Origin of the sequence: Micromonospora sp. L5 (genome assembly GCF_000177655.2) — a bacterium.
In the GTDB taxonomy this organism is placed as follows: domain Bacteria; phylum Actinomycetota; class Actinomycetes; order Mycobacteriales; family Micromonosporaceae; genus Micromonospora; species Micromonospora aurantiaca.
In genome coordinates this window covers 6,553,056-6,610,726 of the sequence record NC_014815.1, presented here as the reverse complement: position 1 = coordinate 6,610,726, position 57,671 = coordinate 6,553,056, and the positions used below count along the sequence as shown (strand labels likewise).

General features: G+C 69.9%; 39 protein-coding genes and 2 pseudogenes (2 of these 41 cut by a window edge). 21 read left to right on the top strand and 20 right to left on the bottom strand.

Annotation, left to right across the window (positions count from 1 at the left end; genetic code table 11):
- The 3 genes from ML5_RS32485 to ML5_RS29555 form a co-directional block, all read left to right on the top strand.
- Nucleotides 1–1,058, top strand: partial view of a hypothetical protein gene (locus ML5_RS32485; protein ID WP_168168228.1) — the 3' end only. Its footprint begins 2,833 nt before the window's first position; the window shows 1,058 of its 3,891 coding nt (coding positions 2,834–3,891); its start codon lies beyond the left edge, outside the window; the stop codon is at nucleotides 1,056–1,058.
- Nucleotide 1,059: 1 nt separating this feature from the next.
- Complete coding sequence (locus tag ML5_RS29560; protein WP_013477321.1) at nucleotides 1,060–3,645, top strand: TIR domain-containing protein; 2,586 nt, start codon at nucleotides 1,060–1,062, stop codon at nucleotides 3,643–3,645.
- A gap of 1,169 nt (nucleotides 3,646–4,814) precedes the next feature.
- Nucleotides 4,815–5,747 carry a hypothetical protein gene (locus ML5_RS29555; RefSeq protein ID WP_013477319.1) on the top strand — a complete coding sequence of 311 codons (933 nt, stop codon included), beginning with the start codon at nucleotides 4,815–4,817 and terminating at the stop codon, nucleotides 5,745–5,747.
- Nucleotides 5,748–5,842: 95 nt separating this feature from the next.
- Here the strand turns inward: ML5_RS29555 and ML5_RS29550 are convergent, their stop codons facing one another.
- A complete protein-coding gene (locus ML5_RS29550; protein ID WP_013477318.1) occupies nucleotides 5,843–6,232 on the bottom strand; it encodes a hypothetical protein in 390 nt (129 codons plus the stop codon).
- A gap of 226 nt (nucleotides 6,233–6,458) precedes the next feature.
- On the opposite strand from ML5_RS29550, the gene ML5_RS29545 reads away from it, so the two are divergent.
- Together ML5_RS29545 and ML5_RS29540 are read left to right on the top strand one after the other, a co-directional pair.
- Nucleotides 6,459–7,406, top strand: a complete 948-nt coding sequence (locus ML5_RS29545) for a hypothetical protein (RefSeq protein ID WP_049800125.1) — start codon at nucleotides 6,459–6,461, stop codon at nucleotides 7,404–7,406.
- A 110-nt stretch (nucleotides 7,407–7,516) separates the two neighbouring features.
- Nucleotides 7,517–9,106, top strand: coding sequence for a hypothetical protein (locus ML5_RS29540; protein WP_143766967.1), 1,590 nt, complete (start codon nucleotides 7,517–7,519; stop codon nucleotides 9,104–9,106).
- Nucleotides 9,107–9,215: 109 nt separating this feature from the next.
- Here ML5_RS29540 and ML5_RS29535 read toward each other — a convergent pair whose 3' ends face one another.
- Together ML5_RS29535 and ML5_RS29525 are read right to left on the bottom strand one after the other, a co-directional pair.
- Entirely contained in the window at nucleotides 9,216–11,513 is a 2,298-nt protein-coding gene (locus ML5_RS29535; protein ID WP_013477315.1) for a hypothetical protein, read from the bottom strand.
- 944 nt (nucleotides 11,514–12,457) lie between these two features.
- Nucleotides 12,458–13,804: a hypothetical protein gene (locus tag ML5_RS29525; protein WP_236619323.1), complete on the bottom strand. Its 1,347-nt coding sequence runs from the start codon at nucleotides 13,802–13,804 to the stop codon at nucleotides 12,458–12,460.
- Nucleotides 13,805–14,133: 329 nt separating this feature from the next.
- On the opposite strand from ML5_RS29525, the gene ML5_RS32480 reads away from it, so the two are divergent.
- Nucleotides 14,134–14,289, top strand: coding sequence for a hypothetical protein (locus ML5_RS32480; RefSeq protein ID WP_168168227.1), 156 nt, complete (start codon nucleotides 14,134–14,136; stop codon nucleotides 14,287–14,289).
- A gap of 339 nt (nucleotides 14,290–14,628) precedes the next feature.
- Here the strand turns inward: ML5_RS32480 and ML5_RS33350 are convergent, their stop codons facing one another.
- Both ML5_RS33350 and ML5_RS31290 read right to left on the bottom strand, forming a co-directional pair.
- Nucleotides 14,629–14,754, bottom strand: coding sequence for a hypothetical protein (locus ML5_RS33350; RefSeq protein ID WP_363606759.1), 126 nt, complete (start codon nucleotides 14,752–14,754; stop codon nucleotides 14,629–14,631).
- Nucleotides 14,755–15,085: 331 nt separating this feature from the next.
- A complete protein-coding gene (locus ML5_RS31290; RefSeq protein ID WP_168168226.1) occupies nucleotides 15,086–17,968 on the bottom strand; it encodes an HYR domain-containing protein in 2,883 nt (960 codons plus the stop codon).
- Nucleotides 17,969–18,170: 202 nt separating this feature from the next.
- Between ML5_RS31290 and ML5_RS32185 the strand changes: the two genes are divergently transcribed.
- The 3 genes from ML5_RS32185 to ML5_RS32180 all read left to right on the top strand — a co-directional run bounded on the left by ML5_RS32185 (nucleotide 18,171) and on the right by ML5_RS32180 (nucleotide 27,347).
- Complete coding sequence (locus ML5_RS32185) at nucleotides 18,171–19,010, top strand: DUF4253 domain-containing protein (RefSeq protein WP_013477309.1); 840 nt, start codon at nucleotides 18,171–18,173, stop codon at nucleotides 19,008–19,010.
- Between the two features lie 712 nt (nucleotides 19,011–19,722).
- Nucleotides 19,723–26,787 (top strand): FG-GAP-like repeat-containing protein, encoded by a 7,065-nt coding sequence (locus tag ML5_RS29510; RefSeq protein ID WP_085983672.1) that lies wholly within the window; start codon nucleotides 19,723–19,725, stop codon nucleotides 26,785–26,787.
- Nucleotides 26,784–27,347, top strand: a complete 564-nt coding sequence (locus ML5_RS32180) for a hypothetical protein (protein WP_143766964.1) — start codon at nucleotides 26,784–26,786, stop codon at nucleotides 27,345–27,347. Before ML5_RS29510 ends, ML5_RS32180 begins: the two co-directional genes overlap by 4 nt.
- A 17-nt stretch (nucleotides 27,348–27,364) precedes the next feature.
- On the opposite strand, the pseudogene ML5_RS29500 reads toward ML5_RS32180, so the two are convergent.
- A pseudogene (locus ML5_RS29500) lies at nucleotides 27,365–27,787 on the bottom strand (IS256 family transposase); the annotation flags it as partial.
- A 418-nt stretch (nucleotides 27,788–28,205) separates the two neighbouring features.
- On the opposite strand from ML5_RS29500, the gene ML5_RS32635 reads away from it, so the two are divergent.
- Complete coding sequence (locus ML5_RS32635; RefSeq protein ID WP_201766716.1) at nucleotides 28,206–28,343, top strand: LuxR C-terminal-related transcriptional regulator; 138 nt, start codon at nucleotides 28,206–28,208, stop codon at nucleotides 28,341–28,343.
- 27 nt (nucleotides 28,344–28,370) lie between these two features.
- Here ML5_RS32635 and ML5_RS33345 read toward each other — a convergent pair whose 3' ends face one another.
- The 4 genes and pseudogenes from ML5_RS33345 to ML5_RS29485 form a co-directional block, all read right to left on the bottom strand.
- On the bottom strand, nucleotides 28,371–29,036 hold the full coding sequence (locus ML5_RS33345; protein WP_369752020.1) for a zinc-binding dehydrogenase: 666 nt from the start codon (nucleotides 29,034–29,036) through the stop codon (nucleotides 28,371–28,373).
- A gap of 129 nt (nucleotides 29,037–29,165) precedes the next feature.
- The gene (locus ML5_RS33340) at nucleotides 29,166–29,444 is read right to left on the bottom strand and encodes an alcohol dehydrogenase catalytic domain-containing protein (protein WP_369752018.1); all 279 of its coding nucleotides are present in this window, start codon (nucleotides 29,442–29,444) and stop codon (nucleotides 29,166–29,168) included.
- A pseudogene (locus ML5_RS33040) lies at nucleotides 29,441–29,689 on the bottom strand (aldehyde dehydrogenase family protein); the annotation flags it as partial. The pseudogene ML5_RS33040 and the gene ML5_RS33340, both read right to left, overlap by 4 nt.
- A gap of 145 nt (nucleotides 29,690–29,834) precedes the next feature.
- The gene (locus tag ML5_RS29485; protein WP_013477305.1) at nucleotides 29,835–30,527 is read right to left on the bottom strand and encodes a TetR/AcrR family transcriptional regulator; all 693 of its coding nucleotides are present in this window, start codon (nucleotides 30,525–30,527) and stop codon (nucleotides 29,835–29,837) included.
- Between the two features lie 91 nt (nucleotides 30,528–30,618).
- Here ML5_RS29485 and ML5_RS29480 point away from each other — a divergent pair, with 91 nt between their 5' ends.
- Genes ML5_RS29480 through ML5_RS29460 form a run of 5 tightly spaced genes read left to right on the top strand, consistent with a single transcriptional unit; the run spans nucleotide 30,619 to nucleotide 35,746 of the window.
- Entirely contained in the window at nucleotides 30,619–31,767 is a 1,149-nt protein-coding gene (locus ML5_RS29480) for an acyl-CoA dehydrogenase family protein (RefSeq protein WP_013477304.1), read from the top strand.
- Between the two features lie 14 nt (nucleotides 31,768–31,781).
- The gene (locus ML5_RS29475) at nucleotides 31,782–32,540 is read left to right on the top strand and encodes an SDR family NAD(P)-dependent oxidoreductase (RefSeq protein ID WP_013477303.1); all 759 of its coding nucleotides are present in this window, start codon (nucleotides 31,782–31,784) and stop codon (nucleotides 32,538–32,540) included.
- 31 nt (nucleotides 32,541–32,571) lie between these two features.
- Nucleotides 32,572–33,744: an acyl-CoA dehydrogenase family protein gene (locus ML5_RS29470; protein ID WP_013477302.1), complete on the top strand. Its 1,173-nt coding sequence runs from the start codon at nucleotides 32,572–32,574 to the stop codon at nucleotides 33,742–33,744.
- Nucleotides 33,741–34,205 carry a MaoC family dehydratase gene (locus ML5_RS29465; RefSeq protein ID WP_013477301.1) on the top strand — a complete coding sequence of 155 codons (465 nt, stop codon included), beginning with the start codon at nucleotides 33,741–33,743 and terminating at the stop codon, nucleotides 34,203–34,205. Before ML5_RS29470 ends, ML5_RS29465 begins: the two co-directional genes overlap by 4 nt.
- Complete coding sequence (locus ML5_RS29460) at nucleotides 34,202–35,746, top strand: long-chain fatty acid--CoA ligase (RefSeq protein WP_013477300.1); 1,545 nt, start codon at nucleotides 34,202–34,204, stop codon at nucleotides 35,744–35,746. Before ML5_RS29465 ends, ML5_RS29460 begins: the two co-directional genes overlap by 4 nt.
- 1,933 nt (nucleotides 35,747–37,679) lie before the next feature.
- Here ML5_RS29460 and ML5_RS29450 read toward each other — a convergent pair.
- The 4 genes from ML5_RS29450 to ML5_RS32625 form a co-directional block, all read right to left on the bottom strand.
- Nucleotides 37,680–39,143, bottom strand: coding sequence for an NF041680 family putative transposase (locus tag ML5_RS29450; protein ID WP_013473762.1), 1,464 nt, complete (start codon nucleotides 39,141–39,143; stop codon nucleotides 37,680–37,682).
- Nucleotides 39,144–39,323: 180 nt separating this feature from the next.
- Complete coding sequence (locus tag ML5_RS29445; RefSeq protein ID WP_013477297.1) at nucleotides 39,324–40,850, bottom strand: FAD-dependent monooxygenase; 1,527 nt, start codon at nucleotides 40,848–40,850, stop codon at nucleotides 39,324–39,326.
- 118 nt (nucleotides 40,851–40,968) lie between these two features.
- Nucleotides 40,969–41,118 carry a hypothetical protein gene (locus tag ML5_RS32630; RefSeq protein ID WP_201766715.1) on the bottom strand — a complete coding sequence of 50 codons (150 nt, stop codon included), beginning with the start codon at nucleotides 41,116–41,118 and terminating at the stop codon, nucleotides 40,969–40,971.
- Nucleotides 41,118–41,264 carry a hypothetical protein gene (locus tag ML5_RS32625; RefSeq protein WP_176921682.1) on the bottom strand — a complete coding sequence of 49 codons (147 nt, stop codon included), beginning with the start codon at nucleotides 41,262–41,264 and terminating at the stop codon, nucleotides 41,118–41,120. The genes ML5_RS32630 and ML5_RS32625 overlap by 1 nt, the downstream gene beginning before the upstream one ends.
- Before the next feature lie 298 nt (nucleotides 41,265–41,562).
- Here ML5_RS32625 and ML5_RS29435 point away from each other — a divergent pair, with 298 nt between their 5' ends.
- The 3 genes from ML5_RS29435 (at nucleotide 41,563) to ML5_RS29425 (ending at nucleotide 45,202) form a co-directional block, all read left to right on the top strand.
- Nucleotides 41,563–42,177, top strand: a complete 615-nt coding sequence (locus ML5_RS29435; protein ID WP_013477296.1) for a TetR/AcrR family transcriptional regulator — start codon at nucleotides 41,563–41,565, stop codon at nucleotides 42,175–42,177.
- A gap of 301 nt (nucleotides 42,178–42,478) precedes the next feature.
- On the top strand, nucleotides 42,479–43,888 hold the full coding sequence (locus ML5_RS29430) for a glycosyltransferase family 2 protein (protein WP_013477295.1): 1,410 nt from the start codon (nucleotides 42,479–42,481) through the stop codon (nucleotides 43,886–43,888).
- A gap of 90 nt (nucleotides 43,889–43,978) precedes the next feature.
- On the top strand, nucleotides 43,979–45,202 hold the full coding sequence (locus ML5_RS29425) for a glycosyltransferase (protein ID WP_013285612.1): 1,224 nt from the start codon (nucleotides 43,979–43,981) through the stop codon (nucleotides 45,200–45,202).
- Nucleotides 45,203–45,340: 138 nt separating this feature from the next.
- Here the strand turns inward: ML5_RS29425 and ML5_RS29420 are convergent, their stop codons facing one another.
- The 4 genes from ML5_RS29420 to ML5_RS29405 all read right to left on the bottom strand — a co-directional run bounded on the left by ML5_RS29420 (nucleotide 45,341) and on the right by ML5_RS29405 (nucleotide 47,733).
- A complete protein-coding gene (locus tag ML5_RS29420; protein WP_013285613.1) occupies nucleotides 45,341–45,901 on the bottom strand; it encodes an NADPH-dependent FMN reductase in 561 nt (186 codons plus the stop codon).
- Nucleotides 45,902–45,912: 11 nt separating this feature from the next.
- On the bottom strand, nucleotides 45,913–46,848 hold the full coding sequence (locus tag ML5_RS29415) for an ROK family protein (RefSeq protein WP_013477294.1): 936 nt from the start codon (nucleotides 46,846–46,848) through the stop codon (nucleotides 45,913–45,915).
- A gap of 8 nt (nucleotides 46,849–46,856) precedes the next feature.
- On the bottom strand, nucleotides 46,857–47,210 hold the full coding sequence (locus ML5_RS29410; protein ID WP_013285615.1) for a DoxX family protein: 354 nt from the start codon (nucleotides 47,208–47,210) through the stop codon (nucleotides 46,857–46,859).
- A 91-nt stretch (nucleotides 47,211–47,301) separates the two neighbouring features.
- Complete coding sequence (locus ML5_RS29405; protein WP_013285616.1) at nucleotides 47,302–47,733, bottom strand: type II 3-dehydroquinate dehydratase; 432 nt, start codon at nucleotides 47,731–47,733, stop codon at nucleotides 47,302–47,304.
- Between the two features lie 332 nt (nucleotides 47,734–48,065).
- Here ML5_RS29405 and ML5_RS29400 point away from each other — a divergent pair, with 332 nt between their 5' ends.
- Genes ML5_RS29400 through ML5_RS29390 form a run of 3 tightly spaced genes read left to right on the top strand, consistent with a single transcriptional unit; the run spans nucleotide 48,066 to nucleotide 51,089 of the window.
- Nucleotides 48,066–49,229, top strand: coding sequence for a DegT/DnrJ/EryC1/StrS family aminotransferase (locus ML5_RS29400; protein WP_013477293.1), 1,164 nt, complete (start codon nucleotides 48,066–48,068; stop codon nucleotides 49,227–49,229).
- Nucleotides 49,226–50,356 carry a Gfo/Idh/MocA family protein gene (locus ML5_RS29395; RefSeq protein WP_013477292.1) on the top strand — a complete coding sequence of 377 codons (1,131 nt, stop codon included), beginning with the start codon at nucleotides 49,226–49,228 and terminating at the stop codon, nucleotides 50,354–50,356. Before ML5_RS29400 ends, ML5_RS29395 begins: the two co-directional genes overlap by 4 nt.
- Before the next feature lie 37 nt (nucleotides 50,357–50,393).
- Nucleotides 50,394–51,089 carry an HAD-IA family hydrolase gene (locus tag ML5_RS29390; protein WP_013477291.1) on the top strand — a complete coding sequence of 232 codons (696 nt, stop codon included), beginning with the start codon at nucleotides 50,394–50,396 and terminating at the stop codon, nucleotides 51,087–51,089.
- 75 nt (nucleotides 51,090–51,164) lie between these two features.
- On the opposite strand, the gene ML5_RS29385 is transcribed toward ML5_RS29390, so the two are convergent.
- A complete protein-coding gene (locus tag ML5_RS29385) occupies nucleotides 51,165–54,866 on the bottom strand; it encodes an amino acid adenylation domain-containing protein (protein WP_013477290.1) in 3,702 nt (1,233 codons plus the stop codon).
- 126 nt (nucleotides 54,867–54,992) lie between these two features.
- Nucleotides 54,993–57,671, bottom strand: partial view of an amino acid adenylation domain-containing protein gene (locus ML5_RS29380; RefSeq protein ID WP_236619322.1) — the 3' portion only. The gene runs 924 nt beyond the window's last position; the window shows 2,679 of its 3,603 coding nt (coding positions 925–3,603); its start codon lies off the right edge, out of view — the gene reads right to left on this strand; its stop codon occupies nucleotides 54,993–54,995.

The following is a 57,671-nucleotide window of genomic DNA, read 5'->3' as shown; positions in this document are numbered from 1 at the left end:
TTACGATCGGCACCGGACCGGCGGAAACAACCCGCGAGGTCGGCCGCTACCGGAACGTGCTCGATCTGCAAGCCGGTGCAGCCGACAGCAGCCGCACGCCGCCGGTTTGGGCGCTGGTGCGAACCTCCGCCTCACAGGTCGCGGTCGTGGAGGCACTGGCCGGGCGGCAGTCTCGGCCGCTGCGGGTGTCGCTCCGCGACGCCATGGAGGTGTACGGCGGCGTGGCAGCGGATGGTACGACGCTTGCCGTCGCCAGCGGCGGCGGAGACCTGCAGACGGGGACGGTGGACGCGGGACTACGGCCCGGTGGCGGTCGTGTGCCGGCCCTGTTGGACGGCCTTGCCGTGTTCCCGGCTGGGGGAGTCATAACGACCGGCCGGGCCTTCGGCGTACAGGTGATGCATCCACCCAGCGGAGCGGTCGTGGGCCGGCTGCAGGTCGCCCAGCACGGTGTAATCCGGATCCGATCCTCGCCGGACGGTCGATTCCTACTCTGTGCCGACCATGCGGGCGTCGCCGTCTGGGACACCCAGGGACTCTGGCCGACCGATGCGGCGGGTGAGGTGGTCGATGCGGGCCGTTCGTCCCGTGCCGGACGCGGCCAGGTGGCGCTCGAAGGTGCTGACAGCGGCGCGGTCAGTATCCGGGTAGCCGATCGGTCGGTCTTCCGACAGAGAGTCCTCTCCGGTTCGGTCACCGCGGCAGCCGTACGCGGCGACGAATCCACCGCGCTAGTCGGGTCGGATCGGGGCGAAATCGCTGAGATCGACATTGATGCGGGTGTGGTGGTGCGGCGGTGGGCTTCGCCGCTCGGCGGCCGTGTCGAAACGGTCGGATGGTCGTCCGACGGACGGATTGTGGTGGGATCGGCGACCGGCTCATGGTGGAGTGTGGAGTCCTGCGGCGGTTGCGGCACGGACGAGGCTCTGCTCACGGCCCTGCGGGCTCGGCTCTGGGGTTGTTACAGCACCGACAACGTGCAAGGCATCACCGACGCCGCCCGGCAGCGGCTCAATTTACGCGTCTGTGCACCCTCTCCTCGAGCGAAGGAGGACTGAGATGCTGCACAGCGTCTTCATCTCCTATTCCCGTTCTGACCTGAAGCAGGTCGACGATATCGTCGCCGCCGTGGAGTCGCTGCGAATACCCGTCTGGGTAGATCGCCGCGACATCCCGGTCACGGTGCCCTGGTTCGAAGAGGTCCAGGCCGCCATCGAGGCTGCCGCGCTATTGGTCGTCTGCGACTCGCCGCGCTGGCGGGCCTCGGAGGCGTGCCGACTCGAACTGGAGGTGGCCCGGAAGAAGCACAAAGTCGTATGCACCGTAGACCTGACGGCCATGCCGGTGCCGGACATCGTCCGGCAAATCGCTGAGACGTACGGCGCCATCTCGCCGCAGCAACGGGTGCACACCGAGGTGACGGCCCGGGCGGCGATGTGGGACCGGCAGAACCGTACAAGCAGCCGCCTTATCGTCGGTGATTTACTTGCCCGGGCACGCCGTCTGATGCAGGAAGGTGTGCCGCCGTTGAACATGACAGCCCGCGACTTCATTGTGGCCTCCACCCGCAGGCGGCGGCGGCGGCGTTGGACGGCCGGAGCTGGGATCGCCGCCGGCCTGGCGGTAATGCTCATCAGCTGTCTCGGGGTAGGCGTCGCCGGGCTGATCAACGACCGGCTCGACCAGAATGACACCTATTTCCATGTGCTCGCTGCCGACGACCAGGCCGTCGGGGCCACTCTGTACGACGAGATCGCGCTTGCCGCCGATCGCGTCCGCGAAGGCAACACCGGTTGGCTGGACCGGCAACGGCTGGCCCGGCTGCTCGCTGAGCCCGTGCCGGACGTCTCGTTCGAAGCGCCGCAACGGCTGATCGGGCTCGCCGCAACGGCTAACCCGGACCGGGCCGCCGGGATCGGCACGGACGGTCGCCACTACATGCGTGACGGCTCGTCCGCGTCTGTCGGCACGCCAGCGGGACAGAGGTTCACGGTGGCCGCCACATCCCGGGACGGTGGCACGATGGTAGCCCTCACCGGACCACAGGCGCTGATTACCAGCGGCGGCAACGCTGTACGCGCTGGCCGCGCAGACCGGGTGGCCGTCGCAGTCAATGGCGAGACGGTGCTGGCCGTCGGTGGCGGCACGGCACGGCTACTGCGGCCGGACGGTGCGGTGCATGCGATGACCTCCATACCGGACGGATGCTGCACCGCTGCGGCCACCGTCGGCGACTGGTCCCTTCTCGGATCCCGCGACGGATCGCTGAGGTGGTGGCGGCCCGGCGAGCGGCCGGCCATCCGCTGGAAGTCGCCGAAAGGCGCGGTGAGTGGGCTGGCGGTCGCACCGGACGGGCGTTCGGCGGCCGTCACCCTGGCCAACGACGGGCTCGTACGCACCTTCGACGTGACGGATCGGCAGGTCGTCCCGCGACGGGCGCTGCCGGTGCCCGGGGCGGCCGGGCCGATTTCATTCAGTCCTGACGGCCGCCTACTCGCGGCTGGCACACGCGACGGCGTCGCCGTCTTCGATCTGGGATCGGGGCTGCGCATCGGCCTGTTGCGGGGGTCAGTCGGTGAGGTACGCCACCTTGCCTGGTCGCCTGCCGGTGAGCGGATCTGGGCCTTGGCCGGTGAGCGCCGCGTGTCGAGCTGGCACTGGCGCGCAGGCACGGTGATCACAAATGCTCCTGGGCGGAAATTCGTCGCGCTGAGTGGACCGCCGGGAGCAGACTGGCTTGCCGCTGTCGATGGCACCGGCCGGATCAGCATCCTGGACACCAGCGCGGCGCGCGTCCTCAGATCCTTCGCGGTGGACATCGGCCGCGTCCTCTCCGCCGACGTCAGCCAGGACGGTAACTTTCTCGTCCTCGGCAGTGACAGCCGCCTGGTCGTCCATGGCCTAGCCGACGGCACAGAACGTGGCTTTGCGGCCGACGGGTGCACCGCCATCGACGTCGCCATCGGCGGAGACGGTCGCCGTGTCTACGTTGCCTGTCTGGACGGCGGGGTCCGAGCCTACGACATTTCGTCCGGCCGGCTCTTGCTCTCGGGAGATGTCGATGGACGACAGGAGATCTCCTTGGCGTTGGGCGCGGACGGCACCGTCTACGTCGGTGACGGCATAGGCGAGATCCATGCCTTTGCGGCCGACCTGAGCGTGCCGGAGCGTCTGGTTACGGCGGCGTGCGGTCACCCTGCCTGGCAAGTGGCCGCCGGCACGTCAGGCGAGTTGGTCGTACTGGCCCGTGATGGCGCCGCCCATCTGGGCTGCTCGTATGAGGTGCATCGTCCGGTTGGAGGGTGGCAGCGCGTCCTGTTTCAGCAGCCACCCGGGGACGGCGAGTCTGCTCGGGCGGTGGCTCTTGCCTCCGACGAGTCGCTCGCCGCGATGGGATTCAGCGACGGCCGGGTGCACGTGTGGCGGCCCGGCGCCTTGGAAACCGTCGGCACGTATCACCAGTTCGGAGCAGAAGTGCGTGCCCTGAGGTTCACCCCTGACGGCCATCAACTGCTGGTAGCCACCAGCGACGGAGTCGTGCAGATCCTACCGTCCTGTCCGCAGTGCGGGGAGGTGACGCAACTGGCCGAGCAAGCCGGCAACCTGTTGAAGGCTGCGGCGGCCAAGGGCTTGCATGCCCGCTGACACCGTCGCCGGATCACTCCCAAATCGAGGGGCCAGTCGCCGTGCGTAGAGATCGAGATCGGTGCGGCGTGCACTTCAACTGCACCTATCTCTGTACTCGGACCTGTACGCCGAACAAACATGGTCACCACTGAGAACGCTGCGGCTTGGAACCCGTGCCATACCTTGTCGACGATGAGGGAGACGACAGCCTCGGTGACAGTCGGTCTGTCCGCTTGTAGCAGTGAGCGTAGGATCATGTCTTTGGCCTTGCCGGGGATGCTGTCAAGACCGTGCCGGGTCTCCTCGATCACCTTCGCCAATGCGATGAAGAGGTCGCACCAGCCGTGGTGGGTGAGGTCGCGCTTGACGTCGGTGGCGTCTGGATCGGCGCGGTCGAGCTCCGTCGCGATCTCCCGCCATGCTCCGCGAGTCATCGCTTCGGCAAGTGCGCTCACCTGCTCGGCAGGCGACGGGTAGGGCTCGCCATCCTCGGTTCCAGTGCGAGGGGGCGACGGGGTGGCAAGCCAGTCCGCGACGTCCACACGGGCCAGGTCCGTGGTGATTTCCCGGTTGACGCGAGTCTTCTGCAAGCTCCGCGGCTGATGCAGCGTCCAGGTCAGTTTGCTCTCGAAGTTCTTCCGTCTCCTGCGACGGCTCGCGTTGTCGCGGTCGACGTGGTCGAGCCATCCCTGCACACCGTGCTGGGAGCCACCGCACTCAGTGCAGCGGCAAAGATGTCCTTGAGCTGTCGCGCAACCAGGGATGTGCCTGCTGGTGTCCATGTCCCGGCCACCTCGCTCATCCGGCAGGCCCGAGGTCACGGCACGGCCGGAAGTTGACTCAATGGAATTAGGCCGATACCTTACGTCACTGGCACATCGATGCCAATGGCACCTCGCATTACCAAGGCGACAGCATCAGTCGCCGTGCAGCCAGCCTCGTACGGCTGGCGAAGCCCGCTGCTGGCCGCTCTGTGATGCGGAGCCCGAGGACCCGGCCCCCGAGGTCGACGGGCTGAGACCCCGCCCCGCGGCCGCTCTTCAATCCCTTCGCTGCAGTCGCCGACGGACGGCTGCCTGTTCATGCACTCCTTCGCAGCGCGTCGCTTGACCCGTTGGCGTCGCCTCAACCCGTAAAGAGCGCGGCGACATCCAGGCAGGCCCTCACCCGGAAAGGAACGCTCACTGATGACCTCGCACGCTATTGGCCCTGGTAGGGGACCAGAGTCGAGGCGATGGCTCGCCCGGCAGTTCCCACACCGGAGCTGGCTCATCGCCGATCTGCAACGACGCATCGACCGCGCCCCTGCCCCCATCCACGCCTACCCTCCGAACCCCGACCGATTCGGTCAGGCGCTGGAGAGAACGCTCGCTCTCGACCTGTGCGACGACCCGCCATACCCGTACCTGATCGCCAAACTCCCCGAGGCCGGACGCCGACGCCTACTCACCGCCGCCGGCTACACACCCACCACCGGCGCCGCGGACGGGCCGTGGCGCAAATCAACCGATCACATCCCCGGCGCTCGACTCTTCACCGTCGGCAACCTCTTGCCCGACCTAGACCGGGCAGTACACGCACTCGGTCAGGCCGCACCCGACCAAGTCCGCCAGGCGATTCACGCCGCGGTCCGCGACCGACGGAGCATCACCACGTACGCGACCGCAACACACGCCGCGCGCCCTGCCTTCGCGGCCTTCTGGGCCAGCTACACCAGCGGCTTCCGCGACACGCTGCATGGCTACGGGCCCGTCACCGCTTCCCTGAACCTGCTGGACGGACTCCGGATCGTCGACTTCCTCGCCGGCACCACCACTGTCGAACTCAAGACGGGACACCTCGACGACGCCCGCGCCTTCGACGCCCTGTTCGACCAAGTCCTGACCTACGCACTACTTGCACCCGTCTGCGGCCATCCAGTCACTGCAGCCGCCATTTATCTGGCCCGCTACCACGTCCTGGCCCACTACCCCCTCGACTCGCTGCTCCGCCGCCTCGCCGGACAACCAATCAACACCCTTCAAGCAGGGCGCCACCTCACCGCCCTTATCCGAGCGGAAGGCCGACGCCCGCTGCCAGCTGGACTCCCACCCGAGGGGCGACGCTCGTACGCGGTATGAGCGAGAGAAATCCGGATCGTTCGTCTTGGAGCCAGGTGGTCATTGCCTTGAGGTGAGCGGCATCATGGCACGACAGTCCGACGAAGCCGCTGCGGTCATCCGCCCGGGCAGCGGGTGTCACCGCCGCTGTGTTCCACGCAATGCCCCGGCGGGCCGGGCGTCGTCGCTGCCGGAGCCGGAGCGAGGTCCCGGCCGGCAAGCACGGCAACCGGTCCGCCGGGCACGGCGGTCACGACGGCCAGCACCAGGAAGACGACCGCGGTCCGGACCAGCCGCAGCCGGTACGCGACGAGCGCGATGACGGCCGGTCCGGCCATCGCCACCGACGCGGCGACCATCAAGGCCCGGCTCGCCCGATGTCGAAGGTCCGCGAACTCGCCGGGCTGGTCGCCGTAACTGACGCTCCACTGCTCCAGGCCGATGCCCGCCCACCACATGGCCGCCGCGATCAACCCGCACACCCAGACCAGGACCAGGAATCCCACGATCGGGCCACCTCGCCGACCGGCACCGATCGCTTCAGACGTCATGCAGCCAGCGTGGACGGCTCAACCCGGCCGAGCATGAGCCGGCGTACTCAGCTTCATCGGGCGAGAACGAACAGCCCGAAACTTACTCGTGATCAGGCTCGTGGTCGGGTAGGACGATGTCATGGTGGTTGAGGAATCGCGGTCCGGGACAGGTGGTCTCCGTGCCCGTCGTGAGGATCTGGTGCGCGACGACCGCTGGCAGGGCCTGCTCCTCGACGTCACCGCCGCGCCCCGGTGTCCCGGGGTCGTGGTGGAGGTGACCGGGGGCGGGCGTCTGCAGATCCGGCAGGGGCCGACGGTGGTGTTCCTCGCTCGGCTCGACGCGGGCCACTACCACGTCGACTACCGGCGGCTGCCGGGCTACGACCCGATCTTGCCGCCGGTGAGGTCGATGGATGCACGTCGTATGGGCGGGGGCACGGCGGACGATCGGGATGTCCGGTGGGCGTACCGGTTCGCGGATCTGCTCACCGCCAGCGGAGCAGGGCCGCTGTATCCGGGCCGGTGGTTGTTGCAGCCCAGCGCACCGAACCTGCGGTACGTGGAGGCAGCCGCATCGGTCCGGCAACCTGCCGGGACCGCCGAGCGGTGGTCCGAGCTGCTGGTCGATGACGATGCGGGGCAGCTCGACTGGTACATCCACGGCGGCAGCGGCCTCGTCCTGACCATGCATCCGATGTCCCGGCCCGACGACGCGCGGGTGAAGAGCTACCGCAAGCAGGTCCGCAGCGGCACGCTGCCGCCGATCCTGTTGTGGTGGGTGAGCAGCCTCGACTCGTACCTTCTTCTCGACGGTCATGATCGGCTGGCCGCCTGCATGGCCGAGATGGTCGAGCCGCCGCTGATGACCCTGACCGCGGTCGTCGACGCCGACGAGGTGCAACGGTGCCACGCCTGGTCGGTTCGCCGTCACGCCGAGACCACCGCGCACATCGAACGTGAGATCTCCAAGGGCACGCCGGGCGCCGCCGACGCGCTGGTGGCTGAGCGACGGCGGCTCGCCGACGATCTCGTGGCACCGCAGCTCCGGCCGAAACCCAGCAGGGCCTGGATGCTCCCCGGCGGAGTGGCGCAGTGGGAGCGTGTGGCAGCCGTGACCGATCTCGCCCGGGTAGAGAACCATCGTTGAGATCGGCGGTTCACGAGACGGGCGGTTCAGGGGTGGCCGGGCCTGGTCAGCCTCGACGTCGGCCCGGAAAACCGGGTTCATCGCCATGAGTGGCGGGGCAGGATGTCGGGGTGATCTGGGGAAGACGTGACGGCCGGGCCCTCTCGGCTTTGCCGGTGGAGGAGGATGGGCTGCTTCCGGTGGTCCGAGTTGCGGTCGAGCACGCCCGGGCCGGTGGATGGGAGGCGTTGGACCGGTTGGTCGACGTGCTGCTTGAGGTCGATGCTCATGGCGATGAGGTGGCGGCGCGATCGGCGTTGGCGCTGGTGACCGCTGCACCAGGGTTGGTGGTTCGGCTCGACGAGCACGCGCGGTCGGCGCCGTGGTACGGCCGGCACCGGGAACCGGCGTGGCGGCGGATCGCGGAACGGGCTTCTGCGCCGCCGTCGGGGCCGGTGACGACGGCGATGGCGAGCATGCATGGCGATGGGCGAGTCCGGGAGCGGGCGGTCGCGGCGATGATCGCCCGCCCATACACGGAGGCGATGCCGTTTCTGGTGTTGCGTACCGCCGACTGGGTGGCCCCGGTGCGGGATCGGGCACGGGCCGGAATCGCGCTGCTGCTCGCCGACGACGCTGATGTCTACCTGCCTGCAATCTTGCCGACGGCGCTGCGCATCGAGGCCCGCGCTCGCGCCGGCTTCGCGGTCGCCCAGGCGCGGGTGGCGGTGTTAGCGGCGACGGAGCAGTCGTGGCGTGGCCTGCTCGCCTCGGCTGGTCGCCGGGAGCGGCGGTTCGTCTTCGATACCGTGCTGGCGCGCGGTGGGCTGCGTACGCCGGAGCTGGTGACCTTGGCGGAGTCGGATCCGGACGTGTGGGTGCGAGCGCGGGCGGCGGAAGCGGCGTGCCGCGACGCGGTCTGGACCCGCTGGCACGACGTCCTTCGTCGGCTGGCTCGCTCGGCTCGGGCGGAGGTGCGGGTTGTGGCGTTGACCGGGCTGGTTCGGGCCGGTCGGGACGCCGACGTCGCCGGACACCTTGACGACGACGCGCCGTTGGTGCGGGCCGTGGCCCGCGACGCGGCCCGCCGTCTCGGTCGGGACGCGCGGGAGCACTACCGCGCAGGCGTTGACGTCGATGAGCCGGTCGTGGGCGCGATCGCCGGGTTGGCCGAGACCGGCTCGGTGGCGGACGCCCCGCGGTTGCTTCGCCTGCTCGGCCACGAGAAGCCGAAGGTCCGGGCCCACGCAGTACGAAGTTTGCGGTTGCTGGACGCGGTCGTGGTGGGGGAGTTGGTGCCGTTGGTGCGGGATCCGTCGCCGGCGGTGGTGCGGGAGGTGACGCTGGCGCTGCGCCCGGTTGCCGGCGCGTTGCCGCCGGCCCTGCCGTGGGAGTTGCTCCGGGACGGCCGGGTGGAACTGCGGCGCGCCGGCTACAAACTCCTGCGTGGTCGTGGCGTCGGCGTGGAGCTGCGGGCGGCGTTGATCCTGGCCGCTGACAGGGATAGGCGCTTGGCCCAACGGGGCAAGTCCGATGCGACCCGCCTCGCCAGGGACGCGGCGAGCACGACCTGGCGCCGTTCTCCTCTGCCGGAGTTGCGGGTCACCGAGGCAGAGCGCGTGGAACTGCTCGCATTGGCGGACCGAGCGGCGGTGATGCTCGGAGACGAGACCAGCCGGCAGCTCGCCGGTTGGATCGCGGATAGCCACCCTGTCGAGTGACTGAGCGCCACACGCCGAAGGTCCTCAGCAATCTCGACGTTGGCAAGGGCGCAACACCCTAGCCGTCGTCCCCTTCGCCGCTCGTCGGCCCGAATGAGCACGATGATCGCTACGATCGCGCGGTTTCGCCTGGCGCAAGTCCCGAGATCCAGTCGGCGAAGATCTCAGGTAGGCGATTCAGATCCGGTGGCCGGACCGTGACCAGCCGGATGCCCGAGAGGTCGGCGAGCTCGGTCTTGCGCTGGACCTTGGCGGCGTAGTCGTCCTCCTGCAGCATGCCGAGGGCCTCGACGTACGTCCCGTCGCTCAGAAGCCAGTCCGCACGCAGGCCGGTGGTGTTGAGCAGATGGTGCCTCGGGTAGTGCGGCTCCACGTCGTGCGCGATGCCATGGTGGTGCAAGAAGTCGTCGATGTGCCGCTCGAACATCGACCGGCACAGGTGCCCGTCCGCCGCGACGGAGAGGATGCCGCGTGCCGGCCGGGAGGCGTCGGTGAGCAGCCCGGCGACCGTGAGCCAGTCCGTCCAGGTGCGTTGCTTGCGGCCGGGGCGGGCGGTGAGGGCGTAGGTGCGGGGGATGAGGAACCGGCAGAGCATCGCCTCGTCGGCGCGGGCGGGGTCGGTCAGGGCGATGCGGGAAAGTTGCTCCTGCGATGGCGGACCGGAGAACTCGATCTCCGCGAGCTGGCGCAGCGCCCAGATCGTCGCGTCGGTCCATGGTCCGTCGGTGCCGTTGTCGCGAAGCACGCCCCTACCGGCGAGGATGCAGCAGTCGAAGCAGTACGCGAGCCCGGACCGGGTGCTGTGCGCCGGCGTGCCGCAGAGGCGACACGGGCGGATGTTGTCGTCGATGTCATTGGTGCGGAACAGGTCGCTGAGGGTCTTGCGCTGCAACTGCAGCGTGAAGGCAGCGACATTGGGTGCGGGTTCGTGCTTTGCTCGTACGTTCAGCCAGACCCGGTGTGGCTCCGGCACAAGATCGGTGGCCCGCGCCGTCAGGCTGCACGACGCGGGGACGACCGCCAGATCGTCGACGATCGGTCCGTCTCCCAGCGGGTAGATCGAGTTGTCGCGGACGACGGGACGAAACGGTCCGACCCCTGATGCCAGGAAGGCAGCGGCCCGTCGGTTCCGGCCGATGGTGATGGTCGACGGCGCCGCCCAGCGCACCTGCCCGGGATGGACGTCGTGCCGTTTGAGCAGCGTGGTCATTGGGGTGCGGTGGGGGCGGGCGTAGACGGTCAGGACGTCGGATTGCGGGTCGTACATGCCCGCCTCCGGTAGTTCGTCGAGGTCGACGCCGTCGCGCACCAACCGGATGGACCAGATGTGCTGCCGATCCTGTGGGTCGTCGCGGAACCGGTCCGTCGTGACGATCGCGTCCGGGAACTCGCCGAGTTCGGCGAAGTCGTCGGGAAGCGACACGTCTACGCCGTGCTCACGCAGGGCCACCACGGCGTCGGGCCGGGCGCGTTCGTCGATCAGCGTAAGGGGACCCCCGGGCAGCTCGTACCGACCGATCTCAAGGCCTGATCGGTCGGTGACAACGATCCGCTCGAAGCCCCAAGTGGACCGGCTGATGGCGCGAACTCCCTCGTACGGGTGCGGGATCTGCCGGTAGTCCGCCCAGGCCCGCAAGTCATCCGACGCCGCGGCGTCCCGCCGGTCCTGCTCCCGGCTCCGCGGCGTCGGGGCGCCCCAGCGTCCCGTGGCCACCCGGGCGGCGAAGGCACCGCCGAGCAGGCGAGCAAACTTGGCGGTCAAGCCCGAGCGGACGTCGTCGACGGGGGCATCCACCGTCGGCGCCGTCACCTGCTGGAACCTGTCGACGAGCAGGCGCAGCGCGCCAGCGTCCGGCAGGTCCAGGCGGACACGGCCGATGCGGTACCCGAAGCGGCGCTCCTCCTCCGAGGAAAAAGGGGTGTGGCGGCTGGGCTGCCACGCCCTCTCATCCTCCTGCTCATCCTCCCAGTCGTCATCGCCGATCCGGGACACGTCGATCCAGCCGTGGCAGCCGATGGCATGTGGCGTGGCGGTCGCCGCGAGCCGATGCAGGCTCTCGCCCACCCAGTGCAGGGTGCTGTCGTACAGGAAGCCCATGTGCCGGTCGACGACCGAGCCGCCACCGCCCGGCGGTGCGGCTGCCGAGATCGCCTTACGGTTGTAGGTGTTGTCCGGGCGAGGCACCAGACCGAGCACCACGGGAAGCCGCAGTTCTATCTCGTCGTGCCGGTTGCGGGCCTCGACGATCTGATCGGCACGCGTTAGGTTGTCGAACACGAAGCGGCGCAGCGCTGCCACGGAGTCGTCGAAGACCGCGATACCGGCTCGGGAGGATGTGTTCCCGCGCGGGATGACGACCATCCCCACCTGGGGCTGGTAGGCGATCTGATCTTGCTCGGCAGGCATCAGCGGATCATGCCAGAGGCCTGAGCAATGGCTCAGTGGGTGGGTGCTGGTCGAAGAGGGCGTAGCCGAGGCTCGGACGCCGAGACCAAAGTCCTAGGACGCTTTAGGGGACGTGTCAGCTATCTCGCTGTGCCGGTCCGAGCGCGCCTCATCTAGACCCTCGCAGCGCTCGTTCCCTCTGCCCGTCCCGTGGGTTGTCGTCGATCTCTACGGTGTGGTTGCGGGTGTTCGGCAGGGGAGGTGCGGCCATGGGCATCTGTGTCGTGTGTCGGGCGGATCAGCGCACGGTTGTGCTCATCAGCCGTTGGGGTGTCCCGCACGGTGCCTCGGGGCACCAGGTCAACTATCGCTGGAGCAGGGTGGTGGCCTGCCCGGAGTGTGGTGCTGGTCTTCTGGTGCGCTTTGATCACGATTGCTTCCACCCGCCGTGGGAGGAGCCGTGGGACATGGACTGGTCGTGGCCGGTCGACGTCGACGGGGTCCAGCGGCTGATGTCTGCCCTCGTCGGGTGCCCTGACCCGCTGCAGCCATCGTGCGAATGTCCCGCGCACCGCAGCTTGCGCGAGACGACCGAGCGATCGTCACCGCGTGAGGTTCCGGTGACGATCGTGTTGACCGAGGACGGGCTGCCGCAAGTCCGGTCGGTACACGATCTATAAAGCTGGCAGGACCGGTTGATAGACGGTCAGACGTGGCGGACGCTCAACCTTCGACCCCCCGTTTACCCCCCGAAAACCCAAGCCAATTGTTGGCGAAGAGTGATAAGAGCCGGTGAGGCGTTAGCGACGTCCTTGCAGCTCAACGACCACCTCAGGCAAGTAATGACAAGCCCACTTCGGCTACTGTCCGTTACAAGGGGTCTTGACAACCAACGACAAGTCCTGAGAGGACTCCACAAGAGGTTGTCGTGGGTTCAAGTCCCCTCGTGTTGGTGGTCTTTGCGGTCAGACGCCGGCGAGGGTGAGTAGTCGCTCCATCTCGGCCACGGGGAGCGTCGCCGCCGCAGCCGCCGCGTGCGCCACCCATTCGCTCGAATCCGCGAGTAAGACGCGACGCACGTGGACCGGTAGGTTCGGGTGGCCGGCGACTGCTTGGCGAACCGTGCTGTCCGGGTCGGTGGCCAGACGTTCGGCTAACTCGACGGGCAGATCCGGATCTCGGGGTGCTAGGCATCGCATGCGTGGGTCCGGGTCGGTGGCGAAGCGGCGTAGGGTCTGCGGCGGGAAGGTGAACACGTCGGCCGGACGCCAGCGCGTCTTTTTGTCCGGCCCGAACTCGCGGTCGATGCGTTCGGCTGTGGCTGGGTCAACCAGGTGCGGGGCGTGCGTGGCCATGCTGCTCCGTACGCCACTGTCGTCGTCGTTGAGCAACCGGATCACCGCGTCGGCCGGCAGTGTCCGGCTGCGTGCGGCGGAGCGCCGGAAGCAGATGTACGGCGAGGACACGTGCGGCAGTGGGTCTGCGGTGACCCAGTCCAGCCGTAGGTGCTGCAGCTCGGCGACGGCCATGTGGTCTTCGACCTGCTGCAGCAGCGCAGTGTCGTCGAGTTCGTCGTCGAGTAGGTCGGTCAGCGGGCGGTCGCCCTGCCGGATCTGTGTATAGATCCGGTGGCGTAGCGGCTCGGGTGTGTCCCGGCGGCTGAAGACACCCACGCGTACGTTCGCGCTGGGATCCTCGGCGAGCAGGTCCCGTAGTCCTGGGGGAAGCTGTGGGTGTTCGGCGACCTGTCGGCGAACATGGTGGTCGGGGTCACCAGCCAGCCGTTTGGCCAGTTCCGGGGTCAGGTCTGCGTGGCGTATGGCTCCGGCGCGGGTGACCGGATCGGCGAGCAGTCCCGCCACGAGGTCGGGCGGAGGTACCGGATGCGGTAGCCGGGCGTAGTAGGTCGAGCAGGCGGCCGCACGAACCTCGTCGACGGAGTCGGTGAGCAGGAGCCGCCGGACCGGTCCGGGGGCCTGCGTCCACCACCGTGCGAGGGTGGCCCGGACCGGCGGGTCAGGGTCCGTGGCGAGCCGGGCGAGCAAATCGGCCGGTACGTCGTCGCGTTCGGCGAGGTGTCGCCGTACCAGCGTGTCCGGATCGTCGATGAGTCGCTCGTACAACGCGCGGGGCGCGCCATGGGCGCCGACAACCAGGGCAGCCCGGACGGCGGGATCGGCGTGGGCAGCCAGCCGCATCCGGACGGCGTTCGGCAACTGGCGGTTGAGCGCAAGCGAGTGCAGCAGCCAGTCATGACCCGAGGCGAGGACCTCCTCGATCATGTCCGGGGTCAGGTCGGCGCGCTTGGCCACGTGGCCGAAACCGCGCCGGTAGCGCACCAACCGGCGGACCAGCCCGGCCGGCAGCGCCGGGTTCTCGGCAAGACCGTCGAGCACCTTCGCCAGGTGGACCGGCGTCGGCTCTTCTTCAGCCATCCGCCGCCCCTTCCCAGATCCGTTGCGCCCCGTAACGAGTCTCGCAGGTGCAGTACAGGCGGGACCGCCCCGGGCTCCGTGTCGTTTTCGTTGTCGAACGGTCCGCTGTCCAGGTCCCCATGAAGCCCCCCAAGATCGGTGGCGCCGCATTTCCGCACCGGCCACCGACAAGACTCCACGAACACGAAGGCGGCTATGGTGCCCGCATGACGATCGACAGGTCGGGGCAGCGGCGGCCGGAGACGGCATCGTCCGACCTCGACGCGTACCTGAGTGAGTTCCGGGCGGGCCGCAATTCGATCGCTCGGGTCTTCCATGCCGCGTGTGCGCGGTGCGGCGGGTCGGAGTTCGGCATGAAGTAACCCCTAATGACCGGACACAGTGTCCGGTCGCAGGTGGTCACTTCAGCCGATGCGCCGTGGCGGGACGTGCCGTCGTGTTACGGCTCCTGGCAGGTCGTGTTTGCGTATTCCGACGGTGGCAGCGGACCGGGGTCTGGCAGCAGATTGTGACCGGGCTTGCAGGCCCGCGCTGACGCGACAGGGGTTGATCACGTGGGATGTCAGCGTCGACGTGACTGAGGCCAGGCTGCCGGTGGGGCTGAGGCAGTCGCGTCGCTCGAGCTGCTTTCGAGGTACTTGGGGGGAAGGGCTGGGACGGTCGGGGGTGGCCCGCTTGGTTCGGCGCTCCACCCCGATCGTTCAGTCAGAAGATGAGATCAAATGCTGACCAGTTGGATCCGATGGTGGTGCAGCTGGTTTGAAGCGTCCGGTGCCGTTGCCATGGGAGAGGTAGAGCTCTTTGGTGGTGCTGTTGCGGGCGGTGATGTCGGCATCTCCGTCACTGTCGAAGTCGCCGGGGAGGAGACGGTGTCAAAGGCGGCGATGCTGGAGGTGATGCCGGTTTGGTCACGGGCCGAACGTGTCTCCCTGAGCAAGGGCGTGAGTGAACTGCGGGGCGGAACGACGCTGGCGGCGAACAGTCAGGCCCAGCCGGATTCTGTGGAATGGGGCCGGCCCTGCTGCTGTTCTTCTATGCGCCTGTGCCTACGGTGAAGCGCGGAGCGACCGGATCGATCGCCTGCGCGGGCATCCGGCGGACGAATAGGGAGGCGCTCGGGTCCGGCGAAATGCCGGACCCGAGCGCGGTGGATCTCTTTCAGCGGTGAACGGCCGTCACCCCGCTGACCGTCGTCGGCGTGGTTGCCCCCTTCCGGGTGCCGTTGCCGAGCTGGCCGAGCAGGTTGCCGCCGTACCCGTGCACATTCCCGTCGGTGTTCACCACGAGACTGTGCAGCAGGCCGCTGGCGATCCAGCCGGCGCCGGTCAGACCGCTCGCCTTCACCGGCGTGGAGCAGTGCAGGCCGCAGTCGCGGTCGTCACCGAGCTGGCCGGAGGCGTTGCTGCCCCAGCCCCACACCGTGCCGTCGCCCTTGACGGCCATCGCGGTGGTGCTGCCCGCGTCGATCGAGACGACACCGCTGATGTTCACCTTGAGGGGCGTCGTCTGGCTGTGCGTTGCGTCGGGGTTGCCGATCTGCCCGTGGTTGCCGTCGCCCCAGGCCCAGACCGTGCCGTCGGACTTCAGCGCGTACGTGTTGTTACCGTCGGCGGCGATCAGCACGACATTGCTCAGGCCCGGCACCTGCGTGGGAGTCGCCGTGGAGCGGTGGTCGCCCAGACCGAGCTGCCCGTTCAGGCCGTGACCCCATGTCCACACCGTGCCGTCACCCTTGAGCGCGACTGAGTGACCGGCCAGCCCGGGAGTGCCGCCCGCGGCGACCTGCACCACGCTGGTCAGACCCGGTACGGCCGCCGGCTTGGTCGCGGAGAGGACTCCGGTGCGGCCGAGCTGCCCGGCGAGATTCGAGCCCCATGCGGCCACGGTGCCGTCCGACTTGAGGGCGAGCACGTGGTCGTTACCGGCCGCGATCTGCTTGGCCCCGGTCAGGCCGTCGACCTGGACCGGCCGCCGACTCTGGAGCCGGCTGCCGTTGCCCAGCTGACCGAGTAGGTTCTCCCCCCAGGAATGGACGACTCCGGACCTGGTCAGCGCGTAGGAGGACGCGTCGCCGGAGGATACCGCCAAGATCCCGGACAGGCCGGAGACCGGTACGGCCGTGGTCTCGCTGAAGATGCTGCCGTTGCCGAGCTGGCCGAGCAGGTTGTCGCCCCACGCCGACACGGTGTCGTCGTCGTTGACCGCCAGGCTGTGCCCCTTGCCGGCGGCGACCGGCGGCGCGTAGATGATCCGCACCTTCTGGTCACAGGAGGCGGAGTTGCCGGAGTCGTCGGTCGCCGTCCACTTCACCGTGGTCTCGCCCAGGTGGAACAGGGCAGGCTGGTTGCTGTTCACGCTCGGGTTCGGGTCGGCCACGTCCCGCGCGCTCGCCGTCCCGATCGACGGGTTCAGGACGCGGTAGGTGGCGTCGTCCGGGCAGGTGATCGTCGGCGGGGTGGAGTCCCTGACCGTCACCTGCTGCGCGACCGTGGTCCGGTTGCCGGACGGGTCGCGGGCGACCCACGCCACCGTTGTCACGCCCAGCGGCAGCAGTGCCGGAGCGTTGTTGGTCAGCGTGACCGTGTCGCCGTCGGCGTCGGTCGCGGCCACCCCCGGGATCGGGCCGGAGTATCCGCCGGTGGTGTTGGCCTCCAGAGTCACCGGCGCCGCGCTGATCGTCGGGATGGTGTTGCCACCGCCGGTCTCGCCACCGCCTTGCCCGCCGGTGCCGCCGCCGAATCCGCCACCCGGCAGCGGCAGCGGGATCTGCAGGCCCTCGCAGTACCCGCGGTCGACGATCGCGACGTAGAACGGGTCACCGTCGAGGAGCCGGTCGCTGGCGTAGTAGAGGTTCAGCCGGTTTCCGGCCTCCTGGTTGTGGCTGCTCAGCACCGGTCGTACCGCGACGGCGCGGGCCGGGCCGGGGAAGAGGGAGGCCTCGTTCTCGTACGTCTTGAGGAACGGGAACTCGTCACAGTCGTTGGTCAGGCCGTCGGTCCGCAGCGAGGTGTAGTTCGCGCCGTACCCCTGCCGGCACATCGTCCGGACCCGGTCCCGGGCCGTGTTGTTCACCTCGCCGTGACCCCAGTAGTCCCGCTGGTGGTAGTTGCGGTGCAGTGGTCCGTTCGAGCCGAATTCGTCGCCGGGGACGTACGTACCGATGGCTCCGGGGTAGGTCCTGGTGATGTCCTCGAAGGCGTCCTTAATGAAGCAGGTCGACTCGGTCATGCCCTGCGACGGGCTGCAGCTGAGGGTGATGTGCGACCGGGTCTGGGTGAACAGGCAGCCACCCGAGCCGAGGCTGTTGCCGTAGGACGCGCTGTCACACCGCATGTCGTCCTTGGGCAGCGGGTTGTGCGAGTCGGAGACCATCCCGCTGAGGTGCGTGCCGAGCAGATCCGGGGCGAATGCGTAGTAGCCCTTCTTGTCCTGCGGATTCGTGTCGCCGGACCACGGGGTGGTGGTGGTCGGTATGTAGAACAGCGACTCGGCGACGCTCTGCCCGTAGAGGACCTGGATGTACGGCGGGCTCGGCTCGCCACACGAGGAGCCGGAGTCCAGCGACACGCAGTTCGGCGACAACCGATAGGCCAGCCCGGGCGCGATCGTGGCCCAGCGGGCGGCGTTCTTGACGTCGACGTCCCAGTCCGTCAGCTGCACCTGGACGTCGGCGTACCGCTGGCCGTTGTAGCCCCGGATGACGTACGTCAGCAGGAACTGCACGTCGGCGATCGGCGCGCCGGTACCTCGCTCGAGGATCGGGAACGCCCAGTCGTCGGAGTAGCACGACGAGAACTTGTTCTTGTGGAAGTACTTGTTGTCGAAGTCGTCGTCGTGCACGGCCCGGCACTCGTCCAGCGTGGCCCAGTCCTCGTTGCCGAGCGGCGCGACCGCCGGCAGCAGCGACGATCCCTCGACGCTGTAGTCGTCAGTCGCCTCCTTGGCGCGCTGGATCGCGTCTTCCGGCGTGTCGATCTGCTGCTCGGCCTGCTGTCGAGGCTTGTCGGCGTTCTCGGCCACCCGACGCCGGAGCTCGGGCATGTGTTTGCGCGCTTCTTCGCGGCTGCTGAACGAGAAGCCTTGGGTGATGTAGTCGGCGTCGGACGGGGCAGCGGCCGCCGGAGAGCCGACAGTCGCGAGTGCGGTCACCGCCAAAACAAAAGCGGATAGATAAGGTCCGATTCTCATGCGGCGGAGTTTAGGCATCAGCATTCTTCGGTGTCTGTCCGCTACAGTTTCGTCCATGACCGAGGTGCTGGAGGACCCCGAGGAAGTCGCCGATGTGCTACACGGGACCGAATTGGACGGCCTCCCGGTCGAGGAGGGCCTCGGCGATACGCTGGTGATCACGGGTCTCGACCCGGGCCGGCTGCTCCCTGCCTGGCAAGTCGCCCGGGCCGCGCTAGGCCGCACCGGCCGGTGGCCCGTTCTCACCCGGATCGACGAGCAGTGGCAGGACGTCGATGCGGAACAAGCTTTATCTGATATGGACGGCATCGATCCATGGATGATCTATCGCTGGACGGGGTTTAATTCGCGAATCCCGCCCGAAGAGGCGCATCTGTGGCTGCCCGACTTTCTCGATTTTCCCGACCCGCCTTTGGAGCTTTCTCTGGCCGCGGTGGAGCGCTCGACGTGGGAGCGGTTGCTGGCCGACCCGGTCACCCTCGATCAGGCGCAGCGCCGGGCGGACCACCTCGTCGGGACCGGTCGATGGTTCACTCCGCCCGGCGGCGCCCAGCTGGTGCTGCTGCCGACCCCGGTCCAGTGGCTGGCGCCGGCCTGGCTCGACTACCACGGTGCGACGGCGAAGGCGGCCGGCCCCGACCTGGGCGATGACCCGGGCCGCCGGGCTCTGGCGGCGGCGATCCGTGAGTGGGAACGCGAGTGGGGCGCCGAGCTGGTGGCCTCCTGGGGCACCATGTTGCAGTTCGTCACCACCCGTCGGCCGGCGTTGGGTGAACCGGCGTGGCAGCTGGCTCTGCAGCACCTGGCGGTCGGCAGCAGCCTGGAGTCCCCGCCCTGGGAACTGGCCCTGGCCCTTACCCGATCGGACGCCTGGTTCCTGCACGACCGACCCTGAAGCGCTGCGCCTGCTCGCTCACGAGGCGGGAGATCGCCTCGGGGTGCGCCGCCCACCACCGCGGGCACCAGTTGATCCCGCTGGTCGGCCTGGAGGCGAGGCGCCGCTCGACGACGTGGGCGAGGTAGCCGCCGACCGAAGGCCTCGACGTTGCGGTAGACCGGCTCCGGGCCGACCGGCTCCGTCGCCACCGTCTCGACGGCTGGCGGGGTCGTCGGCGAGCTGGCCGAGCAGCGCGTTGAGGTCGGCGACGGCGTCGGCGGCTGGCCCGGCGTTGGGGGTGGTCATGAGGCTGGCCCCGGTGGGACGTCGGGGGAGAGGGCCAGTCGGTGCGACCGGTGGGGTCCCAGTGAGCGATCGACGCGCGGATCGCCGCCGCGTAGGCCCGTCCTGCCAGGGAGCGGTGCGGGCGAGCGCGGGCGGGGCGCCGGAGGCGTACACAACCATCCGGGCGCGGTGGCCTCTTCGGCGTTCGAGACAGCGTCGCGGCTGGTTGTTGAGGCTTGCGTGGCCGGAGATCGGGCGTCGTATGGATCACCATTGGTGAGGACGATGGCTGCATCTGCCCGGTTCTGGGCGCGTCGTCCTCACTGATTGTGTTCGGGTCTTGACGGCCGAACATCGTGATCTTATCGTCCTCGATCACTTGACCTGTGGATTTCGGGGGCGACGCGTGGTGGGTGGGTTGGGTTCGTCGCGGGTGTTTGCTCGGATGGGCTGGCTGGTGCGGCGTGGGGCACTCCCGACTGCGGTGGCGGTGGGTTTGTCGTTGTTGCCGGTTGTACCGGCGGAGGCGAAGCCAAAGCCGAAGCCTGCGGCGGATGGGGTGGCGCGGGATCGTTCGGTGCCGGTGTCGGCGGTGAAGCCGAAGAAGGCTGCGCTGCCCGCGATGGAGAAGTTCAAGTCGGCGGCGGTGTCGTGGCCGTCTGCGGCGGCAGCGGTGGTGGATCTACCGCTGTCGCCTGACGGGTCGCGGCGGCTTCCTGCCCGCACGAAGGTCGGTGGGCTGCCGGTAGCCGTCGCTCCGGCTGCTCCGCGGTCCGCGAAATCGACGCCGGGCGCGGCTGGTGAGGCCGCTGTCCCGCCTCGGGTGGCGGTGCGGGTGTTGGATCGGGCTGCGGCGCGGCGGGCTGGTTTTCCGCTGGCGGTGAAGGTGGCACGGGCGGATGGCCGAAGTGAGGCGGGTCGGGTTGAGCTTGAGCTCGACTATTCGGCGTTTCGGCATGCCTACGGCGCGGACTGGGATGCTCGCCTCCAGTTGGTCTCTCTGCCAGCGTGCGCCCTGACGTCGCCTGAGGTGGAGGCGTGTCGCCAGGCGCAGCCGCTGTCCACGGTCAACGACTACCGGGCGGGGGTGGTGCGTGCCGAGGTGGAGGTGACGCCGGACCTGCCGGCTTTGTCGGAGAAGGAAGCTGCCGCGGCCGGCTTGGACCGCCCCGCTGCGGTTGGTGCTTCGGAGCAGACGGTTGTGGCGTTGAGTTCGGCGGGATCGTCGTCGGACACCGGTGATTATTCGAAGACGGATTTGAGCGCGTCGTCGCAGTGGGTGGCCGGCGGGTCGTCGGCGGATTTCTCGTGGAGCTACGACATTTCTGGGCCGCCGGTGCCGGGGGAGCTTGAGCCTGAGGTGTCGTTGGGCTATGGCTCGGGTTCGGTGGATGGTCGTACGGCGGGGGAGAACGTGCAGCCGTCGTGGCTGGGGGAGGGCTGGGATTACCAGCCGGGGTTCATCGAGCGGTCGTATCGGCCGTGCTGGGATGACCGGGAACCCGGCACCACGTACTGGACGGCTGCGAACGGGTTGCCGGATGCCTGTTGGCGGTTGAACAACGCCCGCATCTCGTGGCAGGGCCGCTCCACCGAGATCGTCCCGGGCGATGACGGAGTGTGGCGGTTGGCCGACGATGATGGCTCGAAGGTGGAGCTGCTGTCGGACAACGGCACTGACGTCACGTTGAACTGGAACAACGAGCGGTGGCGGATCACCACCGGCGACGGGACCCAGTACTACTTCGGTCAGTCCGTTCTTCCGGGAACGACGACGCGGACCAACTCGGTGCAGGGCCAGCGGGTGGTGTCGAACGACAGCGGCGAGCCGTGCTTCTCGACGGCGTCGTTGGCGGCGTCGGGTTGCGCGATGGCCTACCGGTGGAACCTCGACTACGTCGTCGACGCCCACGGCAACTCGATGGTGTACTACTACAACAAGGAGTACAACCGGCAGCGCGTGGTCGGCAGCACATCCATCGTCACTTATGACCGAGCTGCGCAGCTCGACCGGATCGAGTACGGCCTGCGGGCGGGTAGCGAGGGCACGACGACGGCGCCGGCCAAGATTGTGTTCAACACCGCCGATCGGTGTCTGACCTCGTCGTGTGCCACGCACGACAAGGCGAACTGGCCGGACACCCCATGGGACCTCGCGTGCTCGGCGAGCCCGTGTGGCCCGGCGTCGTTCTGGTCGACGAGGCGGCTGACGTCGATCGCGTCGCAGACGTGGACCGGAACCGGCACCACGTACAGCACCGTGGATCAGTGGGATCTGACGCACCAGTTCCCCGCGACAGGCAACGGCACATCTCCGGCGCTGTGGATGGCCTCCATCACCCGAACCGGTAAGGCCAACGGGGGCAGCATTGCGCTGCCGGCGGTCACCTTCAACGGAGTGCGGTTCGATCAGCGCGCCGACTACGACCCAAACGGCACGATGGCCAAGCCCCGCAAGTGGCGCATCGCGCAGATCGACACCGAAACCGGTGGTCGGATCGACGTGGCGTACGAGGCCACGGACCCGGGCTGCCAGTTCGGCACCGCGTTCCCTGACCCGGACAACAACACCAAGCGGTGTTTTCCGCAGTACTACTACCCTCAGCAGGCGCCCGAGGGGTGGTCGTGGTGGCACAAGTACATCGTCAAGTCCGTCACGGAGAAGGACCTTGTCGGCGGCTCACCGGACGTCGTGACCAGCTACAGCTACTCCACAGCCGGCTCGTCGACGCCGGTGTTGTGGGGCCATGACAACGGCGCAGCCACCTGGGCGTCGTTCCTGCCGAAGCGGTCGTGGGCGGACTGGCGCGGATACTCCACCGTCACCGTGACTACCGGCCCGTCCGCCGGTCCGCAGACACAGACGAAGTACCTGTACTACCGCGGCCTGTGGCTCGACTCGACTGACACCGGCGAGAACCGGGCGTCGTCGATCACGAACTCCCTCAGCCAGGTGTCCAACGACGACTGGTCGCGTCGGGGCTTCCTCCACGAGAAGATCGAGTACGCCAGCCCGAACGGGCAGGCCCTGACCAAGACGATCTTCACCCCGGTGTCGCACCAGACCGGGCAGCGAGTTCTCACCGCCGACTGGGCGATCCCCACCAAACACACCTCGTACATCACCCGCACCGCCCAGGAATCGACCTACACCTGGCTGACGACGACCAACACGTGGCGCTCGACCCGCGTCAACAACACCTGGAACCCTTCCACCGGTCTCCTTACCGAGGTCGACGACGTCGGGGACACCGACACCGCCGCACCCGCCGACGAAACCTGCACCACCTACACCTACGCCAGCAACACCACGGCCAACCTGCGCCGCTTCGACGGCACCGGCCCGTCAGCGCTCAACCTGCTGCCCGCCGTGGTGGCCGCCGACTGGTCCGGCTACGACGTGACCTTCCCAGCCGGGGACTTCAACGCCGACGGCAAAACAGATCTCGTCGCCCGACGGCCTGCCGACGGTAGCCTGTGGCTCATTCCCGGCAACGGCACCGGCGGCTACGGATCTGCGGTCAAGATCGGTAACAGCGGCTGGAACGCCTACCAAGACCTTTTCTCACCAGGCGACTTCACCGGTGACGGCAAACCAGACGTCATCGGTTCCAAGCCCGACGGCACCCTGTGGCGGTGGAACAACGCCACCACTCTGTCCAACCCCACCCAGATCGGCACCACGAGCTGGCAGAACTACGACCTATTCTCCCCAGGCGACTTCACCGGCGACGGCAAGGGCGACGTCCTCGGACGCAACACCAACGGTGCGCTGTACATCTGGCCCGGCACCGGCAGCGGCACCGTCGCCACCGGCACGCAGATCGGCACCTCCGGCTGGAACGCCTACAGCCAAGCCTTCGGCTGGGGAGACATCACCGGCGACGGCAAAACCGACATCATGGCCGCCGACCAAGCCGGAATCTGGCTCTACGCCAGCAACGGCACCGGCGGCTACGCCGCCCGCGTCCGGATGGCCACCGGGCTGATCGGCCTGGACACCGACTGGTTCATCGCCACCGGCGACATCACCGGCGACGGCAAGGCCGACCTCCTCGCCCGCCAACAGCGCTACCTCACCTCCCCTCAGGCCAGTCAACACACCGAAGCAGTGTCCTGCCCAGCGACCCCAAGCTTCCCCGCCGACGCACTCGGAGACACCCGCTACTACTACGACCAGCCCGGTGCCACCAACCCGGCCCTCGCCGCCCTGCCCGTGGTGGGGGACGTGACCCGGACCGAGCAGGCCGACAAGTACAACGGCTCTGCCCCGAACTGGATCACCACCGCCGAGGCGATCTACGACCAGTGGGGGCGTCCCGCCACCGGCAAGGATGCCCTGGGACGGGCCACGACCACCAGCTACACCCACGCCAGCACCGGACTTCTGACAAGCTTCACGGTTACGAATCCCGCGCTCCACGAGACGACAGTCGTCGTCGACCCTGCGCTGGGCGTATCGAAGAGCACCACGGACCCCAACGGCAAGACCACCACCGCTACGTATGACGCGCTGGGCCGGCTGACCAAGGTATGGCTGCCCGGCCGCTCCACCAGCGACCCGGGCAACCAGGAATACAGCTACTCCCTCACCAAATCAGCGCCAAGCTACGTGCAGTCAAAAATCCTGGGGCCCAACAACAACCAGATCAGCTCATTCGAGATCTACGACGGACTCCTGCGCCTACGCCAGACCCAGGCAACCGCCCCCGACGGCAAGCGCGCCATCTCCGACACGCAGTACGACGCGCGGGGCCTGACAACGAAGACCTCCACCTTCTACAACGGCGCCTCCGGCCCGACCAGCACCCTGGCCAGCTTCGCAGACACCGGCGTCGCGACCCAGCAGCGGGCGACCTACGACGGCCTCGAACGGCAGACCATTGACGCGCTGTGGTCCATGGGCGCACTGAAGTGGCAGACCGTCACCACCTACGGTGGCGATCGGGTCTCCGTCGATCCGCCCGCGGGCGCCACCCCCACCACCACCATCCTCGACGCCCAGGGACGTAAGTCCGCCCTACGCCAGTACAAGGGCTCCACGCCCAGTGGCGACTACGACGAAACTCGATACTCCTACAACGGCCTCGACCGGCTGACCGGCATGACCGACGCAGCCGGTAACCCCTGGAGCTATGCCTACGACCTGCTCGGTAGGCAAACCAGCCGCGTCGACCCCGACGCCGGCACCACCACCTCCACTTACGACAACGCCGGCCAGCTCACTACCACTACCGACAGCCGTGGAGAGGTCCTCGCCCGCGTCTACGACCCCCTCGGCCGGCTCGAGGAACTCCGCGATGACACCACTAGCGGAGCTCTGCGCGCCTCCTACGTCTACGACACCCTCGCCAAGGGACAACTGACCTCCTCTACCCGGCACGTCGGCGCCAACGCCTACACCACCACGATTACCGGCTACACCGACCTGTACGCACCAACCGGCACTGCCGTTACCATCCCCGCCGCGGAAGGCGCCCTCGCCGGCACATACACCGCCGAAGCCACCTATAACCCCGACGGATCACCGGCCACGACCACCCCGCCCACGGCTGGCGGCCTCCCAGCCGAAACCCTCACCTACAGCTATAACAACGCTGGTCTGCCCACCATCCTCACCGGTGCTACCACCTACGTCGCCTCCACCACCTACGCCTGGGACGCCACCGTCTCCCGCCGGCTGCTCGGCACGAGCGGCAAACAGGTTCGCCTCACCGAGACCCGCGACGACAGCACCCGCCGACTGACCACTCAACAGGTGGACACCGAGAGTCAGGCGTCACCCGGATCCTTCGACGACAAATCCACCACCGAGTACGGCTACGACCAAGCCGGAAACATCACCGCCGTTGCTGGGAAGACCAATGGCACCCGCGACCAAGTCGAATGCTTCCGCTACGACTACCTCCGCCGCCTTACCGACGCGTGGACCGAAGCCGACTGGACCTGCCAAACCCCACAGCGAACCGGCGCGGACCCCTATCGGCTGTCCTGGACCTACGACACCACCGGTAACCGGCGCACCCAGACGAGTTACAGCTCGACCGGCACCACCACCGGCACCTACAGCTATCCTGCCGCAGGTGGCCCCAACCCCCATCAACTCAACCAGGTTGCCTACACCGGGGAAAGCATCCGTACGGACAGCTACGGCTACGACAACGCCGGCAACACCACGGCCCGGACGGTCAATGGGACCGCTCAAACCCTCACCTGGGATGCTGAAGGCCACGTCGCCTCCACCATCCAGAACGGCCAAAACCTCAGCTACATCTACGACGTAGACGGCAACCGCCTTATTCGCCACGACTCCACCGGCGCCACTCTCTACCTTGGCAACACCGAACTCCGCCTCAGCAACGGGCAAATCGACGGTACTCGGTACTACAAACATGGCGACGCTACCGTCGCGGTTCGCACCATCACCGGCCTCACCTGGCTGAGTGCAGACCACCACGGCACCAACCAACTCGCCATCGACCCCGGCAACCTGAACATCACCCGACGTCGCACCCTCCCCTTCGGGGAAGCCCGCGGTCCACAGCCCGCAGGTTGGCCCGGCGAAAAGGGTTTCGTCGGCGGTACGCAGGACCCCAACGGACTAACGCACCTTGGCGCCAGAGAATACGACGCGGCCACCGGACGGTTCATCAGCGTCGACCCGATCATGGACCTGTCTGATCCACAACAGTGGAATCCGTTCTCGTACAGCAATAACAGTCCCGTCACGTTGTCAGACCCGTCCGGGCTGAAGGCCTGCTCGGATGACAGGTGTGGCCCGGGTGCCGACTACGAGGACGTAAATGGAAAATACGTCCCAGTTCGTGGCAACAATGACGGTTGCCATGGCTCTTGCGGCGACGACGATTGGGCAAAAGCGCGGAAGAAGTCGCAGCCGAAGAGTGGAGGTAAGAAGCCGAATCCGACGAAGCCGAAGTCGACCAAGCCGAAGCCGACGAAGCCGAAGCTGGACTCGAAAAAGTCTTCGACGGCGGCATTGATCGGCGGTATTGCTGGTAAAATTTCGGAAGTCGTTGGCCTGGTCCCCGGTTTCCTGTGTAGCGTTTGTCTCGGCATCACGGCTTTTTTCGGTCTAGCATCGGTGATCGCCTACTTCGTTGCTGCATTTCAGGACTGCGTGTGCTACTTGAGCTCTGCGATCGGTGCCCTCGGCGGGACGCTACTCGGTCTATTAGGGCTGCCCAGGCTAGGCAACGCCGGAGTTAACGGTTTGGTCAAGGCCCTCGGCGGTTCACTAGAGTACGTGGCGCGCCATGCGAAAGCCGTTGGCAGCTCAGTGAAGTACATGCCCCGCCATTTGAGGTCCGTCGTACCGACTGCTCTACGGGTGAAGATGGAGTGGGTGATGCAGGGTGTCACAAGCATGATCTCGACTGCCTACGGATACCTCAATACGTTGCACACGCAGAGTGTATGGGATAATAACCAACCTTGGCGTGGACGGGCTGAAGAGGGGTCTGGTGCGGGGTTCTCATGGGAGCAGTCATGATGACAGTAGAACGACCAGCTGCGATACGCCGGCTAGACAAGCTGGCCCTCGTCTCTATGGTGGCGCTAGCGGTGGCTGGGGCGTGGTCGCTGACGGCAATCACGGATGAGAACCTCAATGCAGTAGTCGGATCACTTCCGTTCCTGGCAACCGCGATCGTGCTTTTCTATCTAGCCGGTCCAGCGGCCTATATTGCGGTGACAAAAACGCACGTTGTAGTAGCTAACCCCATGGTCAGGTACGATGTGCCACGGGCGATCGTCGATGGGGTTCAGGGGCATTCGCGTCTCAACATCGAGTTGCGGGTGCTGGGGCATTCCCCCATCGATATCAGGGCATTGATCCCCGGCGTGGGCGGCGGACATCGGCTGACCGTAGCCCAGTATGAACGAAGGCTGAGGGCGATCCTTGAGCTCATGGAGGAAACGCCGATGGTGGCGACCACTGGCCCCGTAGTGCGTAAGTGGCGGCAGGGGCACGTACTGTTGGTGGTTGCCTGCCTGATGGGCATCATTGCATCCATCGTCTACCTGGCAGCGGGCTCGCCATCCGGGGTGTAAGGAGCCAGGCAATCCACGATCTCTCCGGTCGTGAGGCCTTTGGCATACAGCGACAACACGACCTCATCGACCCCGGACAGGCGACGCTGCCGCTTACGCACAATCTGCGGTTCGAAGGTGCCAGCCCGGTCCCACGGCACGTCGATGCGCACCGGACCCGACGCGTCGGTCAGCACCGTCTTCGACCGGCTGCCGTTGCGGATGTTGCCCGAACCGGCGCCGTCAGATTCGTGTTTGGCATAGCCGAGGTGCTCGGTCATCTCCTCGTTCAGTGCGGTCTCCAGGACCGTCTTGGTCAGCTGCTTGAGCAGCCCGTCCGGGCCGGTCAGCGACAGCCCTTGTTCCTTCGCGGCCCGGACCAACTCCGCCGCGGCTGTCGCCTCCGCCGACGGCTCAGGCCGTTTCTTGCCTCCGGTCTGGTCGTTCAGTGTCGCGGTCATCACGGCACCCTCCTCACCAGGCACAACGCCCGATGGGTCAGGCCGGAAACACCTTTAGATCCATAGGCCCCAGCCGACTGCCGGTGAAGTGGACGCTCCTATTTTCGTCAACCTCGGTGGTCAGTCCGTGCGGTCGAGCGGCTCCTTCGGCGTTTGTTCGGATGGTGTGATCACCTCCGGGGCTGGGTCTAGTTCGGCTAGCACCTGAAGCCATGCCTGGACGTCAGGGGTGCAGCAGACCCCTGCTGTTCGTTGACAGGCACACCGGATGCGGCTGTGACCCGATTGGCCGATCGTCGCTACGAGCACTGCTGGGCTGCTACTGGCCGGTGAAGCGAGCGACGACTGGGGCGTGGCCGGGAACGACGGCCGTGTCCCGGGCACGGGTGGAGGCGCCGATCGAGGTGATGTCGGACCGGTGCTGGCGGCGGAGCTGGAAGCTGTGGCCGGCGGGGACGGCGGGGTGGCCGCCCGGACCGTCGACCACCACCTGCGCAACATCTTCCATCGGCTCGGCATTCGGTCCCGTACCGAGCTCGCCCGCGCGCTGCACTGAACCCGGCGCGGCGGCGGGCAGCGACGGTCAGGGCAGCACGACGGTACGGGCGCCCTCGCCGCGGGCCATCCGGTCGAACGCCGGTGCGGCGCCGTCCAGGCCGGTCCGGTCGGTGATCAGGGTGGCCGGGTCCAGGGTGCCGTCGAGCACGGCGCGGGCCAGCTCGGGCAGGTCCCGGTTCGGGTCGGACGAGCCGTACACCGAGGAACGCAGTGTCCGCCCGGAGTGGAAGATGTCCAGCGCGCTCAGGCTGACCACGTCGTCCCGCGCGCCCATCCCCAACACGGTTACCTGCCCTCCGCGCCGGGCGGCCCGCCAGGCGGCGCGGATGGTCACGCCGCGGCCGACGCACTCCAGGGCGTGGTCGACGCCACGCCCGTGGGTGCGCTCCCGGATCGCCCGGCTCAGCGCGTCGTCGGCGACGAGGAAGTCGGTGGCCCCGGCGGCGGCGGCCAGTTCGGCCTTGGCGGGCGACACGTCGACGGCGAGCACCGGATCGGCGCCGGCGGCCCGGGCGGCGGAGACCACCGATAGGCCCACCCCGCCGAGACCGATTACCGCCACCGAGTCGCCGGGCGCCACCCGGGCGGTCCGGCGTATCGCGCCGACCCCGGTGAGCACGGCGCAGCCCAGCAGGGCCGCGGTGGCGAACGGCAGCTGCGCCGGAACGTCGATCACCGCCTCCTGCGGCACCAACACCTCCTCGGCCAGCGCGCCGAGGCCGAGGGCGACGTGCAGCGGCGAACCGTCCGAGGTCCGGCCCCGGGCGGTCGCAGGGGAGCCCGTCCGCGCGCAGAACCACGGCTCGCCGCGACCGCAGTACTAGCACCGCCGGCAGGGCGGCGCCCAGTTCAGCACCACGTGCGTGCCGGGCCGGACCCGGTCGACGCCGGGGCCGACCTCGATCACCCCGCCCGCCGCCTCGTGGCCGAGCACCAGCGGGTACGGCGGCGCGAGGGTGCCGTTGACCATGGACAGGTCCGAGTGGCAGACCCCGGCGGCTCGTACCCGCACCCATACCTCACCCGGCCCGGGGTCCGGCAGCTCCACCTCCTCCACCGTCAGCGGCTGGTCCACGCCGCGGGCGAGCAGCGCCCTCATCGCTGGATCGCCTTGGTCTGGAGGAATTCGTCGAGCGCGTAGCGGCCCAGTTCCCGGCCAGGGCCGGACTGCTTGTAGCCGCCGAACGGGGCGAGCGGGTTGAACGGCGCGCCGTTGATGTCGACGGCTCCGGTGCGGATCCGCCGGGCGACCCGCACCGCCCGCTGCTCGTCGGCGGACCAGACAGCGCCGGCCAGGCCGCACCGGGAGTCGTTCGCGACGGCCACCGCTGTCTCTTCGTCGTCGGCCGCCGTGCCGCCGGCACGCTCGCCAGTACCTCCTCGGTCGCCGGGTTGTGCACCGCGATGGTCTGTCCGCAGGAGGGGGCGACTTACGCTTCGTCGAGATAGATGTCGGTTCGTGCGAGATCCATCGCGCCCCTCACGGTGGTCAAAAACTAGCGCTGCAAGTTTTTGCTCTTGTGCCCGGATCGGCTGGCGGGAGGGGTGGTAGCGGCCCGATGTGCTCCTCGTAGGTGCGGGAGAGCCCATCAATGAGTGCGTCGAGGCCGAGCGCGAAGGCGCCCTCGTCCACCCGTTGCTGATGCTCGGCGAGCCGGTGCGCCTGGGTCAGGTGCGGATACCGCTCCCCGTACAACCCCGGGTCCTCGACGAAGCCACGGGCGAACGATCCGAGCGCGGAGCCCGCCACGAAGTAGCGCATCAGCGCGCCGATGTGCGTCGCGCGCGCGGGCGGCCAGCCGGCAGCGACGAGCCCGCCGTAGACCGTGTCGGCCATCGCCAGCGCTGCCGGCCGCCGGCCCGGCCCGCGGGCCAGGTACGGCACGATGTTCGGGTGCGCGGCCAGTGCCGCCCGATACGAGTGCCCCCACCGGCGCAGCGCCTCGCGCCAGTCCAGGCGCCCGAAGAAAGAGACGTCCACCTGGGCGGTCACGCTGTCGGCCACCGCGTCGAGAATGTCGTCCTTGGTGGCGAAGTGGTTGTAGAGCGAGGGCCCGCGTACGCCGAGTTCGGCAGCGAGCCGGCGGGTGGAGAACGCCTCCAGCCCGTCCGCGTCGATCAGCGCGGCGGCGGCATCGACGATCCGCTGCCGGCTGAGCAACGCCTGCCTCGGCCGGGGCATCCGCGCCTCCCTCGCTCACTCGTCGGCCCGCGGCAACTCTGCCACAGCCGGGTCTGGACGTACTTAAACTTGCAGCGCTAGTTTATGCCGCATGGACCTTCAGCTCTCCGCGGAGCAGGCGGCGGTTCGTCAGCTCGCCGCCGAGTTCGTCGACCGTGAGGTGGTCCCGCACGCCGCGGCCTGGGACCGGCGCGAGTCGGTCGACCCGGAGATCGTCGACAAGCTCGGCCGGCTGGGCTTCCTCGGGCTGACCATCTCCGAGGAAGACGGCGGGTCCGGCGGCGACCACCTCTCCTACTGCCTGGTGCTGGAAGAGCTCGGCCGGGGCGACTCCGCCGTCCGGGGCATCGTCTCGGTGTCGCTCGGGCTGGTCGCCAAGGCCATCGCCGCGTACGGGTCCGCCGCGCAGCGGGCCGAGTGGCTGCCCCGGCTCTGCGCCGGCACCGCGCTCGGCTGCTTCGCCCTGACCGAACCGGACAGTGGCTCGGACGCGGCCGCGCTGACCACCCGGGCGACCCGCGACGGCGGCGACTGGCTGATCACCGGCGCGAAGACGTTCATCACCAACGGCACCGTGGCCGACGTGGTCCTGCTCTTCGCCCGCACCGGCGGACCCGGACACCGGGGCATCAGCGCGTTCCTGGTGCCCACCAACGTCGCCGGGCTCACCCGGAGGGAGATCCACGGCAAGCTCGGGCTGCGCGGGCAGGCAACCGGTGAGCTGCGCTTCGACGCCGTCCGGGTGCCCGACTCGGCGCGCCTCGGCCCGGTCGGCGGCGGGTTCCGGCTGGCCCTGGCCACCCTGGCCAAGGGCCGGATGTCGGTGGCCGCAGGCTGCGTCGGCATCGCCCAGGGCTGCCTCGACGCGGCGGTCGGCTACGCCGGGCAGCGCACCCAGTTCGGCAAGCCGATCGCCGGGCACCAGCTGGTGCAGCAGTTGCTCGCCGCCATTGCCGTGGACACCGCCGCCGCCCGGCTGCTGGTGTGGCGGGTGGCCGACCTCGTGGACCGGGGCGAGGCGTTCGCCACCGAGGCCTCGATGGCCAAGCTCTTCGCCAGCGAGGCAGCGGTCCGGGCGGCCAACAACGCCGTCCAGGTCTTCGGCGGGTACGGCTACATCGACGAGTACCCGGTCGGCAAGTACCTGCGCGACGCCCGGGTGGCCACCCTCTACGAGGGCACCAGCCAGATCCAGCAGCTGCTCATCGGGCGCGCGCTCACCGGCGTCAACGCCTTCTAGCAAAGGGGATAACCGTGACCAGATTCGCCGACCGGGTGGCCGTCGTCACCGGCGCCGGGCAGGGCATCGGCGCGGCGACCGCGCACCGGCTGGCCGCCGAGGGCGCCGCCGTCGCCGTGGTCGACCTCGACGAGGAGCGCAGCCGGGCGGTCGCCGACGAGATCACCGCGGCCGGCGGCCGGGCCGTCGGCATCGGCTGCGACGTGACCGACCCCGCGGCGGTGGCCGCGATGAGCGACCGGGTGATGCAGGCGTACGGCGGGTTGCACGTGCTGGTGAACAACGCCGGCATCACCCGCGACGACCTGCTGTTCAAGATGCCACTGCCACACTGGGAGGCGGTGCTGACCACCAACCTGACCAGCATGTTCCTCTGCTGCCAGGCCGCCCAACAGCACATGGTCGCGGCCCGCTACGGCCGGATAGTCAACCTCAGCAGCCGCTCCGCCCTCGGCAACCGGGGCCAGGTCAACTACGCGGCGGCCAAGGCGGGGGTGCAGGGTCTGACGGCCACCCTCGCCATCGAACTCGGCCCGTACAACGTCACGGTCAACGCCGTCGCCCCGGGCTACGTGGCCACCGCGATGACCGCCGCCACCGCGCAGCGGGTCGGCAGCAGCCCGGAGGAGCATCAGCGGACGGTCGCCGAGCACACCCCGCTGCGCCGGGTCGCCCAGCCGACCGAGATCGCTTCGGTGATCGCCTTCCTGGCCAGCGACGACGCGTCGTACGTCAGCGGACAGACCCTGTACGTCAACGGCGGCGCGCGCTGAGGCGCGCCGGCGGACCAGCACCCGGAGGGACATGGACTTCGCGCTTTCCGACACCGAGCAGGCGATCCGCGACACCGCCCGCGACTTCATCACCCGGGAGGTCATGCCGCTGGAGCAGGAGCTGCTGCGGCGGGAACGGGTACACCGGCCCGGACTGGAGCACAGCGAGCTGCGCGAGTTGCAGCTCAAGGCGCGCAAGTTCGGATTCTGGGGGCTGGCCACCCTGGAGGAGTACGGCGGCATGGACCTGCCGGCCGTCACCCAGTCCCTGATCTGGACCGAACTCGGCCGCTCGTTCGTGCCGTTCCGGTTCGGCGGCGAGGCGGACAACATCCTGTTCCACGCCAATGACGAGCAGAAGCGCGAGTACCTGGTCCCGACCATCGAGGGGGAGCGGCGCAGCTGCTTCGCGATCACCGAGCCCGGCGCCGGCTCCGACGCGGCCAACATCAAGCTCAGCGCCCGCCGTGACGGCGACGACTGGATCCTCAACGGCGAGAAGACCTTCATCACCGGCGGTCACGACGCCGACTTCGCCATCGTGATCGCGGTGACCGACCGGGAGAAGGGGGCCCGCCACGGCGGCGCCACCGCGTTCCTGGTGGACCGGTCGATGGGCTGGCGCTCAGAGTTCATCCAGACGATGGGCGAGGGCGGCCCCGCCTCGCTGGTCTTCGACGACGTCCGGGTACCCGGGCGCAACATCCTCGGCGAGCCCGGGCAGGGCTTCAGCCTCGGCATGGAGTGGATCGGCAAGGGCCGTTACATTATCCCGTCGCACGCCCTCGGCATCGCCGAGCGGGCGTTGTCGATGGCCATCGACTACGCCAACACCCGGGAGACCTTCGGCGCGAAGATCGGCACCAACCAGGCCATCCAGTGGATGATCGCCGACTCGGAGACCGAGCTGGAGGCGGCCCGCTGGCTCATCCTGCGCGCCGCCTGGACCGTCGAGCAGAGCATGGACCCGCGGCACGCCTCCTCGATGGCGAAGCTTTACGGCGCGGGCATGGTCAATCGGGTGGTCGACCGCGTCCTGCAGATCCACGGCGGCATGGGCTACACCCGTGAGCTGCCGATCGAGCGCTGGTACCGGCAGGTCCGGCTGTACCGGATCTTCGAGGGCACCGACGAGATGCAGCGACTGATCATCTCCCGCGACCTGCTGCGCGGCTACACGAAGCTGGGAGGGCACCTGGCATGAGGGTCTTCGCGTCCATCGAGGAGTTGGCCGAGGCGACCGGCGAGACCCTGGGCCCCGGCCCTTGGTTCCGGATCGACCAGCAACGGGTCGACCGGTTCGCCGACGCCACCGACGACCGCCAGTGGATCCACATCGACCCGCGACGGGCCGCGGCCGGCCCGTTCGGCGGCACCATCGCGCACGGCTACCTCACGTTGTCCCTGCTGCCGGCGCTGGCCGGTGGCCTTTACCGGGTCGAGGGGGTGGCCATGGGGGTCAACTACGGCCTCAACCGGGTGCGCTTCCCGGCCCCGCTCCGGGTCGGCAGCGCGGTCCGCGCCACCGCGACCCTGGCCGGGGTGTCACCCGTGGACGGCGGCGTGCAGGTGGTCACCGCGGTCGCCGTGGAGAGCGACGCCGGCGGCAAGCCGGTCTGCGTCGCCGAGACGGTCAGCCGCCTGGTGCGGGGCGTGGCCCGATGACCGCGCTGTCGCTGGCCATGGTGCTGGCCGAGTCCGCCCGCCGGCACGCCGACACCGTCGCCGTGGTCGACGGCGACGCCCGGGTGACGTACGCCGAGCTGTGGCTGGAGGCGCGCAGCTACGCCGCCGGGCTGCGCGAGCGGGGGGTCGGCCCGGGCGACAAGGTGGCCCTGCTGGCCCCGAACGTGGTGGACTTCCCCCGGGTCTACTACGGGGCCCTCGCCGCCGGCGCGGTGCTCGTCCCGGTGCACCTGCTGCTGACCGTGGACGAAGCGGCGCACGTGCTGACCGACAGCGGCACGAAGCTGCTGGTGTGTCACAGCTCCCAGCTCGCCCTGGGCGCCGCCGCCGCGGCGGCGGCCGGCGTGCCGCTGGTGACCGTCGGGCCGACGGCCGCCGGCGCGGTCGCGCCCCGGCTGGAGGAGCTGAGCCACCCGCTGCCAGCGCTGCCGTCGTACGTCACCCGGTCGGCGGAGGACCCGGCGGTGGTGCTCTACACCAGCGGCACCACCGGGGTGCCCAAGGGCGCCGTGCTCACCCACCTCAACCTGATCATGAACGCCACCGTGAACGTCTTCGACGCCAACGACGCGCGCAGGACGGACGTAGTGCTCGGCTGCCTGCCGCTGTTCCACAGCTTCGGCCAGACGGTGGCGATGAACGGCACCTTCCGGATCGGCGCGACGCTGGTGCTGCTGAGCCGGTTCACCGGGCCGGCCGCCATCGACCTGATGCTGCGTGAGGGGGTGGACGTCTTCCACGGCGTGCCCACCATGTACGTGGCGCTGCTCGACGCCGCCCGGGACCGGGACGACCTGCCCCGGCTGCGGCTCTGCGTCTCCGGCGGGGCGTCGCTGCCGGTGGCCGTGCTGGAACGGTTCCACGCCGCCTTCCAGACGACGGTCTTCGAGGGGTACGGGCTCTCCGAGACCTCACCCACCGCCACCACCAACCAGCCGCACTTCGGCACCCGCGCCGGGACCATCGGGCACCCGGTCTGGGGCGTGGAGGTGGAGATCGCCCGCGCGGAGGTGGACGAGCGGATCGAGCTGCTGCCGACCGGAGAGCTCGGCGAGATCGTCATCCGGGGGCACAACGTCTTCGCCGGTTACCTGGGGCGGCCCGAAGCGACCGCGGAGGCGGTGGTGGATGGCTGGTTCCGTAGCGGTGACCTGGGACGCAAGGACGCCGACGGGTTCATCACCATCATCGACCGGAAGAAGGACATGATCATCCGGGGTGGCTTCAACGTCTACCCACGCGAGGTGGAGGAGGTCCTTGCCCGGCACCCGGCGGTCGGCCAGGTGGCGGTGATCGGGGTGCCCGACCCGCGTCACGGCGAGGAGGTCTGCGCGGTGGTGGTGGCGGACCCGGCCGGCCCGGGCCTGCCCGACGAGCAGGAGATGATCGACTGGTCGCGGGAGCATCTGGGCCGGCACAAGTACCCGCGGCAGATCCGGTATGTCGACGACCTGCCGCTCGGGCCGAGCCACAAGGTGCTCAAGCGGGAACTGCGTCGCCGGATGGCCCCGCCCGACTGACCACCGCCCGCCGTCCGCTGCCACCGCCCAGGCCGCGGCCCTCGTCGCTCTCGCCGCGCGTCGAGGGCCGCTTCCTCCGGCTGTCGCGCCGGCGAACGTCGCCCGTCATCGTGCTCGGCGGGCGGTCCCGACGGTGGCGTCGAAGACTGAGCCGATGACCAACCCCGACCTCGATCCCGAGGTGTACCCGCCGATCGACCCGCGTGTGGACGTGCCGGACGGCCCCGGCGCACTCCGCCCGGACACCTCCGGGTGACGATCGTGCTGACCGAGGACGGGCTGCCGCAAGTCCGGTCGGTACACGATCTATAAAGCTGACGGGGAGCCACAGCCAGGGGGCGGGGGCCGGCCCGCCCGGCACCAGTCGGCCCACATGGCCTCGGTGTGCGGCAGCGCCTCGTTGGATCGGCCGGTCAGCGCGAGGGCAGGGACCAGCTTGCTCGCCGAGGCGTAAGGATGGTTGTTGATCAGGTCATCCTGGTACACCCGCTCGGCGGCGGCTAGAGGATGTCTCGTAACTCCGTCGCTCGTCGAGGCCGCGTATCGAGGACCCCGTCGAGATCGGGATACGCCTCGATCGCCCTGACTCGTCGCGCAGCGTCGTGTCCGGCCGGCAGGTTCGGACCGGACTACCGTGCTGCCGGGGGGATCAAGCGGGCTGTGCGAGCGGTGAGGCCGAAGGGCGGCGTGAGATATCCCTGCTCGGCGACCATCGAGCCTGCTCGCCGGCTTGCGACAGATCCGCTCCCACCTGCCTCAGTGGGGTGGCAGTGGTGCGGCCGGGCGTACGGCCGTGAAGTCGGCGTGTTCGTACCGGGTGGCGGAGAGCAGTAGCAGCCACTCGTCGCAGCCCTGCCACGGGTATTGATCGGCGGCTCCGCCGCGTACGGACCGGGGCCCGTATCCGGTCCGCGGTCGCGCGTCTGACGGCGCGCCGTCGAACCCGGGGATCCACACGTCGGCGCAGAGCTCGTTCGCCGAGCCCATCGCCACCAGCCCGAACGCGTTCTCGCCGGCGGCCGTCCGCGTCTCGTCGCCGAAGTCGTCGAGGAGCTGTCCTCGTCGGGTTTCCCGTCACCGTGGAAGGTCAGCGTGGTGGTGCCGGCCCGGGCTGCGTATTCCCACTGCGCCTCGCTGGGCAGGTCGAACGGCAACAGCTCGAGTAGGTCCTCCAGGTCGCCTTCGAGCCGAGCCGTGCCGGTGTCCGCCTCGACGTAGTCGTCCTCGTACTCGGGCAGCCAGTACCGGACCTGCGCCACGGTCAGCGGGTGCCGGGCGAGCAGGAACGACTCGGACGCGCACCTCGCGGACCGGTTGTGCGTCCGTGGCGCTGGCAAGGAACGGGTCGATGGTGTCCTCGACACCGCCGCTGCGTTCGATGGCGCGTACCGCGTCGAGCTCCGCCTCGGACAGGCCCATCCGGAACGCGCCGCCGGGAACCTCCCGGAACACGACTCCCGACGGGATGTGCCGCCACGCCGGTCGCCCGGCCACGATCTCCTCGGTCCACATGGCGGCGAACGCTAGCAGCCAAGCCGTCCGGAAGTCTCCCGATGCCCCGCAGCTCGCGCACAGACCAACTGCTGTCGATGCTTAAGGCCGAAGCTGGCAGAGCCCCTGGATGGGCCTGGCTATAAAGCTGGCAAGACCGGTGGATAGACGGTCAGACGTGGCGGACGTTCAACCTTCGCCCCCCGTTTACCCCCCGAAAACCCGGGCCAAATGTTGGCGAAGAGTGACAAGAGCCGGTGAGGTCATAGCAGCGTACTTGCAGCTCAACGACTGTCTCAGGCAAGTAATGACAAGCCGACTTCGGCTACTTTCCGTTACAAGGGGTTTTGACAACCAATGACAAGTCCTGAGAGGACTCGACAAGAGGTTGTCTTGGGTTCGAGTCCCTCGTTCCTCAGAGCGGCTGGTGCTAACTTGATTTTTAACACGTGCGGCGTGGGCGGGGATTGACGGATTTCGTCTTCTTTCCGGCTGCTGTCTTGGCGTTTGTGGTGGTCGCGATGTGGACGTCGTAGCGCGGGGTGGGGTGGTCGTTGCGGCGGCCGGGTGGCCGTCCTGGTCCTGGCCGGGAGGGTTTGGGTGCACCGGCCGGACAGGTCGCCTTCGTGCGCAGGTGCCGAAACCCGCGGCGGACGCGGGCGGGTGACAGACGCTGCGGTGGTGCGGGTTTCTCCCAGGGGCGGCGCAGGTCGGCGGCGAGGGCGCGGGCGAGACGGAGCTGGGTGTAGGCGGCGAGGATCATCCAGGTCCACCGGTCGGCGGCCTGTGGCGTGCGGATCTTGGGGCAGGTCCAGCCGAGGGTCTGCTTGAACAGGCGGAATGTGTGCTCGATGTCAAAGCGACGTAGAAACGTTTGCCAGAGCCGGTCGACATCAGCGGCGGTGGCGTCGACGCCGGACCACCACAGCCAGACCGGCTTCGGGGTCGCGCCGCTGGGCAGATGGTCGACCTCCAAACGGATGACGGTTCCCTCGATGACCGGCAGTACCTTCGCCGCAGCGGTCCAGGCGGATCGATGGGTCAACCGTGGGTGCAACCGGTCCCAGGCTCGGGCCCGCGCCGTGCCGTAGAGGCGGGTGTCGGCGACGGTGGCAGCGTCCGGCTCACCCCAGGTAGTGGGATCGCCGAAGACGAACTCGTCGCCGTGCCTGCGCGGTCGGCCGATCGTCCCGGGCTGCCGGGGCGGCACTGCCCGGCGTAGCACCCGGTCCGAACGCATCCGAGCCAGGACCTGCACCGGCAGGTCACGCAGGAGGAACGCCAGTCGGGGTGCGTCGTAGCCGGCGTCGGCCACGACCAGGATCTCCAGGTCCCCGGCCTGCCACTGCCCGGCCGCGATCAGCCGGCCCACGATGTCTCGCAGCTGACCAGCGGTGACCGTGGCCGCGTCGTCACCAGGCGCCAGCCGCACCGCGTCCAACGGCGCGGTCCACGAACTGCGACCAGATTCCAGGGCCACGACCATCGAGTACGGCCAGCCCGGGATCATGATGGTCTGATCCTTGCCGCGACCGTAGGTGTGACACAAGATCCGCTGCGGCGAGGTGTGCGCGTCCGGCCGCAGCCAGCAAGTGATGTCGACCGCCAGGACGAGACGACCATCAGCTGCCCGCGGCAACGACACCCCGGCGAGGGCCGTGCGCAGCCGATCGACGTCCAGCCGCCCGCAAGCGAGGGCGTCATACAACGCCCCGTGACCGCGGCGGTGCTCACCCACCAGCGACAACTCCACCAACGACCGGACCGGCCCGTCGGCGCACAACACCGCGTCCGTCAGGTCGAACAACGCGTCAGCCCGAGCGGTCAGGCAGTCGTAGAACTCTCGCCGGAACCTGTCCAGCTCCCCGACGACATCAGCCCGACCACGGTCATGCACACTGGTCACCAGAACAGCCCTTGGTAATTGATGCTCTTCCCTAGACAAGAAGATCATCGACCAAGGGCTGTTTCTGTGATCGGCCAGGGTCCCCACAGGACCTTCGGAGGTTAAAGATCAAGTTGAGATCCTCTGGACGCTAAGGTCAGGGGCCCCGCATCCGTGAGCGTGGGCGATCTGGTCGTCGTTTCAGGGTGTGCCGAACCAGCCGGAGAGCGCTTCGCGCAGCGCGGGCGCGGCGGTGTCGGCGGGTTCATCGAGGGTCGCGGCCCAGGCGATGTGGCCGTCCGGCCGGATCAGGAGCGCGTCGGCCGGTCGATCGTCGGTCTTGGCGGTGTGGAGGTCGACGCGATGCCGCCAGTCCCGGGCGGCCTCGCGCAGGTCCGGCCGGTCGGCGAGGTCGAGGAGGACGGGCCGCGCACCAGGCATGAGCTCCGCGACGCTGGTGACGCCCTGGTCGGTGTGCAGGGTGAGGTCGGGGGCGAAGGTGCCGGCCAGCGGGTGGTGGCCGGCGCCGGGCATCGGGTAACGGACGTCGGTACCGGATACCAGCGCTCCCATGCGACGCAGCGGCTGCTCGTCGGTGAGCAGTTCGGAGAAGACCTCCCGCAGTGCTTCGGCGGCCGCGTCGTGCCCGCGCCGGAGTGCCACCTGGGCGCGGGTGTGCAGCATGGTTCGGGCGGCGGCCTGGCTGCGTTCGCCGTGGTAGGTGTCCAGCAGGCCGGGCGGCGCCCAGCCGTGCAGGTCGGCGGCCAGCTTCCAGGCCAGGTTGACCGCGTCCAGCATGCCGGCGTTGAGGGCTACCCCGGTGGCCGGGAACAGATGCGCCGCATCCCCGGCCAGCAGGGTCCGCCCGGCCCGGTAGCGCTCGGCTTGGCGGGCTTTGAAGGTGAAGCGCGACAGCCGAAGCGCCTCGGCGACCGGCAGGTGCGCGCCGAGCACGCGGCGGACGCTGTCCTGCAGTTCGGTGACGGTCATCGAGACGTCGTCGTCGTATTCGGTGTTCTCGTCTTCGATGGTGTAGACCGAGACGACCTTGGAGTCGGGCGATGAGCCGACGCCGAGCAGGCCGTGGTCCGTGCGGGTGAAACCGGCGCGGATGGTGCCGAAGCCGGGCACGTCGAGATCGCCGTTGCCGAGCACGGTCACCGTGTCGGGCAGGGTGACCTGGGCCAGCCGGTTGACCTCCGGATAGGTGGTGCCGGGGAAGCCAATGCCAGCCCAGTCGCGGATACGGCTGCGCGCGCCGTCGCAGCCCACCAGGTAGCGGGCGTTGATCCGGTACGGCCCGTCCGGGCCCCGCACCTCCACGGTCACCGCGGCCTCGTCCTGGCTTACCCCGATCACCTCGTGCCCACGTTGGACGTCGACACCGAGTTCGCCGGTGCGTTCATCGAGCAGCCGCTCCAGCAGCGGTTGCGGCAGCGGCAGGGCGTGCAGCGGGGGATCCGGCAGCTGGGTGAAGTCCAGGTGCACGCCGCCGAACGGGAACCGGGGGGTGAGGCCGGGGCCGGGGCAGGCGGCTTCGAAGCGTTCCAGTAAGCCCCGGTAGCGCAGCAGCTCCAGGATTTGCCCGCCGAGACCACCGGCCTTGGGGGTGTCCCGGCGCTGCGGCTGCCGCTCCAGCAGCAGCGGTCGCACACCGGCCAGACGCAGCTCAGCGGCTAGCATCAGCCCGGTCGGACCGGCGCCCACAATGACCACGTCGGCGTTCATCACTGGCGACTCCGCTCGTACGCTTCCGTCGCATCCCCGCGTGCCCCGCACGCGGTCAACAGCACACGCACTTCGCTACTCCCCATTTCCGTGGATTCTGGCCTCGGTTGACGATTCCTCACCCAGCGGCGCGTTGCCGGGTGAGATCATAATGATTCATCTCGATCGATCTTTGATCGTGTCGTCCCGCCGTGTGCGCGAGGATGGCGGCGACCAGTTCCTCGTGCGCCTCCGGCGGCAGCGTGTGGCCCATGCCGGCCACGATCATCAGCCGCGCTCCCGGGATCTGCTCGGGATGATCGTGCCGTGCCCCGGCTTGACCGGCTCGTGGCCGCCCTCGATGACCAGCGTGGGCGCCTTCACCTGGTGCAGCACCCCTACCGGCTCGAAGTCGGGCTTGGCCGCTGCGGCCATCCGGTGGTCGGCCGTCGCCGACAGGTTGCGGGCCGTCGGCGCACGGCCTTCTTCAACTCCTGGGCGTGGTCCTTCATCGCGGCCCGCTCCTCGGCCGCGAATCCTTCGTGCTCACTGTTTCCGGTGCTGCTCATGGCAGATCACTCCTTGCGGATTTGATGAGGCGCAATCCTGGGCCCGCGGGTGGCGACATGCCACCACGCTCCTCCATCGGCACGCACCGTGCCGATCGGGGCCTAATGTCGCACGCAGCCCGCTACATTGTCAACGGCACGCCGTGTGCCGATAGGATCGCGGCATGACCGACACGCCTGCCACGCCACGGCGCCGAGGCGCTGCGCGCACTGAAGAACTGCTGCGAGTGACCCTCGATCTGGCCGCGGAGGTCGGTTACGCGGGACTGAGCATCGAGGCGGTCGCCAGGCGGGCCGGGGTCGGAAAGCACACGATCTACCGGCGTTGGCCGTCCATCGCGGCGCTGCTGCTCGACGCGCTCAGCCTCGTGTGGACCAGCGATCTGGACTACCGCAACGCCGGGGACGTCCGTGCGGATTTGCGCGAACAGTTCCTACGCTCAAGCCTGGCCCTATCCAGCCCGCCGATCGGCCCCGTCTACCGCGGAGTCATCGCCGAGGCGCAGGCCGATTCCACGCTACGGGCGACCCTGCACGAACGGTTCCTGGCCACCGTCGAGCAGAGCACCCTCGACCGGATCACCCGCGCTCAGCGCACCGGTGAACTCGCCCCAGGAGCGGACCTGGAATTCGCCGCCGAGGTGCTATGCGGCACTCTCTACTACCGCTGGCTGCTGTCAACCCGCCCCATCGACGAGAGCGCGGTCGACGGACTGCTGGACATGTTCATGGCCGCGTACGGCACATCAACTCGTTGCAGTGACCATGAGCGTTGTTGACGGCGTGGCCGCTACCGGCCATGGGCGCAGCAACTCACCACCGAACTCCTCGGCCGCGACAGCCGCAACCTGCCAGGCGTACGTGAGTTCGCCGGCCGAATCGGGTTGATCTAACCCTCTGCTTCCTATCGCGGCTGCTGCTCCTGCGCGTGGTTAGGTTCCGGTCAGGCGGCGACTGTCATGTCGGGACAGTGCACCCCTATAGACCCCTATTGATGCGTAAGGATGTCGTCGCGGAGAGTTATCGTCTGACGATGTCGCCGCCCCCCGACGGCAAGATCGTCTGACGGAGAGGATCGCCATGTCGCTGCCCACCAACCCTCCGGCGCTGAGCGTGGTGATGCCGACCTACCAGGATCCGCAGTGCCTCGCGCTGACCCTCAGGGCGCTGACCCGGCAGACGCTGCCGCCGGAACGCTTCGAGGTGATCGTGGTCCGGGACGGTGGCTCGTCCGACGGGTACGCCGAGGCGCTCGCCGAGGGTGCCGGTCTCCGCCTGCGCGTGCTGGAACTCGCCGAGCGCAAGGGCCGCTCCGTCGCCCGCAACGAGGGGGCGCGCCGTGCCTGCGCACCTCTGCTGGTCTTCCTCGACGCCGACTCGTGGGCGGTGCCCGACCTGCTGGAGCGGCACCTCGCCTGGCACAGCGTGCCCGGCAACGCGGCGGTGCTGATCGGCCGGCGGGACGAGATCGGCCTCGCTGACCTGCCGGCAGTGCTGGCCGGGGAGTCGCACGCGGTCGCACGCGCCTTCCCGCACGGCGGCGACCTGCGGTTCGCCACGGGGCTTCCCGACGACGGGGGCGAGTGGCTCCGGGCCGGCTGGGTCATCGCCTACACGCACAACATCTCGCTGACCAGCGCTCACTTCGCGCAGGTCGGTGGTTACCGCGAGGCGTTCGGTCTGAGCTACGGCGTGGAGGACGTCGAGTTGTTCTACCGCGTCGACCGCAGCCTCCCCGACGGCGTCAACTTCGGCTACGACGACGACGCCCGGGTCGTCCACCTGCCGCACCACAAGAACATCACCCGCAACTGGATGGAGATGAAGGCCAACTTCCAGCAGGCGGCCCGGCTCTATCCGTGCCTGGAGTGGGAGTTCCTTACCGCCGTCATGGGGTACGAGGCGATCCGGCGCATCCTGCACTATCGCGCGCTCATCGACGAGTGCGTCGAGCGGTCGGCCTGCGCCATCGGGCCCGCCGCCGCGCGCCTCGCCGGCCAGGTGCGGGGGCACCGCACGCTCTGGATCGGCACCGGCCGCGCCGATTCCGGGTTGCCCACCTCGGCGTTGACCTACGACTACGCCGCACCCATCGGGCGGACCAACTTCCACCTGCTCGGCGTCGCCCCGCCCATGCCGCCGGGCAGCCTGGACGCGGTGATCAGCGTGGACTTCTGGCGGTACCTGCTGTGGCCGGAACTCTGCCAGTTCATCTCGGCCTCGCTGCTGCTGGCCGGCGAGGTCCACCTGGTCGCCACCGCCGACTCGACGCCGGGGATGTGCGCCGCCGACCCGCAGACGCTGGACTACCTGCGCCAGGCGCAGGCCGCGGCCTGCGCGGCCGAGCTGCGCGCGGTCGAGGGGCTCGGCCACGTACTGATCCTGCGGCCCCTCCGACCCGCGCCCGGCGCGCGCCGGGTACCCGCTCAGACCGCCGCCAGAGCGCGACCCGCTGCCCTGGTGCCGGGGCGCTCCACGACGCGGGGATAGCAGATCGACGGTGCGGCCAGGCCCGACAACGCTGTCGGGCCTGGCCCAGCCGCGCCCGGATCCGGGGCAAAAGACGGAAAGGCGAGTATCATGCGCGTACTGCTGTCGACTCTCGGGTCGCGCGGCGATGTCCAACCACTGGTGGCGCTCGCGTCGCGGTTGACGGCCCTCGGCCACCAGGTCCGCCTCTGCGCCCCGCCCGACTTCGCCCGCTGGGTGGCCAGCTTCAGGATTCCCTTCGTGCCCGTCGGCCCGCCCTGGCGCAGGTCGGCGGCGCCCAGGTCGCGGGCCGCCGTGCCAAAACCCTCGCCCGCGCAGGTACGCAAGCTCGCCGAGTCCTCCATCGGCATTCAGTTCGAGGTGCTGTCGGCCGCAGCCCGGGACTGTGACGTCCTCGTCGCGTCGACGGGCCTCCAGATCGCCGCCCGCACCGTGGCGGAGAAGCGCGGCATCCCGTACGTCTTCGCGGCGCTCTGCCCGGCGGCCCTTCCCTCACCCCACCACCCCCCGCTGCCGCTGCCGGTGTTCGGGGAGGTCCCGGCGCCCGCGTCGGCCGACAACAGCGACCTGTGGGCCGCCAACCTGCGGCACGTCAACGACACCTTCGCCGCGCCCCTCAACGCGCTGCGGTCGGCGGTGGGGTTGGGCACGGTCGACGACGTCAGCGACCACATCCACACCGACCGGCCGTGGCTGGCCACCGACCCGACCCTGGCACCCTGGCCGGACGTCGCCGATCCGGCCGTCTACCAACCGGGTGCCTGGCTCCTGCCCGACAAGCGGGCCCTGCCAGCCGAGCTGACGGCCTTCCTGGACGCCGGCGGGCCGTGCGTCTACGTCGGATTCGGCAGCGTCGCCGCACCCCCGGGTCTGCTGGAGACGGCCGTGCGGGCCGTGCGCGCGGTCGGTTGCCGGCTGGTCGTCTCCCGGGGCTGGGCGCCGCTCTCGCCTGTCGACCGGTCCCCCGACTGCCTGGTGGTCGGCGAAGTGAACCAGCAGGACCTGTTCCGGGAGGTGGCCGTGGTGGTCCACCATGGCGGCGCGGGCACCACGACCACGGCCGCGCGGGCCGGGACGCCGCAGGTCGTCGTACCGCAGGTGTACGACCAGCACTACTTCGCGCGCCGGGTGTCCGCGCTCGGCATCGGCACCGCACACCCCGGCTCCGTGCCGACCGTCGAGTCGCTGACCGAGGCTCTGGGCGCCGCGCTGCGGCCGGAGGTGGCCGCCCGCGCCCGCGAGTTCGCCGGCGTCGTACGCACCGACGCGGCGCAGGTCGCCGCGGAGCGGTTGGTCGTCGCACCGGGAGCCTGAGCGGGCAGCCCCGCCCCCCTGGCTCACGACCGGGCGGGGCCCGGCCACGACCCAGCGTCCGGTGCCGTGCCGTGCCGAGCGGGCGGGTCGACGCTGGATGCCCGACCCCCGTCACCGGCCCGCGCAGCCGCAGCGGCGTCAGGCCCGGCGCAGCGTCCGCAGTGTGCCGGCCCAGGCGACCACCTCGTCGAGCATGGTGCCGAGGGCCTGCTCGTGGTGCGCGGCCGGCCGGAAGTCGCGGAAGTTGACGAAGTCGGTCGTCAGAGAGAGCGCGACCTGGGAGCGGACGTCGGCGACGCCGAGCTGCCCGAGCACCAGCCGCAGGTGCTCCGCCGCCCGGGTGCCGCCGTGCACGCCGTAGCTGACGAGGCCGGCGGCGGCGTGCTGCCACTCCTGGTAGAGGAAGTCGAGGGAATCCTTCAGTGCGCCCGGGATGGAGTGGTTGTACTCCGGCGTGACGAAGACGAAGCCGTCGAACCCGGCCACGGTCGTCGCCCAGCGGCGTACGGCGGGGCGTCGCGACGGCGCCATCGACGGTGGCAGCACCTCGTCGAAGTGTGGCAGGGCGTAGTCGGCGATGTCGACCAGCTCGACAGTGGCGTCGCCCCGCTTGGCGGCGACGTCGCGCACCCAGCGGGCCACGGCGTCGGCCTTGCGGCCGGGTCGCGTGCTGCCGACGATGACACCGATCCTGACCATGCTGCTCTCCTCTACGCGATGGGGGTGGGGCGCGCGGGAGCCGGCGTGCCGGTCAGGTCACGAGCCAGCTCCACCGCGCCGTGCAGGGACGACAGCCCGCCGAGGGCGGCGGGACGCACCGGTGGCGCCGGACGCCCGGGCCGGCCGGCGCGGCGTGCCCGTTCCGCGACGAGCGGCACGAAGCCGGGCAGGCCGGCGGCGAACCCGCCGCCCACGATCGCCAGCGCCGGATCGAGGATCTCGCCGAGGCTCACCACCGCCGCCGCCAGCGCCCGGCAGCTCTCCTCGACCGCCGCCACCGCCCAGGGCTCGCGCCCGTCGAGTCCGGCCCGCAGGTCATCGAAGCCCACCTCGCCGCCCCGGCGGGCGGCAGCACGGCGCAGGGTGGCGGGGCCGGACGCGATGGACTGGAGGCAGCCATGCCGGTCGCAGTCGCAGCGCTCACCATCGAGAGCGACGACCACGTGACCGATCTCGGCGGAGGACCGGCCCGGCACCGGCCGGCCGGCCAGTACGACGCCACCGCCGATCCCGGTGCCGACGCCCAGGTAGACCACGTCGTCCGCGCCGGCGCAGCGCGCCTCTGCAAGGGCGGCGAGATCACCATCGTCGGCGACGGCGGTTGCCGCGTCGGGAAAGAGGCGGCGCAGCGCGCCGGTGAGGTCGAGGCCCACCCAGCCGGGGCGCCCGGGCCAAGTGGTGACGGTGCCACCGGTGTCAGTGGTCGCCGGCATGGCCACCCCGACCGCGTCCACCGGTCCCCACCGGTCGCGCAGCCGGTCCACCTCGACGGCCAGCACCGTCAGGTCGGCGGCCGGGTCGGCAGTCCGGGGCCAGCGGAAGGTGCGGTCGTACGCCGGCTGCCCGGGCGCCTCCGCGCGCAACGCGACCTTGGTGCCGCCGACGTCGATGCCGAGGACGCCGCCGTGGCGCTGCGGACCGGACACGGCCGGCCTCAGCCCAGCCGCACGTGCAGGTAGACGAGCGCGAGGGCGGCCACGGCAAAGATCACCGGCGTCAGGATCGTCGCGGCCGGGTCCTTGGCCCGGGAGTGGTAGACGACCGCGCCCGCCATCTGCAGGGCGAGACCGATCGCCGCGGCGATGCCCAGGGGCGGCCAGAGCAGGCCGAGCAGCAGCCCGGCGACCGCGGCGAGTTCCAGCACCCCCAGCGCGCGTGTCAGCCCCGGCGAGACGCCGAGGTGGTCCATCCGCTCGCGCATCTGTGCCTGCCCGGTGAGCTTCGGCACGGCGGTGCCCACGAACACGGCGGCGAGGACGAGGGTCAGGACGAGGACGGAGATCTCCACGTGAGGTCCTTCGGGAAGAGTCGGGACGTGCGGACGACCGCGCTGCCGGCACGCCGGCGCCCACGGCACTGGACGGCGGGGTGCCCGGTCGTCATCGGACGGTCGCGGTGAGGGCGCGCGCGGCCAGCCGGTAGCCCAGCGCTCCGAGCCCGACGATCACCCCGCTGGCCAGCGGGGCGATCACCGAGTCGTGCCGGAAGCTCTCCCGCGCCCACACGTTGGACAGATGCACCTCGACGAAGGGCCGGGGGTAGTTGGCCAGCGCGTCGCGCAGGCTCCAGCCCGCGATCATCAGGGCGCCCGGGTTGACGATCGCGCCCACCGTGTCGTAGCTGTTCTGGATCGTGCGGATCAGCGCACCCTCGCAGTCGTGCTGCTCGGCGACCACACCCCAGCCCCGGGTGGCGACCTCCTCGCCGACGGCGCGTTGGATGTCGTCCAGGGTGTCGGTGCCGTAGATCTCCGGTTCCCGCCGGCCGAGAATGCCCAGGTTCGGGCCGTTCAGCAGCAGTACGTCCGACACGCTTCACCTCGTGGGGCACGGCCCTGGTCCCGCAGAGCCTGATGACTGGTCACCGCAGTCTTACTACGCCGACGGCTCCCGGCGAACCGGCGGCGCCCGAGGCGCGGGTGGACTAAGGGGTGGCTAGGGGCTGTTAGGGGCGGTGACCGCGTATCCGCGTCGGTTACCGTCCTCCCTGCTGAGCGACGCCGCCGGCTCCGGACGGAGGCGTCACGTACCGCGCGGCCATCCGGTGCTCCGCTGTGCCCGGACCGCGTACCGGCGGTCTCGGGTCGTCCCGCCCGATGGTCAGTCGAAGCCCCTGGTCTGCCCGAGTTGGGAAGTGGGAAGTCATGAGTGGTCAGCCCTCGACGGTGTCCGAGTTCCCCGAGTGGCCGCAGTACGGCGACGAGGAGCGAACCGGACTGATCCGCGCCCTCGAACAGGGTCAGTGGTGGCGGATGGGCGGCAGTGAGGTCGACTCCTTCGAGCGGGAGTTCGGTGACTACCACGGCAGCCCCCACGCGCTCGCCGTCACCAACGGCACCCACGCGCTGGAAGTCGCGCTGGAGGTGCTCGGCGTCGGCCCCGGTACTGAGGTGATCGTCCCGGCCTTCACGTTCATCTCGTCCTCGCTGGCCGCGCAGCGTCTCGGCGCGGTCGCCGTGCCGGTCGACGTCGACCTGGACACCTACTGCGTCGACCCCGCCGCCGTCGAGGCCGCGATCACCCCCCGTACCAAGGTGATCATGCCGGTGCACATGGCCGGGCAGTTCGCCGACATGGACGCGCTCGACAAGCTCGCCGCCGACGCCGGGGTGGCTCTGCTGCAGGACGCGGCACACGCCCACGGCGCGCAGTGGCGGGGCCGGCGGGCCGGCGCGCTCGGCTCGGTGGCCGCCTTCAGCTTCCAGAACGGCAAGCTCATGACCGCCGGCGAGGGCGGAGCGGTCGTCTTCCCCGACGAGGAACTGCGCGAGCGGGCATTCCTCGTGCACAGCTGCGGCCGGCCCCGCACCGACCGCGAATACCTGCACAGCACCACCGGCTCGAACTACCGGATGAGCGAGTTCACCGCCGCTGTGCTACGCGCCCAGCTGACCCGCCTCGACGAGCAGATCGCGCTGCGCGAGCAGCGCTGGCCGCTGCTGTCGAGCCTGCTCGCCGAGATCCCGGGCGTCGTCCCGCAGGCGACCGACCCCCGCACCGACCGCAACCCGCACTACATGGCGATGTTCCGTGTCCCCGGGATCGGCATCGAGCGCCGCCGTGCCGTGGTGGACGCGCTCATCGCCCGGGGCGTCCCGGCGTTCGTGGCGTTCCGGGCGATCTACCGGTGCGAGGGCTTCTGGATGGCCGGCGCGTCCGACGAGTCGGTAGAGGCGATCGCGGCCCGCTGCCCCAACACCGAGCAGATCCACTCCGACTGCGTCTGGCTGCACCACCGCACCCTGCTCGGCACGGAGCAGCAGATGCACGAGATCGCCGCCGTGCTCGCCGACGTCCTCGCCGGATGACGGCCCGGCCCCCGGCCGCGGCCGGCCGGCCGGTGCGGGTCGCGGTGGTCGGCCTCGGCTGGGCCGGGCGGGAGATCTGGCTGCCCCGGCTCGCCGCACACCCCGGCTTCGAGGTGGTCGCCGTGGTCGACCCGCAGCCCGTGGTGCGCGATCAGGCCCGCGACACCCACGCCGTCGCGTCCGCGTACGCCGACGTCGAGGACCTGCCCGCCGGAACGGTCGACCTGGCGGTGGTCGCCGTACCGAACCACCTGCACGCGGTCGTCGCCGTCCGGCTGCTGCGCCGGGGCGTACCGGTGTTCCTGGAGAAGCCGGTCTGCCTGACCTCCGCCGAGGCGGGCATCCTGGCCGACGCGGAGCGCGACGGCGGCGCGGTGCTGCTGGCCGGCAGCGCTGCCCGTTACCGGGCCGACATCCGGGCGCTGGCCGACGTGGCCGGCGGGCTGGGCCCGATCCGGCACGTCGATGTGGCCTGGGTTCGCGCCCGAGGGGTGCCCGACGCGGGCGGCTGGTTCACCCGCCGCGACCAGTCCGGCGGGGGCGCGCTGGTGGACCTCGGCTGGCACCTGCTCGACACGGTGCTGCCGCTGCTCGGCCCGGCCCGGGTCACTCACGCGATCGGCAGCGTCTCGGACGACTTCGTCAACGACAGCGCCGCCCACGCCGCCTGGCGCGGCGGGGCCGACACCGCAGGCCACGTTCCCGGCGACGTCGAGGACACCGCCCGGGGTTTCCTGCTCACCGACACCGGCGCCTCCGTCGCCCTGCACGCCTGCTGGGCCTCGCACGAGTCGCTGGACCGCACCACCGTCACCGTGCACGGCGCCGCGGGGTCGGCGACGCTGCGCTGCACGTTCGGCTTCAGTCCCAACCGGGAGCCCACGCCGGTGCTGACGCGTACCCGCGACGGCCGGACCGCGCGGCTGCCGCTGCCCGGGGAGCCGATCGGCGCGGAGTACGACCACCAGCTCGACGCCCTGCCCGGGCTGCTCGCCGACCCGGCCGCCCGGGGCGCGGCCGTCGTCGAGGCCCGCCGGACCATCGACATCATCGAACGGATCTACCAGTGCGCCCGGCCCACCCGGCCGGAGCGCCAGCACGCACTGGTGGGCCATCGCGCCGGGTGAGAACCACCCTCGGCCCCAACCCCTTCCGGGAGCAGCCATGAGCCGTCCATCGTCCACAGTCGAGGTGACCCCGCCGTCGCCGGCGCGCGGCCCGATCCGCGCGGTCGTGTTCGACCTCGACGGCGTCATCGTCGACAGTTCGGCCGTCATGCGTGAGGCGTTCAGCATCGCGTACGCCGAGGTGGTGGGCGACGGGCCGGCACCGTTCGAGGAGTACAACCGGCACATGGGCCGGTACTTCCCGGACATCATGCGCCTGATGGGGCTGCCCCTGGAGATGGAGGAGCCGTTCGTCCGCGAGAGTTACCGGATGGCCCACCTCGTGCCGCTCTTCCCCGGCGTCCGGGAGACCCTGGAGACCCTGCACTCGCGTGGCATCCGAATGGGGATCGCCACCGGCAAGGCCGGCCCGCGGGCCCGCTCCCTGCTCGACCAACTCGGCGTGCTGGGCCTCTTCGGCCAGGTGATCGGCTCCGACGAGGTGGCCCGTCCCAAGCCTGCCCCGGACATCGTGCTCCAGGCACTGGGCAACCTCGACGTGCCGCCGCACGAGGCCATGATGGTGGGCGACGCGGTGATCGACCTGCTCAGCGGCCGGGATGCCGGGGCGACGGCCGTCGCCACGACGTGGCACGGCGGGGACATCGCGGCGCTGCTCGCGGCCGGCCCCGACCTGGTCGTGCACGCCCCGGCGGAGTTGCTCGCGCACTGCCCGGCGGCCCTCGTCCACTGACCCGGACCGGAGCGCGCCGGGCTGCTCGCGCGGGCCGCACGGCGCGCTGCCGCCGAGCCTGCCGGCAAGCGGCGGTCAGCGGGTGTCGCTGACCGCCTCGGGGCCGGCTTCCAGGAAGCGCAGCATGCCGGTGGCCAGGATCTCGGCGACGGGGGCCGGGACCAGATCGGTACGGATGGTGACCCGCAGGAGGACACTCTCGTCGCCGGGCAGCACCTCGGCGACGCAGGCACCGGACCACTCCCGGGCGTACGGTTCGACGACCTCCTCGGTCCGGCAGCCGGGCAGGTCCAGCGGGAGGACGAGGTTGTCCTGGTAGGCGAACGAGGGCAGGCTGTTGATCACCTCGCGGGGCAGGTCGAGGACCGGGTCGTCGGTGACCATCTCCAGGAAGGAGACGTCCTGTGCGGCCATCAGGTCGTCCGCGGCCTGCTGGAGGCCCCGCATCAGGTGTTTCTCCGGGCCGCCGAACCGGACCCGGAGACAGTTGCTGCTGATCCTGCTCGTGAAGGCGGAGTCGAGGACGCGGCTGCCGCGCTGGGCGACGATCATCAGCAGGGCGATGTCGTCCTGCCCGTGGATGGCGCGTAGCGCCGAGGCGTAGGCGGCGGCGAAGTACGTGGAACGGCTGAAGCGGTGTTCGACGGCGGCTCGGTCCCAGCGCCGCACCAGCTCGGGCGGGACGGCGACGATGTGCCCGGTCTTGGGGCCCCAGGTCGGGGTCTGTTCCAGGATCTCCTGCGGCCGGCCCTTGCCTTGGCGGGGCAGGTCGCGTAGTTGTTCGCGCCAGTAGGTTCGTTGGGTTTGCAGGTCGGCGGCGTCGCGTAGGCGGGTGTATTCGTCGTAGGACTGGTGCAGTGTGGGTGCGGGGTGTTGCCAGGTGGGTGTGTGGCCGGCTTGTCGTGCGGTGTAGGCGTGGCTGAGGTCTCGTACGAGTAGTCCGTATGACCAGCCGTCGAAGGCGATGTGGTGGATGCCGATGCCGAACAGGATTCGGTTGGTGGTTTTGTTTCGGATCAGGGCGGCGCGCCAGTTGCGGCCCTGGGTGTAGTCGAGTGGTTGCTGTACTGCTTCGGCGAGTTGGTCGCGGGCGTCGTGTTCGGTGGCGGCGTCGGCGAGTAGCCGTAGCTGGGGCATGCCGGGGTTGGGTGGGATGATTGCTGTTGGTGGGTCGGTGCGCCGGTAGCGGGCGTGCAGGGCCTGGTGGCGGTGGTGTAGGTCGCCGAGGGCGGCCATCAGGGCCCGTAGGTCCAGTTCACCCTCGATCCACCAGGTGGTCGGGCAGACCAGTTCGAAGGGGAGCACGACGCACTTCGCGACGGACGGGGTCAGCGGGACGGGCTTCGACGGGCCGGGACGGCCGGTGACGGACGGCGCCGGCTCGGCCCCGGGGCGGCGGGGGGCGGTGGCGAGCCAGCGGGCCAGCCCCTGCGGGGTGGGGGTGCGGTGGATCTGCGAGACGGGCACGGCGACGTCGGCGGCCTCGTCGAGGGCGACAGCGACGGCGGCGGACTGCAGGGAGGTGCCGCCGAGGTGGAAGAACCCGTCGAGTGCCCCGACCCGGTCCAGTCCGAGCACCGTCGCGAAGATCCCCGCGACGAGGCGTTCGGAGTCGGTGGCCGGTTCGGTGTATGGCACGTCGAGATCGGGACGGCGCGAGCCCGGCTCCGGTAGCGCCCGTCGGTCGATCTTGCCGGTGCCGCCGGTGGGGAACCGGTCCAGGACCATGATCACGGCGGGAACCATGTAGGGCGGGAGCACGGCGGCGGCGTGTGCCCGCAGGTCGGCGGTGACGGGGACGCGTCCGTCGCGTCCGGTGACGTAGCCGACGAGCCGGGCGGTGCCCTGGTCCTCGCGACGGGTGACGACGGCGGTGCCGACGTCCGGGTGTTGTTCGAGAGTCGCCTCGATCTCACCGAGTTCGATGCGGATGCCGTTGACCTTGACCTGGTGGTCCATCCGGCCGAGGATCTCCAGCGCTCCGGCGGCGTTCCACCGGCCGAGGTCGCCGGTGCGGTAGGCGGTCCCGCCGCCGTACGGGTCGGTGACGAACCGCTGGGCGGTCAGTTCGGGGCGGTTGAGGTAGCCGTCGGCGACGCCGGCGCCGGTGATGAGGATCTCGCCGGGGACGCCCATGGGGACGAGGTCGAGATTGGCGTCGACGACGCGGATCTGCCGGTTGGGCATGGGTCGGCCGATGGGCACGTACGCGCCGGGCCAGCCCTTGGACGCGTCGAACCAGGTGCAGGCGACGGAGGCCTCCGCGGGCCCGTACGCGTTGATCAGGCGGGCACCGGCGGCCGTCCAGCGTTGCGCCATGCGGGGCGGAATGGGTTCCCCGGCGAGGGTCACGCACGTCAGGCTGGGGCAGTCGGCGGGATCGACGGCGGCGAGGTTCGTGGGTGGGCAGAACGCGTGGGTGGCCTGCTCCTTGGCGATCAGCTCCGTCAACCGGCGGGCGTCGAGCAGGTCGTCGCGGGAGCTGACGACGACGCGGGCGCCGGAGGTCAGCGCGGTGTAGATCTCGCCGAGGGCCACGTCGAAGACCGGGGAGCAGGAATGGAGCATGCGGCTGTCCGGGCCGACCGCGCACTCCTCCCGCATCCAGGTGACGAAGTTCGTCAGGTGCTCGTGGGTCAGCACGACACCCTTCGGTGTCCCGGTCGAGCCGGACGTGTAGATCACGAACGCCGGCCGGGACGGGGCCACCACCGGCAGGTCGGCCGCCTCGGCCGCCGCCAGGGTGGGCCAGTCGACATCGAGGGCGACGACCCGTACGCCGTCAGGTCTGGGGACACGCGGGGCGACCTCGCCGACGGTGAGGACGACCCGAGCGCCGTGGTCGGCCAGCAGCATCCGCATCCGGTCCGCCGGCCAGGACACGTCCATCGGCGTGTACGCCGCCCCGGCGCGCAGCACCGCCAGGGTGGCGACGAGGGTCCACATGCTGCGGTCCAACGCCAGCGACACCACGTCCCCGGGCCGTACGCCCATCGACCGTAGCTGCGCGGCCAGCGCCCCCGAGCGACGGGCCAGCTCCGCGTACGTCAGCACCTCCCCGGCGGCGACTCCGGCCACCGCGTCCGGCGTGCGTCGCGCCCACTCGAGCACCAGCTCGTGCAGCGGCTCACCCGGCACCGGGCGGGCCGGGCCCCGGCCCCACGCGAGCAGCCGCTCGCGCTCGGTCGCGCCCAGCAGAGGCAGCGCGCCCAGCGGCACCCCGGGTTCGCGGACCCCGGCCGACAGCAACGACACGGTCTGGTCCACCAGACCCCGCACCCAGTCCGCCGAGAAGCCGTCGGCTGCGTAGTCCACCCGGAGCGCCGACCCGTCCCCCGCGACGGTCACCACGATGTCCACGTCCACCACGTCCGGCCCCACCTCGGCCACCGGGGCGTCCGCCAGCCCGACCACCACCGGCCCCGCCGCGCCCGTGTCACGCGTGACCGGGCCGGTCAGCGCCGCAGCCACCCGCGACGTCAGCTCGCCGAAGCCCGGTTCATCCGCGACGTCGACCCGCAGCACGCCGCCCGACGACAGACCGACCGCCACCTCGGCCTGGCCGGTGTACCGGGCCAGCACCCCCAGCAGACCGGCCAGCAGCACCGCGCCGGGGGAGCGCGCCCCCGCCGGGACGGGCAGGTCGACCGGCCGGTACGCGGAGGCCGCCCGGGCCGGCCACGCGGCCGGCCGGCGCAGGTCCCCCATCAGGTCGAGGATCTCGAAGCCGGGCCCAGCGACATCCGTGGCCTGCGCACCGACGATTCCGACAGACATTGAGCCAGCCTCCGATCAGGGCCGGCGCCACCCAGAGGGGTGCGCCGGAGGGGACAACCACGAACTCTCGGGACAACGGGCCGCGTGCCACGCGACGACGAGCGGCCGGTACGCAAAGGCGGACGGTCAGCCGGCGGTGGGTGTACCCGCCGGCCCGTCTTCGAGGAAGCGCAGCATGTGATGGTTCAGCTCCTCGGCGAAGCTGTACGGCAGGTAGTCGGTGCGGATGGTGACGCGCAGGAGAGCATGGTCGACGCGGGGCAGCACCTCGACCGTGAGCCCGTTGGGCACCTCCCGGGCGTACGGGTCGACGACCTCCTCGGCCCGGCAGCCGGGCAGCTCCAGCGGCACCACCACGTTGTCCTGGAACACGAACGTCGGCAGGCTCGCGACCACCTCGCCGGAGAGCCCGGCGGCGGGATCGTCGGCGGTCTCCGCGAAGGGAACGTCCTGGGCCCGCATGAGATCGCGGATCGTCTCGTCGACCCGCAGGACCAGCTTGTCGTCCTGCGGCCCGTCGAAGCGCACCCGCACGCAGTTGAGGTTGAGCCGGGTGGTGAACGCGGAGTCGAGGACGCGGCTGCCGCGCTTGGCCACCACCATCAGCAGGGCGATGTCGTCCTGCTGATGGATGGCGCGCAGCGCCGAGGCGAAGGCCGCCACGAAGTAGCTGGAGCGGCTGAAGCGGTGGTCGCGGGCGGCCCGGTCCCAGCGGTCGAGCACCTCGGGGGTGACGGTGACGGTGTGGCCCGCCTTCGGTCCCCAGGCGAGGGCCTGTTCCAGGGGCGCGGTGGCCGGGCCCGTGCCTTGGCGGGGCAGGTCGCGTAGTTGTTCGCGCCAGTAGGTTCGTTGGGTTTGCAGGTCGGCGGCGTCGCGTAGGCGGGTGTATTCGTCGTAGGACTGGTGCAGTGTGGGTGCGGGGTGTTGCCAGGTGGGTGTGTGGCCGGCTTGTCGTGCGGTGTAGGCGTGGCTGAGGTCTCGTACGAGTAGTCCGTATGACCAGCCGTCGAAGGCGATGTGGTGGATGCCGATGCCGAACAGGATTCGGTTGGTGGTTTTGTTTCGGATCAGGGCGGCGCGCCAGTTGCGGCCCTGGGTGTAGTCGAGTGGTTGCTGTACTGCTTCGGCGAGTTGGTCGAGGGCGTCGTGTTCGGTGGCGGCGTCGGCGAGTAGCCGTAGCTGGGGCATGCCGGGGTTGGGTGGGATGATTGCTGTTGGTGGGTCGGTGCGCCGGTAGCGGGCGTGCAGGGCCTGGTGGCGGTGGTGTAGGTCGCCGAGGGCGGCCATCAGGGCCCGTAGGTCCAGCTCACCCTCGATCCACCAGGTGACCGGGACGACGACCTCCAGCGGCGACATCAGGCACTTCGCCACCTGCTGCGCGAGCGGGACCGGTCCCGGGCGCTGCCGGGTCTGTCCGGCGGTCGAGCCGGTGTCCGTACGGCGGGGGGCGGTGGCGAGCCACCGGGCCAGCTCGTGCGGGGTGGGGGTGCGGTGGATCTGCGAGACGGGCACGACCACGTCGGCGGCCTCGTCGATGCCTGTGGCGACGGCTGCGGACTGCAACGACGTGCCGCCGAGGTGGAAGAAGCTGTCGCGGGCGCCGACCCGCTCGATGCCGAGCACGCTCGCGAACACCTCCGCGACGAGGCGCTCGCCCTCGGTGGCCGGCTCGACGTACGGCACGCCGAGGTCGGGGCGTTGGGCGCCGGGTGCGGGAAGGGCATTCCGGTCGATCTTGCCGGTGCCGCCGAGGGGGAACCGGTCGAGGGTGACGACGGCGGCGGGGAGCATGTAGCTGGGCAGGTGGGCCGCGGCGTGGTCGCGCAGGTCGCCGGTGGCCGGGGTGCGGCCGTCGCGCCCGGTGACGTACGCGACGAGTCGGGCCACGCCCCGGTCCTCGCGGCGGACGACGACGGCGGTCTCCACCTCCGGGTGCTGGGCGAGGATGCTCTCGATCTCGCCCAGCTCGATGCGGATGCCGTTGACCTTCACCTGGTGGTCCATCCGGCCGAGGATCTCCAGTGCGCCGGCGCTGTTCCATCTCCCCAGGTCGCCGCTGCGGTAGGCGAGCCCGCCGCCGTACGGGTCGGTGACGAACCGCTGGGCGGTCAGTTCGGGGCGGTTGAGGTAACCGTCGGCGACGCCGAAGCCGGCGATCAGGATCTCCCCGGGAACCCCGACCGGCATGAGGTCGAGGTTCGCGTCGACGACGCGGACCTGCCGGTTCGGCATCGGCCAGCCGATCGGTACGTACGCGCCACCCCACCCGGCCGACGCGTCGAACCAGGTGCACGCCACGGCGATCTCGGCCGGCCCGTACGCGTTGACCACCCGCGTGCCCGCCGTCAGCCACCGCTGGGCCAACCGCGGCGGGACGGCCTCGCCGCCGAAGATGATGCAGCGGAGGCCGGGACAGGCGGCCGGGTCGAGCGGGGCGATGTTGGTGGCCGGGCCGAACGTGTGCGTGACGCCGTGGCTGTTGACCAGATCGGTGAGCCGGCGCGCGTCGAGCAGATCGTCGCGCGGGCACACGACGACGCAACCCCCGCCGGTGAGCGCGGCGAACATCTCCCCGAACGCGGCGTCGAAGACCGGTGCCGCCGAGTGCAGCATCCGGCTGCCGGGGCCGATGGCGCACTCGTCGGTCATCCACGCCAGGAAGTTCGTCAGCCTCTCGTGCGACAGCACCACGCCCTTCGGCGTGCCTGTCGAACCCGACGTGTAGATGACGAACGCCGGAGCGTCCACCGGCACCACAGGCAGATCCGCCGCCGCACGGGCCGGTACCGCAGGCCAGCCGTCGTC

Bases quoted from the DNA above. Each gene is read 5' to 3' on its own strand.
- ML5_RS29485 (WP_013477305.1), bottom strand. From the start codon at position 30,527: ATGCCCCGGCCGAGGCAGGCGTTGCTCAGCCGGCAGCGGATCGTCGAT.
- ML5_RS29400 (WP_013477293.1), top strand. From the start codon at position 48,066: ATGAGTGGTCAGCCCTCGACGGTGTCCGAGTTCCCCGAGTGGCCGCAG.
- ML5_RS29435 (WP_013477296.1), top strand. From the start codon at position 41,563: ATGACCGACACGCCTGCCACGCCACGGCGCCGAGGCGCTGCGCGCACT.
- ML5_RS29430 (WP_013477295.1), top strand. From the start codon at position 42,479: ATGTCGCTGCCCACCAACCCTCCGGCGCTGAGCGTGGTGATGCCGACC.
- ML5_RS29460 (WP_013477300.1), top strand. From the start codon at position 34,202: ATGACCGCGCTGTCGCTGGCCATGGTGCTGGCCGAGTCCGCCCGCCGG.
- ML5_RS32625 (WP_176921682.1), bottom strand. From the start codon at position 41,264: ATGGCCGCAGCGGCCAAGCCCGACTTCGAGCCGGTAGGGGTGCTGCAC.
- ML5_RS29510 (WP_085983672.1), top strand. From the start codon at position 19,723: ATGGGCTGGCTGGTGCGGCGTGGGGCACTCCCGACTGCGGTGGCGGTG.
- ML5_RS29560 (WP_013477321.1), top strand. From the start codon at position 1,060: ATGCTGCACAGCGTCTTCATCTCCTATTCCCGTTCTGACCTGAAGCAG.
- ML5_RS33340 (WP_369752018.1), bottom strand. From the start codon at position 29,444: ATGAGGGCGCTGCTCGCCCGCGGCGTGGACCAGCCGCTGACGGTGGAG.
- ML5_RS29555 (WP_013477319.1), top strand. From the start codon at position 4,815: ATGACCTCGCACGCTATTGGCCCTGGTAGGGGACCAGAGTCGAGGCGA.
- ML5_RS29480 (WP_013477304.1), top strand. From the start codon at position 30,619: ATGGACCTTCAGCTCTCCGCGGAGCAGGCGGCGGTTCGTCAGCTCGCC.
- ML5_RS32480 (WP_168168227.1), top strand. From the start codon at position 14,134: ATGACGATCGACAGGTCGGGGCAGCGGCGGCCGGAGACGGCATCGTCC.
- ML5_RS29395 (WP_013477292.1), top strand. From the start codon at position 49,226: ATGACGGCCCGGCCCCCGGCCGCGGCCGGCCGGCCGGTGCGGGTCGCG.
- ML5_RS29470 (WP_013477302.1), top strand. From the start codon at position 32,572: ATGGACTTCGCGCTTTCCGACACCGAGCAGGCGATCCGCGACACCGCC.
- ML5_RS32630 (WP_201766715.1), bottom strand. From the start codon at position 41,118: ATGATCGTGGCCGGCATGGGCCACACGCTGCCGCCGGAGGCGCACGAG.
- ML5_RS29385 (WP_013477290.1), bottom strand. From the start codon at position 54,866: ATGTCTGTCGGAATCGTCGGTGCGCAGGCCACGGATGTCGCTGGGCCC.
- ML5_RS32180 (WP_143766964.1), top strand. From the start codon at position 26,784: ATGATGACAGTAGAACGACCAGCTGCGATACGCCGGCTAGACAAGCTG.
- ML5_RS29390 (WP_013477291.1), top strand. From the start codon at position 50,394: ATGAGCCGTCCATCGTCCACAGTCGAGGTGACCCCGCCGTCGCCGGCG.
- ML5_RS29425 (WP_013285612.1), top strand. From the start codon at position 43,979: ATGCGCGTACTGCTGTCGACTCTCGGGTCGCGCGGCGATGTCCAACCA.
- ML5_RS29535 (WP_013477315.1), bottom strand. From the start codon at position 11,513: ATGCCTGCCGAGCAAGATCAGATCGCCTACCAGCCCCAGGTGGGGATG.
- ML5_RS29420 (WP_013285613.1), bottom strand. From the start codon at position 45,901: ATGGTCAGGATCGGTGTCATCGTCGGCAGCACGCGACCCGGCCGCAAG.
- ML5_RS31290 (WP_168168226.1), bottom strand. From the start codon at position 17,968: ATGCCCGAGCTCCGGCGTCGGGTGGCCGAGAACGCCGACAAGCCTCGA.
- ML5_RS29465 (WP_013477301.1), top strand. From the start codon at position 33,741: ATGAGGGTCTTCGCGTCCATCGAGGAGTTGGCCGAGGCGACCGGCGAG.
- ML5_RS29445 (WP_013477297.1), bottom strand. From the start codon at position 40,850: ATGAACGCCGACGTGGTCATTGTGGGCGCCGGTCCGACCGGGCTGATG.
- ML5_RS32185 (WP_013477309.1), top strand. From the start codon at position 18,171: ATGACCGAGGTGCTGGAGGACCCCGAGGAAGTCGCCGATGTGCTACAC.